The 57,390-nt window shown below is 72.5% G+C and carries 49 protein-coding genes and 1 pseudogene (2 of these 50 cut by a window edge); 25 read left to right on the top strand and 25 right to left on the bottom strand.

The genetic code is table 11. The annotated features are described in order from the left end of the window. On the bottom strand, positions 1-146 hold the 5' end (the start) of the coding sequence (locus EIO00_RS00505) for an FHA domain-containing protein (protein ID WP_140174601.1). 601 nt of this gene lie to the left of the window's left edge; only the first 146 of its 747 coding nucleotides appear in the window; its start codon is at positions 144-146; its stop codon lies off the left edge, out of view. Positions 147-343: 197 nt separating this feature from the next. Here EIO00_RS00505 and EIO00_RS00500 point away from each other — a divergent pair, with 197 nt between their 5' ends. The 5 genes from EIO00_RS00500 (at position 344) to EIO00_RS00480 (ending at position 8,116) form a co-directional block, all read left to right on the top strand. Further along, positions 344-703: a DUF3017 domain-containing protein gene (locus EIO00_RS00500; protein WP_175596076.1), complete on the top strand. Its 360-nt coding sequence runs from the start codon at positions 344-346 to the stop codon at positions 701-703. A gap of 307 nt (positions 704-1,010) precedes the next feature. Continuing rightward, on the top strand, positions 1,011-2,231 hold the full coding sequence (locus tag EIO00_RS00495; protein WP_140175048.1) for an NADP-dependent isocitrate dehydrogenase: 1,221 nt from the start codon (positions 1,011-1,013) through the stop codon (positions 2,229-2,231). A 232-nt stretch (positions 2,232-2,463) separates the two neighbouring features. Continuing rightward, positions 2,464-3,453, top strand: a complete 990-nt coding sequence (locus EIO00_RS00490) for a malate dehydrogenase (protein ID WP_140174597.1) — start codon at positions 2,464-2,466, stop codon at positions 3,451-3,453. 251 nt (positions 3,454-3,704) lie between these two features. Continuing rightward, positions 3,705-5,486, top strand: a complete 1,782-nt coding sequence (locus EIO00_RS00485) for an HSP90 family protein (RefSeq protein WP_140174595.1) — start codon at positions 3,705-3,707, stop codon at positions 5,484-5,486. Beyond that, a complete protein-coding gene (locus EIO00_RS00480; protein WP_140174593.1) occupies positions 5,483-8,116 on the top strand; it encodes a tetratricopeptide repeat protein in 2,634 nt (877 codons plus the stop codon). Before EIO00_RS00485 ends, EIO00_RS00480 begins: the two co-directional genes overlap by 4 nt. A 205-nt stretch (positions 8,117-8,321) precedes the next feature. Here EIO00_RS00480 and galK read toward each other — a convergent pair whose 3' ends face one another. Both galK and galE read right to left on the bottom strand, forming a co-directional pair. Continuing rightward, the gene (gene galK / locus EIO00_RS00475; protein WP_140174591.1) at positions 8,322-9,500 is read right to left on the bottom strand and encodes a galactokinase; all 1,179 of its coding nucleotides are present in this window, start codon (positions 9,498-9,500) and stop codon (positions 8,322-8,324) included. Continuing rightward, positions 9,497-10,453, bottom strand: coding sequence for a UDP-glucose 4-epimerase GalE (gene galE, locus EIO00_RS00470; RefSeq protein WP_140174589.1), 957 nt, complete (start codon positions 10,451-10,453; stop codon positions 9,497-9,499). Before galE ends, galK begins: the two co-directional genes overlap by 4 nt. 177 nt (positions 10,454-10,630) lie before the next feature. Between galE and trpS the strand changes: the two genes are divergently transcribed. The 3 genes from trpS to EIO00_RS00455 are packed head-to-tail and all read left to right on the top strand — an operon-like array spanning position 10,631 to position 13,295. Beyond that, positions 10,631-11,665, top strand: coding sequence for a tryptophan--tRNA ligase (gene trpS, locus EIO00_RS00465; RefSeq protein WP_140174587.1), 1,035 nt, complete (start codon positions 10,631-10,633; stop codon positions 11,663-11,665). Then, on the top strand, positions 11,655-12,248 hold the full coding sequence (locus EIO00_RS00460; RefSeq protein ID WP_241661034.1) for a 2'-5' RNA ligase family protein: 594 nt from the start codon (positions 11,655-11,657) through the stop codon (positions 12,246-12,248). The genes trpS and EIO00_RS00460 overlap by 11 nt, the downstream gene beginning before the upstream one ends. 9 nt (positions 12,249-12,257) lie before the next feature. After that, positions 12,258-13,295, top strand: coding sequence for a YihY/virulence factor BrkB family protein (locus EIO00_RS00455; RefSeq protein ID WP_241661033.1), 1,038 nt, complete (start codon positions 12,258-12,260; stop codon positions 13,293-13,295). Here EIO00_RS00455 and EIO00_RS00450 read toward each other — a convergent pair. Further along, entirely contained in the window at positions 13,292-14,617 is a 1,326-nt protein-coding gene (locus tag EIO00_RS00450; RefSeq protein ID WP_140174585.1) for a D-alanyl-D-alanine carboxypeptidase family protein, read from the bottom strand. The genes EIO00_RS00455 and EIO00_RS00450 overlap by 4 nt on opposite strands. Positions 14,618-15,032: 415 nt before the next feature. On the opposite strand from EIO00_RS00450, the gene EIO00_RS00445 reads away from it, so the two are divergent. Next, positions 15,033-16,199: a glutamate--cysteine ligase gene (locus EIO00_RS00445; RefSeq protein ID WP_241661032.1), complete on the top strand. Its 1,167-nt coding sequence runs from the start codon at positions 15,033-15,035 to the stop codon at positions 16,197-16,199. A 301-nt stretch (positions 16,200-16,500) separates the two neighbouring features. Beyond that, positions 16,501-17,715 (top strand): amidohydrolase, encoded by a 1,215-nt coding sequence (locus tag EIO00_RS00440; protein WP_140175042.1) that lies wholly within the window; start codon positions 16,501-16,503, stop codon positions 17,713-17,715. A 670-nt stretch (positions 17,716-18,385) separates the two neighbouring features. Here the strand turns inward: EIO00_RS00440 and EIO00_RS00435 are convergent. Then, entirely contained in the window at positions 18,386-19,144 is a 759-nt protein-coding gene (locus EIO00_RS00435) for a TetR/AcrR family transcriptional regulator (protein ID WP_140174581.1), read from the bottom strand. 211 nt (positions 19,145-19,355) lie between these two features. Between EIO00_RS00435 and EIO00_RS00430 the strand changes: the two genes are divergently transcribed. After that, a complete protein-coding gene (locus tag EIO00_RS00430) occupies positions 19,356-20,108 on the top strand; it encodes a siderophore-interacting protein (protein ID WP_140174579.1) in 753 nt (250 codons plus the stop codon). A 216-nt stretch (positions 20,109-20,324) separates the two neighbouring features. Here EIO00_RS00430 and EIO00_RS24695 read toward each other — a convergent pair whose 3' ends face one another. Then, the gene (locus tag EIO00_RS24695; protein ID WP_206664000.1) at positions 20,325-20,813 is read right to left on the bottom strand and encodes a hypothetical protein; all 489 of its coding nucleotides are present in this window, start codon (positions 20,811-20,813) and stop codon (positions 20,325-20,327) included. Positions 20,814-21,003: 190 nt separating this feature from the next. Beyond that, the gene (locus EIO00_RS24690; protein WP_206663999.1) at positions 21,004-21,717 is read right to left on the bottom strand and encodes a serine/threonine-protein kinase; all 714 of its coding nucleotides are present in this window, start codon (positions 21,715-21,717) and stop codon (positions 21,004-21,006) included. Between the two features lie 640 nt (positions 21,718-22,357). Between EIO00_RS24690 and EIO00_RS00420 the strand changes: the two genes are divergently transcribed. From EIO00_RS00420 to EIO00_RS00410, 3 genes are all read left to right on the top strand, one after another. Next, positions 22,358-22,555 (top strand): DUF397 domain-containing protein, encoded by a 198-nt coding sequence (locus EIO00_RS00420; RefSeq protein WP_140174577.1) that lies wholly within the window; start codon positions 22,358-22,360, stop codon positions 22,553-22,555. A 590-nt stretch (positions 22,556-23,145) separates the two neighbouring features. Then, positions 23,146-23,427, top strand: a complete 282-nt coding sequence (locus EIO00_RS00415) for a DUF397 domain-containing protein (protein WP_140174575.1) — start codon at positions 23,146-23,148, stop codon at positions 23,425-23,427. A 212-nt stretch (positions 23,428-23,639) separates the two neighbouring features. Then, on the top strand, positions 23,640-24,176 hold the full coding sequence (locus tag EIO00_RS00410; RefSeq protein ID WP_206663998.1) for a hypothetical protein: 537 nt from the start codon (positions 23,640-23,642) through the stop codon (positions 24,174-24,176). A gap of 202 nt (positions 24,177-24,378) precedes the next feature. On the opposite strand, the gene EIO00_RS00405 is transcribed toward EIO00_RS00410, so the two are convergent. The 4 genes from EIO00_RS00405 to EIO00_RS00390 form a co-directional block, all read right to left on the bottom strand. After that, positions 24,379-24,852: a hypothetical protein gene (locus tag EIO00_RS00405; RefSeq protein WP_140174573.1), complete on the bottom strand. Its 474-nt coding sequence runs from the start codon at positions 24,850-24,852 to the stop codon at positions 24,379-24,381. A gap of 197 nt (positions 24,853-25,049) precedes the next feature. After that, positions 25,050-26,396 carry an FtsX-like permease family protein gene (locus EIO00_RS00400; RefSeq protein WP_140174571.1) on the bottom strand — a complete coding sequence of 449 codons (1,347 nt, stop codon included), beginning with the start codon at positions 26,394-26,396 and terminating at the stop codon, positions 25,050-25,052. Further along, positions 26,393-27,133 carry an ABC transporter ATP-binding protein gene (locus EIO00_RS00395; RefSeq protein ID WP_140174569.1) on the bottom strand — a complete coding sequence of 247 codons (741 nt, stop codon included), beginning with the start codon at positions 27,131-27,133 and terminating at the stop codon, positions 26,393-26,395. The genes EIO00_RS00400 and EIO00_RS00395 overlap by 4 nt, the downstream gene beginning before the upstream one ends. After that, positions 27,133-27,660: a PadR family transcriptional regulator gene (locus EIO00_RS00390; protein WP_140174567.1), complete on the bottom strand. Its 528-nt coding sequence runs from the start codon at positions 27,658-27,660 to the stop codon at positions 27,133-27,135. The genes EIO00_RS00395 and EIO00_RS00390 overlap by 1 nt, the downstream gene beginning before the upstream one ends. 262 nt (positions 27,661-27,922) lie before the next feature. Between EIO00_RS00390 and EIO00_RS24920 the strand changes: the two genes are divergently transcribed. Then, positions 27,923-29,776, top strand: a complete 1,854-nt coding sequence (locus EIO00_RS24920; protein WP_241661031.1) for a serine/threonine-protein kinase — start codon at positions 27,923-27,925, stop codon at positions 29,774-29,776. Positions 29,777-30,320: 544 nt separating this feature from the next. Here EIO00_RS24920 and EIO00_RS00380 read toward each other — a convergent pair. Continuing rightward, positions 30,321-31,298, bottom strand: coding sequence for a TetR/AcrR family transcriptional regulator (locus EIO00_RS00380; protein WP_140174565.1), 978 nt, complete (start codon positions 31,296-31,298; stop codon positions 30,321-30,323). 65 nt (positions 31,299-31,363) lie between these two features. Here EIO00_RS00380 and EIO00_RS25475 point away from each other — a divergent pair, with 65 nt between their 5' ends. After that, positions 31,364-31,675 carry a hypothetical protein gene (locus tag EIO00_RS25475; protein ID WP_277752841.1) on the top strand — a complete coding sequence of 104 codons (312 nt, stop codon included), beginning with the start codon at positions 31,364-31,366 and terminating at the stop codon, positions 31,673-31,675. A 2-nt stretch (positions 31,676-31,677) separates the two neighbouring features. On the opposite strand, the gene EIO00_RS00370 is transcribed toward EIO00_RS25475, so the two are convergent. Next, positions 31,678-31,893: a hypothetical protein gene (locus EIO00_RS00370; RefSeq protein WP_140174563.1), complete on the bottom strand. Its 216-nt coding sequence runs from the start codon at positions 31,891-31,893 to the stop codon at positions 31,678-31,680. A gap of 538 nt (positions 31,894-32,431) precedes the next feature. Here EIO00_RS00370 and EIO00_RS00365 point away from each other — a divergent pair. Further along, entirely contained in the window at positions 32,432-32,698 is a 267-nt protein-coding gene (locus tag EIO00_RS00365; RefSeq protein ID WP_140174561.1) for a winged helix-turn-helix domain-containing protein, read from the top strand. An 89-nt stretch (positions 32,699-32,787) separates the two neighbouring features. Here EIO00_RS00365 and EIO00_RS00360 read toward each other — a convergent pair whose 3' ends face one another. The 4 genes from EIO00_RS00360 to EIO00_RS00345 form a co-directional block, all read right to left on the bottom strand. After that, positions 32,788-33,033 (bottom strand): hypothetical protein, encoded by a 246-nt coding sequence (locus tag EIO00_RS00360; protein ID WP_140174559.1) that lies wholly within the window; start codon positions 33,031-33,033, stop codon positions 32,788-32,790. An 891-nt stretch (positions 33,034-33,924) separates the two neighbouring features. Further along, a complete protein-coding gene (locus EIO00_RS00355; protein WP_140174557.1) occupies positions 33,925-35,163 on the bottom strand; it encodes a phage major capsid protein in 1,239 nt (412 codons plus the stop codon). 249 nt (positions 35,164-35,412) lie between these two features. Then, a complete protein-coding gene (locus EIO00_RS00350; protein WP_140174555.1) occupies positions 35,413-35,643 on the bottom strand; it encodes a hypothetical protein in 231 nt (76 codons plus the stop codon). A gap of 2,660 nt (positions 35,644-38,303) precedes the next feature. Beyond that, complete coding sequence (locus tag EIO00_RS00345; RefSeq protein ID WP_140174553.1) at positions 38,304-39,983, bottom strand: recombinase family protein; 1,680 nt, start codon at positions 39,981-39,983, stop codon at positions 38,304-38,306. Between the two features lie 70 nt (positions 39,984-40,053). Here EIO00_RS00345 and EIO00_RS00340 point away from each other — a divergent pair. Further along, a pseudogene (locus EIO00_RS00340) lies at positions 40,054-40,926 on the top strand (ATP-binding cassette domain-containing protein); the annotation flags it as partial. Further along, positions 40,926-41,723: an ABC transporter permease gene (locus EIO00_RS00335; RefSeq protein WP_140174549.1), complete on the top strand. Its 798-nt coding sequence runs from the start codon at positions 40,926-40,928 to the stop codon at positions 41,721-41,723. The pseudogene EIO00_RS00340 and the gene EIO00_RS00335, both read left to right, overlap by 1 nt. Positions 41,724-41,767: 44 nt before the next feature. Here EIO00_RS00335 and EIO00_RS00330 read toward each other — a convergent pair whose 3' ends face one another. Then, positions 41,768-42,625 (bottom strand): helix-turn-helix domain-containing protein, encoded by an 858-nt coding sequence (locus EIO00_RS00330; RefSeq protein ID WP_140174547.1) that lies wholly within the window; start codon positions 42,623-42,625, stop codon positions 41,768-41,770. 128 nt (positions 42,626-42,753) lie between these two features. Between EIO00_RS00330 and EIO00_RS00325 the strand changes: the two genes are divergently transcribed. Continuing rightward, on the top strand, positions 42,754-43,518 hold the full coding sequence (locus EIO00_RS00325; protein ID WP_140174545.1) for an SDR family NAD(P)-dependent oxidoreductase: 765 nt from the start codon (positions 42,754-42,756) through the stop codon (positions 43,516-43,518). A 127-nt stretch (positions 43,519-43,645) separates the two neighbouring features. Here the strand turns inward: EIO00_RS00325 and EIO00_RS00320 are convergent, their stop codons facing one another. The 4 genes from EIO00_RS00320 to EIO00_RS00305 all read right to left on the bottom strand — a co-directional run bounded on the left by EIO00_RS00320 (position 43,646) and on the right by EIO00_RS00305 (position 49,081). After that, positions 43,646-44,938, bottom strand: coding sequence for an ABC transporter permease (locus tag EIO00_RS00320; protein ID WP_140174543.1), 1,293 nt, complete (start codon positions 44,936-44,938; stop codon positions 43,646-43,648). 1 nt (position 44,939) lies between these two features. Further along, entirely contained in the window at positions 44,940-46,199 is a 1,260-nt protein-coding gene (locus EIO00_RS00315; protein ID WP_140174541.1) for an ABC transporter permease, read from the bottom strand. Then, entirely contained in the window at positions 46,192-47,886 is a 1,695-nt protein-coding gene (locus EIO00_RS00310) for an ABC transporter ATP-binding protein (RefSeq protein WP_241661030.1), read from the bottom strand. Before EIO00_RS00310 ends, EIO00_RS00315 begins: the two co-directional genes overlap by 8 nt. A 118-nt stretch (positions 47,887-48,004) precedes the next feature. Beyond that, positions 48,005-49,081, bottom strand: coding sequence for a BMP family lipoprotein (locus EIO00_RS00305; protein ID WP_241661029.1), 1,077 nt, complete (start codon positions 49,079-49,081; stop codon positions 48,005-48,007). A gap of 300 nt (positions 49,082-49,381) precedes the next feature. Here EIO00_RS00305 and EIO00_RS00300 point away from each other — a divergent pair, with 300 nt between their 5' ends. The 4 genes from EIO00_RS00300 (at position 49,382) to EIO00_RS00285 (ending at position 52,905) form a co-directional block, all read left to right on the top strand. Beyond that, positions 49,382-49,798 carry a cytidine deaminase gene (locus tag EIO00_RS00300; protein WP_140174539.1) on the top strand — a complete coding sequence of 139 codons (417 nt, stop codon included), beginning with the start codon at positions 49,382-49,384 and terminating at the stop codon, positions 49,796-49,798. Between the two features lie 20 nt (positions 49,799-49,818). Continuing rightward, on the top strand, positions 49,819-51,093 hold the full coding sequence (locus tag EIO00_RS00295) for a thymidine phosphorylase (RefSeq protein WP_140174537.1): 1,275 nt from the start codon (positions 49,819-49,821) through the stop codon (positions 51,091-51,093). A 112-nt stretch (positions 51,094-51,205) separates the two neighbouring features. After that, complete coding sequence (locus EIO00_RS00290; RefSeq protein ID WP_140174535.1) at positions 51,206-52,300, top strand: adenosine deaminase; 1,095 nt, start codon at positions 51,206-51,208, stop codon at positions 52,298-52,300. Continuing rightward, positions 52,297-52,905: a PH domain-containing protein gene (locus EIO00_RS00285; RefSeq protein WP_140174533.1), complete on the top strand. Its 609-nt coding sequence runs from the start codon at positions 52,297-52,299 to the stop codon at positions 52,903-52,905. Before EIO00_RS00290 ends, EIO00_RS00285 begins: the two co-directional genes overlap by 4 nt. Positions 52,906-52,931: 26 nt before the next feature. On the opposite strand, the gene EIO00_RS00280 is transcribed toward EIO00_RS00285, so the two are convergent. From EIO00_RS00280 to EIO00_RS00270, 3 genes are all read right to left on the bottom strand, one after another. Next, positions 52,932-54,596, bottom strand: a complete 1,665-nt coding sequence (locus EIO00_RS00280; RefSeq protein WP_140174531.1) for a phospho-sugar mutase — start codon at positions 54,594-54,596, stop codon at positions 52,932-52,934. Between the two features lie 29 nt (positions 54,597-54,625). Beyond that, positions 54,626-55,423 carry a purine-nucleoside phosphorylase gene (locus EIO00_RS00275; protein WP_140174529.1) on the bottom strand — a complete coding sequence of 266 codons (798 nt, stop codon included), beginning with the start codon at positions 55,421-55,423 and terminating at the stop codon, positions 54,626-54,628. 100 nt (positions 55,424-55,523) lie between these two features. Beyond that, entirely contained in the window at positions 55,524-55,985 is a 462-nt protein-coding gene (locus tag EIO00_RS00270; protein ID WP_194151107.1) for a gamma-glutamylcyclotransferase family protein, read from the bottom strand. A gap of 97 nt (positions 55,986-56,082) precedes the next feature. On the opposite strand from EIO00_RS00270, the gene EIO00_RS00265 reads away from it, so the two are divergent. Beyond that, positions 56,083-57,390: the 5' portion of an NAD(P)H-quinone dehydrogenase gene (locus EIO00_RS00265; RefSeq protein ID WP_140174525.1), read on the top strand. Its footprint extends 81 nt past the window's final position; only the first 1,308 of its 1,389 coding nucleotides appear in the window; its start codon is at positions 56,083-56,085; its stop codon lies off the right edge, out of view.

Below are 57,390 nucleotides of genomic sequence, written 5' to 3'. Positions count from 1 at the left end.
CGCCGGACGATCTCGGCGTGCAGCCGGGACACACTAGGGTCTTCCAGTCGAACGTCGACTCCCTTTCCTCGTCCGACCGTCGTCACGTCGGGGCACAGCGGCACCACCATCCCACTGTCCTCGATCCGTATGAACGGCCCCTCCACGGCAGTCCTCCCAGCTAGTTAGCGACCCCTGTCCAGCGGGTTACCCGGCCATGGTGCAGCCACACCCCCCTACTGGCGGGTAGCTCCCATGGGACGGGGGTTTGCGGGCGCTCGCCCGGTGATCGCCGCCCTCGCCGGGCGTAAACTCGGCGACGGCGACCGGAAGGGTTCCGGAACGTCTGTAAAGGGAGCGTGTGGTGGCCGACCAGCGGACCGACGGTCCGGACACGGGCGAGCAGCAGGCCGTGCTGGGGCGTCGCCGGCGCACCGCGCCGCGCGGCCGGGCCGCCTCGTCGGCGCACTGGCTGGGGCAGCTGCCCTACCTGCTGGCGCTGTGCGGGGCCGGCGGGGCGCTGATCCTGTTCGCCACCAACCACTTTCGCAAGGGGTCGGCGCTGTTGGCGGCCGGAGTGATGTTCGGTGCGCTGGCCCGGCTGGTGCTGCCGGAGAGCCAGGTCGGGATGCTGGCGATCCGCAAGAAGTGGCTGGACGTGCTCACCATGGCGTCCCTGGCGATCGCCCTGGCGGTGGTCGCCTGGGTCGTTCCGGGCGACTGAGGGGCCGGGCCGAGGGCGGGGTCCGGTGCCCCATGGTCGGCTCTTGGTCGGCCCGCTACGGCGACTTTGCCGCTCCGCGGGGTCGGCGGGACACGCGGCGGGGTAGGGGGCCGCACTCGGCCGCCGAGGATGATGTGAACCGATCTATCCCGATCACCCCAGATCGTGCGACATGGGATGATGGGCCGTGATCTGCCGTGATGTCGGGAAGTGCCGGGCCAGGTCTAGACCTCTGATCGGGCTCGGATAGCCTCGCCAGTGAGCCTTACGAAGGACTGCTGGCCGGTTGGAAAGGGACAGCAACAGCATGCCCAAGATCAAAGTAGCGGGCCCGGTCGTCGAACTCGACGGCGACGAGATGACGCGGATCATCTGGAAGTTCATCAAGGACAAGCTGATCCTGCCCTATCTCGACGTCGACCTGAAGTACTACGACCTGGGCATTCAGAACCGGGACGCCACCGACGACCAGGTCACGGTGGACGCGGCCCACGCCATCAAGAAGTACGGCGTCGGCATCAAGTGCGCCACGATCACCCCCGACGAGGCCCGGGTGGAGGAGTTCGGGCTCAAGCAGATGTGGCGCTCGCCCAACGGGACGATCCGCAACATCCTGGGCGGCGTGGTCTTCCGCGAGCCGATCATCGTCTCCAACATCCCCCGGCTGGTGCCCGGCTGGACCAAGCCGATCGTGATCGGCCGTCACGCCCACGGCGACCAGTACAAGGCCACCGACTTCAAGGTGCCCGGCCCCGGCACGCTGACGGTGACCTACACCCCCGACGACGGGTCGGAGCCGATCCAGTTCGAGGTCGCCCGCTACCCCGAGGGCGGCGGCGTGGCGCTGGGCATGTACAACTTCCGCAAGTCCATCGAGGACTTCGCCCGCGCCTCGTTCCGTTACGGCCTGGACCGCGGCTACCCGGTCTACCTCTCCACCAAGAACACGATCCTCAAGGCCTACGACGGCATGTTCAAGGACGTGTTCGCCGAGATCTACGAGAACGAGTTCAAGGCCGACTTCGAGGCCAAGGGCCTGACCTACGAGCACCGCCTGATCGACGACATGGTCGCCTGCGCCCTCAAGTGGGAGGGCGGCTACGTGTGGGCCTGCAAGAACTACGACGGCGACGTGCAGTCCGACACCGTGGCCCAGGGCTTCGGCTCGCTGGGGCTGATGACCTCGGTGCTGATGACCCCGGACGGCAAGACCGTGGAGGCCGAGGCCGCGCACGGCACGGTCACCCGCCACTACCGGCTGCACCAGCAGGGCAAGCCGACCTCCACCAACCCGATCGCGTCGATCTTCGCCTGGACCCGTGGCCTGGCCCACCGCGGCAAGCTCGACAACACCCCCGAGGTGACCGGGTTCGCCCAGACCCTGGAGCAGGTCTGCATCGAGACCGTCGAGTCCGGCCAGATGACCAAGGACCTGGCGCTGCTGGTCGGCAACGACACCCCGTGGCTGACCACGGAGGAGTTCCTGGAGGCCCTCGACGTCAACCTCCAGAAGAAGCTCAACGGCTGAGAACGCGTCGCCGAACGCTCCCCGCGCACGGCGCGGATGAGCGACTGGGCGAAGGCCGCCCCGCCTCGGGGCGGCCTTCCGCGTTCCCGCGCCCGGCGGGCGAGGCGGGCGCCGGGGCGTCGCGGGGGCGGGCGCCGGCCGAGAGCGCGACGCGCGATACGCTGAGCTCGAAATATCTCGACAACGAGAGAATCGGGCCACGACGCCCGTCAGTCGCCAGGAGATGAAGGCCATGACCCGCACCCCAGTCACCGTCACCGTCACCGGCGCCGCCGGGCAGATCGGTTACGCGCTGCTGTTCCGCATCGCCGCGGGACAGCTGCTCGGCCCGGACGTACCCGTCCGGCTGCGGCTGCTGGAGATCCCGCAGGCGATCAAGGCGGCCGAGGGCACCGCGATGGAGCTGGACGACTGCGCCTTCCCGCTGCTGGCCGGCATCGACATCACCGACGACCTGAAGACCGCGTTCGACGGCGCCAACGTCGCGCTGCTGGTCGGCGCCCGTCCGCGCACCAAGGGCATGGAGCGCCGCGACCTGCTGGAGGCCAACGGCGGCATCTTCAAGCCGCAGGGCGAGGCCATCAACGCGCACGCCGCCGACGACATCAAGGTGCTGGTGGTCGGCAACCCGGCCAACACCAACGCGCTGATCGCCCGCTCGAACGCCCCGGACGTCCCCGCCGACCGGTTCACCGCCATGACCAGGCTGGACCACAACCGCGCGCTGGCCCAGCTGGCCAAGAAGGCCGGGGTGTCGGTGGCCGACATCACGAAGATGACCATCTGGGGCAACCACTCGGCCACCCAGTACCCGGACATCTTCCACGCCGAGATCAACGGCCGGAACGCCGCCGAGGTCGTGAACGACCAGGCGTGGGTGGAAAGCGACTTCATCCCCACCGTCGCCAAGCGCGGCGCCGCCATCATCGAGGCCCGCGGCGCCTCCTCGGCCGCCTCCGCCGCCTCCGCCGCCATCGACCACGTCCACACCTGGGTGAACGGCACCGCCGAGGGCGACTGGACCTCGATGGCCGTGGTGTCCGACGGCTCCTACGGCGTGCCCGAGGGCCTGGTCTCCTCCTTCCCGGTGACCTGCTCCGGCGGCGAGTGGCAGATCGTGCAGGGCCTGGAGATCGACGAGTTCTCGCGCGGCAAGATCGACGCCTCGGTGGCCGAGCTGATCGAGGAGCGCGACGCCGTCCGCTCTCTCGGTCTCATCTGACCTCCGCGACACCGGATCGGAGAGCGCCCGGGGAGGCGGCACGGCCGCCCGCCCCGGGCGCTCGCCGTCTCGCCTGCCCTCGTTCCCCTCCTCCCCCCTCGTCCTCCTCGTTTCGTCGCCCGCCGGCCGCGCCGCACCCGGCGGGCGACGGTGAGCGGCGACGGGGCGGCGCCGCAGAAAAGTGACGGAGAACGTCGGCGGGGGTCGATAGGCTACCCCCGCGTTTCGTACAGATCAGGAGGATTGCGCAGGTGGCCGACCAGTCGTTCCAAGTGGATCTCCGCGGCGTGGTCGATCTGCTCAGCCGCCACCTGTACTCCAGCCCGCGCGTCTACCTGCGGGAGCTGCTGCAGAACGCGGTGGACGCGATCACCGCGCGGGGCGGCGGCTCCGGACGGGTGCGGATCGAGACCGGGCCCGGCGAGCTGCGCGTGCACGACGACGGGGTGGGGCTGACCGAGGACGAGGTGCATCGGCTGCTGGCCACCATCGGGCGGTCCTCCAAGCGGGACGAGCTGGGGTTCGCCCGGCACGACTTCCTCGGGCAGTTCGGGATCGGACTGCTCTCGGCGTTCCTGGTGGCCGACGAGATCGAGGTGGTGAGCCGGTCGGCGCGCGGCGGCGACCCGGTCCGCTGGGTCGGCTCCTCCGACGGCCGCTACCGGGTGGAGCCCGCCGACCGCGCCGAGCCGGGCACGACCGTCACGCTGCGGGCGCGGCCGGGCGCGGACGAGCTGACGGCCCCGGCCACCGTCGTCGACCTGGCCCGCACCTACGGGTCGCTGCTGCCGTACCCGGTCACGGTGGACGGCCGGGAGATCACCGGCGAGGGGCCGCCGTGGCTGGTCGCCCATCCGACTCCGGCGCGGCGGCGGCGGGCCCTCGCCGACTACTGCCGGGAGCTGTACGGGTTCGAGCCGTACGACGTGATCGACCTCCGGGTGCCCGAGGCCGGGCTGACCGGGGTGGCGTTCGTCGTCCCCCAGCAGGTCGCCCCGGGGACGCGCGGCGCGCACCGGGTCTACCTCAAGCGGATGCTGCTGGCCGAGAACGTCGAGGGCCTGCTGCCGGACTGGGCCTTCTTCGTCCGCTGCGTGGTCGACGCCGGAGAGCTCAAGCCCACCGCCAGCCGCGAGGCGCTGTATGAGGACGAGCTGCTGGAGTCGACCCGGCAGGCGCTGGGGGAGCAGATCCGCCAGTGGCTGGTGACGCTGTCGGAGACCGACCCGGCCCGGCTGCGCGGGTTCCTGCGGCTGCACCACCTCGGGGTCAAGGCGATGGCCCTGCACGACGACGAGATGCTGCGGATCGTCGACCGGTGGCTGGAGTTCGAGACCTCGGCGGGGCCGATGACGCTGGCGGAGTTCCGCCGCCGCCATCCCGAGGGCCGCTACACCACCGACGTGGACGAGTTCCGGCGGCTGTCGGCGGTGTCCGGCGCTCAGGGCGTGGGGCTGGTCAACGGCGGATACGTCTACGACACCGAGATCATCGAACGCCTCCCGCAGATCGACCCCGACGCACGGCTGCGCCGGCTGGACCCGGCGGAGCTGGCCACCCACTTCGGGGTGCTGGACCCGGGCGCCGAGCTGGCGCTGCGGCCGTTCCTCGCCGTCGCGCAGCGCGCCGTGGAATCGCTGGGCTGCGAGGTCGTGGTGCGCGACTTCGACCCGGCCTCGCTGCCGGCGCTGTACCTGACCAGCCGGGCCGCCCGCCACCGGGAGGAGCTGGAGGAGGCCCGGCGCCAGGCCGACGGCGTGTGGGCCGACGTGCTGGACGCGCTCGGTGAGATCGGCGGGACCGGCGGGGGCGTCGACCGGCCGCAGCTGGTCCTCAACCACCGCAACCCCCTCACCCGGCGGATCACCGCGCTGACCGAGGAAGGGCTGATCGAGGTGGCGGTGCAGGGCCTGTACGGGCAGGCGCTGCTGCTGGGCCGCCATCCGCTGCGGGCGGCCGACACCGCCGTCCTGAACCGTTCGTTCCTGGGCCTGCTGGACTGGGCCGTGCACAAGCCGGGGGTCGCCGAGTGAGCGTCGATGAGGTCTACGAGCTGATGAACCGGGCCGGTGACCTGCCCTTCGGGGAGGCCCGGACGGTGCTGATCGAGGACGCGCTGCGGCGCGCCGAGGCGACCGGGGACGAGCGGCTGACCTTCGCGGTGCGCATGGAGCTGACCAGCGCCTACCAGCACGGCGGGGAGCCGGCCAAGGCGTTCGCCACCTTCAGCAGGTGCCTGGCGGAGTACGACGCCGACCCGGGCCGGTTCGGGGACGGGCGGCGGCTGCTGTGGCACTTCAAGTGGATGGTGCACTCCCTCACCCTGTTCCCGGAGGTCCCGCTGGACCGCACCTACGCGGTGCTGGACGACATGGAGCGCCGCTACCGGCTCGGCGGGCACAGCCTGCAGGCGGTCTACCACTACCGGCATCTGGTGGCGCGGCACGTGGGCGAGGAGGAGGCGGCCGACGAGTGGTACGCCAAATGGCACGCCGCCCCGCGCGACGAGCTGTCGGACTGCCAGGGCTGCGACCCCACCGGCAAGGTCCGCCACCTGGTCCGGCGGGGCCGCCACGCCGAGGCGCTGGAGCTGGCCGCCCCGGTGCTCGGCCAGGAGCTGAGCTGCACCGAGCAGCCGCAGAGCATCCTCACCGCGCTGCTGCCCGCCTATCTGCACACCGGCCGGCTGGAGGAGGCGGGCACCGCCCACCGCCGCGCCTATCGGCTCGTCCGCCCCAACCTGCGGGACCTGCCCGACATCGCCCAGCACATCGAGTTCTGCGCGATCACCGGGAACGAGCCGCGCGGACTGGAGATCCTCCAGCGGCACCTGGACTGGCTGGAGCGGTCGCCGAGCCCGTACGCCACCATGCGCTTCGCGGCCGCGGCGGGGCTGCTGCTGCGCAGGCTGGCCGAGATCGGCGTCTCGGACCAGGTGCGGCTGCGCCGCGGGGACGCCGAGGTCGCCGCCGACGACCTGCGGGAGGAGCTGACCCGGCAGGCGCTGGAGCTGGCCGCCCGGTTCGACGCCCGCAACGGCACCGCCCGGCAGGGTGACGAGGTGCGCGCGGTGCTGGAGGCCGAGCCGATGATCGAGCACCTGCCGCTGACCCCCTACGCCCGCCGGCCCGAGCCGGCCCCCGCCGCCCCGCGGCCCGAACCGACGGCGACCGACGACCCGGACGCGTTGCTGGACGCCGCCGAGGAGGCCTGGTACCGCCGCGAGAAGGCGACGGCGATGGACGCCTGGGAGCGGTTCGACCGGCTGGTGGAACGGCCGTCCCCGGCGCAGGCCGGCCGCCGCGCCGACGGCCGGGGCTGGCGGCTGTTCGCGCAGGACGAGCCGCAGGCCGCGCTGGCCGAGTGGGAACGGGCCGCCGACCTGCACGCCCGGGCCGGGGACGAGGTGCGCGCCGAGACCTCCCGCAGCCGGACCGGCGCGCTGCTGTGCAGGCTGGACCGCTTCGAGGAGGGCATGGAGCGGATGCGGTCGGCCCTGGCCCGGCTGGAGGAGCTGGCGCCCCGGTCCCGCCATGTCGCCTCGGCCCGGATCCGCCTGGCCCGGGCGCTGGCGGCGCACCACCGCCTGGAGGAGGCGCTGGCGCTGCTGGAGGCGGACTGCGACGACCCGCTGGGCGCCGCCGATCTGGAGATGCTCCGCGGCCAGATCCTGGCCCACGGGGGCGAGACGGAGGGGGCCGACGCCGCGTTCCGCCGCGCCTGCGCCGGCTTCCGCGAGCTGGGCGTCACGGCGCTGCTGGCCGAGTGCGCGCTGCTGCACGTCCAGCTCCTGGTCCAAAGCCGGCGGGAGCCCGATGAGCACGCCGACGAGGTGCGGGCGCTGCTGGACGAGGTGATCGCCAACGCCCCGGCCGACATGACGGAGATGCGCGCCACGGCCTACGCCGTGCGCGGCGGCGAGCTGATCACCGCCGGGCGCGCCGCCGAGGCCGTCGAGGACATGATCGAGGCGGTGGCCGCCTACACCGCCGCCGGGAACTTCCCCAAGGCCGCCTACGCCCGCCTCGACCTGGCGTTCGCCTACCTGGACGCCGGCCGGCCCCTGGACGCCGCCGAGGCCGCCGAGGAGGCCGGCCCGATGCTGCGCGAGATGGGGGACATGCACGCCGAGCGCCGCTGCCGCTACCTCCTCGCCGAGGCCCAGCGGGACATGGGGGAGGAGGCCGCCGCCGACGCCTACGCCTCCCTGGCCGAGGACGAACGCGACGAGGACCCCCTGGTCGCCGCCTCGCTGTGGGAGAAGTCCGCCGACGTGCTCACCGCCGCGGACAAGGACGCCCTGGCCGCCGAACGCTACGCGCTCGCCGCCGAGACGTTCGCCGCCGGCGGCGACCCCTTCGCCGCGGTCCGCACCCGGCGCCGCGCCGCCCTGTGCCTGTCGTGGAGCGGCCGCCCCGAGGAGGGGCTGGAGGAGATGGCCCGGGCCCGCGCCGCCCTGGCCGACCTCCCCGACGACAACGAGGCCGCCCTCACCTGGGAGAACGCCGTGACCGGCTATGACGAGGCCCGGATCCTCTCGGGGCTGGGCCGGGTGGAGGAGGCCCTGAGCCGGCTGGAGGAGGCCATCGCGGGCTTCACCGCCCTGGGGGAGACCGACGCCGCCGCCACCGCAGCCGCCATGCGCGACGAGCTCGCCTCCTGACCGCGCCCCGCGATTCCGCCTCCCGGCCGGGCGCCCTGACCGCGTCCCGTGATCGGCTCGAGCCCGCCCCGCCGCCCGGATCTCGCCGCGGCCGGCGGCGGGCGGGCCGACTCCCGGGCGCCGGGGAACGCCGCCACCGCCGAGAACGGCGCCCGCCGTGGGAGGGCCGGTCCCCGGATCCCGGGGACGCGATGGCGCCGGGCGTTCAGCCGAGCCGGCGGGCGCCCGGCGACGGCACGGCCTCCAGGAAGGCCGGGGCCTCCCAGCCGCGTTCGGCGTACGCGGCGGCGATGGAGGCGCGGACGGCCTCCGCCCGGTCGGCGGGGGTCAGGACGATGACCGAGCCGCCGAAGCCGCCGCCCACCATCCGGCCGCCGCGCGCCCCGGCCCGCAGCGCCGCGTCCACCGCCGTGTCGGCCTGCGGCCAGGAGACCTCGAACTGATCGCGCAGCGACAGATGGGCGGCGGTCAGGAGGGCGCCGACCTCGCCGAGCGCACCCGCCCGCAGCAGCCCCACGGCCGCCTCCACCCGGTGGTTCTCGGTGACGACGTGCCGGACGCGGCGCTGCAGCGCCGCCGTGTCCGGACCGGAGGACCGCCGCAGGAGGCCGCGGGGACGGCGGGCGGCCTGGAGGGCGCGCAGCGCGCCCGGCAGGTCGGTCACGTCCCGGAGGGCGGCCACCCCCAGCAGCCTCGCCGCCTGCTCGCACTCGGCGCGCCGGTCCGCGTACCGGCCGTCGGCCAGCGCGCGCGGGGCGCGGGTGTCGACGACCAGCAGCGACCACTCCTCGCCCAGCGCCAGCGGGACCTGGGTCGACAGGCCGCTGCGGCAGTCCAGCAGCAGGGCGTGGCCGGCGGTGCACAGCAGCGACGCCGACTGGTCCATGATCCCGCACGGCACGCCGACGAACTCGTTCTCGGCCCGCTGCGCCAGGCGGGCCAGCTCGGCCCGGTCCGGCCCCGCCCCGTACAGCTCGCACAGCGCCAGCGCGGTCGCGCACTCCAGCGCGGCCGAGGAGGACAGTCCCGCGCCCTGCGGAAGGTCGGAGTCGATCAGCAGCGACGCGCCGCCGACGCCGTGCTCGCGCAGCGCCCAGGCGACTCCGGCCGGGTAGGCGGCCCACCCCGCCACCGCGCCCGGCGCCAGCTCGGCCACCCGGACGCGGTGTCCCGCGGCGGCGGCCTGCAGGGACCGCACCTCCAGCACCCCGTCGTCCCGGCGGGCCGCCGCCACCGACACGCCCTGCGGGAGCGCCAGCGGCAGCACCAGCCCGTCGTTGTAGTCGGTGTGCTCGCCGATCAGGTTGACCCGGCCCGGGGCGTGCCACACCCCCTCGGGGGGACGTCCGTAGGCGTCCTCGAAGGCCGCCGCCGCGTGGGTCACGCCCGGGACTTCAGGAACGTCCACGCGTCGCCGACCATCGCCCGCAGGTCGTGCTCGGGCTTCCAGCCCAGCTCCGTCCGGATCCTCTCCGAGGAGGCCACCAGCACCGCCGGGTCGCCCGGCCGGCGCGGTCCCACGGTCGTCGGGATCGGGTGACCGGTCACCTCGCGGCACACCTCGATGACCTCGCGCACCGAGAAGCCGTCGCCGTTGCCCAGGTTGTAGATCCGGTGGCGGCCCGGCGTGCAGGCCTCCAGCGCCAGCAGGTGCGCCCGGCCCAGGTCCACCACGTGGATGTAGTCGCGGATGCAGGTGCCGTCGGGGGTGGGGTAGTCCTCCCCGAACACGCTCACCGACTCGCGGGCGCCCGCCGCCACCGCCAGCACGTTGGGGATCAGGTGGGTCTCCACCGCGTGCCGCTCGCCGAACCGGCCGTAGGCGCCCGCCACGTTGAAGTACCGCAGCGACACTCCGCCGATCCCGTGCAGCCGGGCGAACTCGGTCAGCGCGGCGTCGATCGCGAGCTTGGTCGCGCCGTAGGGGTTGGTCGGGCGGGTCGGGTCGGTCTCCAGGATCGGGGTGCGCTCCGGCTCCCCGTAGGTCGCCGCGGTGGAGGAGAACACGATCCGGTCCACCCCCGCCTCCCGCATCGCGTCCAGCAGCGCCAGCGACTCGCCGAGGTTGCGGTCCCAGTACAGGCCGGGCTTTTCCACCGACTCGCCGACCAGGGACTTGGCCGCGAAGTGCAGCACCGCGTCGAACCCGGCCCCCTGCAGCACCTGCGCGGCCTTCTCCCGCAACGTGCCGCGCACCAGCTCGGCGCCCTCCGGCACGGCGTCGGCGTGGCCGGTCGACAGGTCGTCCAGCACGACCACCTGATGCCCCGCCTCCAGCAGCTGGGCCGTGACCACGCTGCCGATGTAGCCGGCGCCTCCGGTGACGAGCAGTTTCACGAGATCTCCTCCATGGAAGAACGGCCAGGGGCGAGCGGGGAGACCTCACAGGGTAGCCCGGTCCGCCTCGCCCCGGAGGGGATGATCGCCGGCCCGCTCCGCCCGGCGTGGAGAACAATGCCGACGAATATGATGTGGGGAGCACACCCAGGTCACCGACAGAATCGAATCGTGCACATGTCCACTGCAGCGCCGCGCGTCCTGTCCGGAATCCAGCCCACCGCCGATTCCTTCCATCTGGGCAACTACCTGGGCGCACTGCGGCAGTGGGTGGCCCTGCAGGACACCCACGACGCGTTCTACTGCGTCGTGGACATGCACGCGATCACGGTGAAGCACTCGCCGGAGGCGCTGCGCCGCCGCAGCAAGGTCGCCGCCGCCCAGCTGCTGGCGATGGGCGTGGACCCGGAGCGCTCGACGCTGTTCCTGCAGAGCCAGGTGCCCGAGCACGCCGAGCTGGCCTGGGTGCTGGGCTGCCTCACCGGCTACGGCGAGGCCAGCCGGATGACGCAGTTCAAGGACAAGTCCGCCAAGCACGGGGCGTCGGCCACCAGCGTGGGGCTGTTCACCTACCCGATCCTGATGGCCGCCGACATCCTGCTCTACACCCCCGAGCCGGGGGAGGGACGGGAGCTGCAGGTTCCGGTGGGCGAGGACCAGCGGCAGCACCTGGAGCTGACCCGGAACCTGGCGCAGCGGTTCAACCACCGGTTCGGTGAGACGTTCGTGGTGCCGGAGGCCTACATCCCCGAGACCGCGGCCAAGATCACCGACCTGCAGGAGCCGACGATCAAGATGAGCAAGTCGGCCTCCAGCCCGCAGGGCATCGTCGAGGTGCTGGAGGAGCCGGGGACGATGCGCAAGAAGATCATGCGCGCCGTCACCGACACCGGCACCGAGATCGTCTTCGACCCGGAGAACAAGCCCGGGATCTCCAACCTGCTGCGGATCTACGCCGCGCTGGAGGACGTGCCGATCGCCGAGCTGGAGCGGCGGTACGCCGGGTACGGCTACGGGCAGCTCAAGAAGGACCTGGCCCAGCTTCTGATCGACACGTTCACCCCCATCCGGGAGCGCACCGAGCGGCTGCTGGCCGACGAGGAGCAGCTCGATCGCATCCTCGCCGACGGGGCCGTCCGCGCCGGCGCGGTGGCCGCACGGACCATGGAGGTCGTGCGCGAACGCGTGGGATTCGTGGGACGTGGCCGGTGAGGACACGCTGACCGGAGGCCTGCTGGTCCAGCCCCGGCCGGCCGGGGTCCGCATGATCGGGGTGGCGATCCCGATCCCGAATCCGCACGGTCCGACGCTGCAGCGCTGGCGGGAGTCGTTCGGCGACCGGATGGCACGTTCCATCCCGACGCACATCACGCTCCTCCCGCCGACCGAGGTGCACGAGGACCGGCTCCCGGAGATCGAGGAGCATCTGCGGTTGATCGCCGAGGGCGAGCAGAGCTTCCGCATCGTGCTGGACGGCACCGCCACGTTCCGGCCGGTGTCGCCGGTGGTGTTCATCGCCCTCAAGGACGGCATCGGCAACTGCGAACGGCTGGAGGCCAAGATCCGCAGCGGCCCGCTGACCCGCCCGCTGCTCTATCCCTACCACCCGCACGTCACGGTCGCCCACGACCTCCCCGAGGAGGTGCTGGACCGCGCGTTCAAGGAGCTGGCCGACTACCGCGCCCAGTTCACCGTCTGGGGCTTCTCGCTGTACGAGCACGGCCCCGACGGGGTGTGGCGCCCGCTGCGGGACTATGTGTTCGGCTCCGGCGCCGCCGGTCCGGTCAGGGCCTAGGGCGGGTCCGTGCGCGCCGGACTCCTGACCGCCGCCGCGCGGGCGATCGGCCGGGTGCGCGACCGGGCGCGGGCGGGCTGGAACGGTCTGCGGGAGACGCTGGAGGAGCGCCGCCGCCGGCGGCCGTGGCTGGACCATCTGATCCGGGCGCTTCACCGCTACCGGGAGCAGCGCGGGGACCGGCTGGCCGCCGCGATCACCTTCTATGCGTTCCTGTCGTTCTTCCCGCTGGTGACGCTGGCGTACTCGATGCTGGGCTATGCGGTCGGGGTCAGCGACGAGGCCCGCGCCTACCTGGTCCGGGCGATCGGCGATCTGCTGCCCGGCATCTCCGCCGAACTCCAGGTCGAACGGGTGGCACAGGCCCGCGTCAGGGCCGGGGCGATCGGCCTGGCCGGTCTGCTGGTGACCGGGCTGGGCGTGATGAACGCGCTGCGGGAGGCGCTGCGCGACATCTGGCTGGGCGACCCGGCCGGCGGCGGGAACTTCCTCCTCAAGAGGCTGCAGGACGCGGGCACGCTGGTGTTCCTGGGCGGCACGCTGATCGTGTCGGTGGCGGTGTCCACGGTCACCACGCGGATCACCCACCTGGTGCTGGCCTGGGCGGGGCTGGATCAGGTCCCCGGGGCGGGCGCGGCGCTGCGGCTGCTGTCGGTCGGGGTGGCGATCGGCTTCAACACGCTGATCTTCCTGGTGCTGTTCTCCAGCCTGTCGGGCACCCGGGCGACGTGGCGGAGCATCGCCCGCGGCGCGTTGTTCGGCGCGGTCGGGTTCGAGGCGCTCAAGCTGATCGGCACGGCGCTGGTCGCGCACACCGCCGGCAACCCGGTGTACGCCTCGTTCGCGGTGGTGGCCGGGCTGCTGGTGTGGATCCACGTGGTGTCGCGGTTCGTGCTGTTCGCCGCCGCGTGGACGGCGACCCGGCGGGCGGTGCTGCGCGCGGACGCCGAGGAGGAGCGTGCGGAGGACGAGGGGGAGCCCGCCCGGACCGGCCCGTCCCGCGACGCGGAGGCCGGACGGGAGCCGACCCCCGCCGACGCCCGCTAACCCTTGGCCCCGTCGACCTTGTCGACCTCGTCGGCCGTGGCGGCCCGCTCGGCCTCGTCGGCCCCGCCCGTCTCGGCGGCCTCGTCGCGGGGCTCCGGGGAGCGCGCCGCGGCCTCGGCGCCGAACGCGGGCGGCGGCGCGCCCTGGGCGGGCACGCGCGCCTCCCCGGCCCGGACGCGACGGCGGCGCAGCAGGGCAGCCGCCCCGCCGGCCACCACGACCGCCCCGCCGAACGCGCCCGCCACGGGGAGCCAGCCGCCTCCGAAGGCGCCCTCCGCCGGCGACTCGGCGCCGGACGACCCGCCGTCCTCTTTCTTCTTCTCGCCCTCGGGCGGCACCGGGTCCACCAGCCGGCCCACCGGGTTGACCTTCCCGGCCGCCGCGAATCCCCAGTTCAGCAGCTTGGTGACATCGGGCCAGAGGTTCTCGCCGCGCAGCAGCGCCACGATGAGCGTCCGTCCGCCGCGCTCGGCCGCCCCCACGAAGGTCTGCCCGGCGGCGAGGGTGAAGCCGTTCTTGCCGCCGATGAACCCCTCATAGGCGTAGCGCTGGCCGGGCAGCAGCCGGATGTGCGAGTAGATCGGATAGCCGCCGATCTTCTTGCCCTTCTTGCGCTCGGCCTTGGTGGGCGGGGCGATCCAGTGGTGGTGGTTCTTGCTCACGTACTCGCGCAGCTGCGGCATCGTCAGCCCCTGCCGCATGATCAGCGCCAGGTCGTACGCCGAGGTGTGCTGGGTCCGCACGGTCAGCCCCAGGTCCTTGTCCAGCCCGTTCGGCGACCCGGCCAGGGTGTCGTAGGCCTGCAGCCGCCGGGCCTCGGCGTTCATCAGGTCCAGGGTGGGCCGCACCCCGCCCGCCGCCTGGGCCAGGGCCAGCGCCGCGTCGTTCCCCGACACCATCAGCAGGGCGTGGAACAGGTCGGAGACCTTGTAGGTCAACTTGGGCGTCATCCCGACCTTGCTGCCCTCGACGTCACAGGTCTCCTGGGTCGGCCGGACGGTGGCGTTCGGGTCCAGCCGCGGGATCAGCGCCACGGCGGTCAGCATCTTCAGCGCGCTGGCCGGCAGGTAGTGCCCGTGCGGGTCCTTGGCCGCCAGCACGTCCCCCGTGCCGGCGTCGGCGACGATGAACGCGCCCGCCGCCACCCTGGGCGGGCCCTTCACCCCCGGCGGGAGGTCGACGACCAGCCCTCGTTCCCCCATGCGGGGGCCGCCGACGGGCCCGTCGCCCGGCGCGGCGTGGGCGGTCCTGTGCGGGGCGACGACGGGGGCCGCCAGCAGCGGCACGGTGAGCGTGAACGCAGCGCGTCTGGTGATCTTCATGACTCCGCCGAAGACTAGGTGACCATCCGGGGTTGCCGATACCCCCCGACGTCTCGACAGACGCCCGCCGGGCCGCCAGAGTTGGGTGAGGAACGGCCCAGGAGCGTCCCGCGGCGGGCCATGGGGGGCGCGGACGTCCGTTCCGGTCGAGGCGGGACCGGGCTGACTAGTGCGTCCGGGGGGTGCGCCGAGGGCGCCGGATGGCCGGAAAGGGCGGCCCCCGCTGCGACGGGGCGGTCCGGTGGGGCCAACTGTGGCGCGGGACGGCGGGGACGATCCGCACCGGGCGGCGGGACGTCGCATGATGGTGGGGTCCGGGGGCCGGGCTCGCGTTTGTCCGGGCTTAGGGATGCGCTGGCCCAATTGCGCCACGTGCCAGGCATCGACCTGCAAGGATTGTGCGTGGAGGTTGGCCGTGGCCATTGAGTTCGCCGCTTCGTGGGGCACGACGCTGGGCGTGGAATGGGAGCTCCAGCTCGTCGACGCGCAGACCAAGCACCTCCGCCAGGAGGCGCGCCAGGTGCTCGCCGCGCTGCCCGCGCTCAGCGAGCAGGGGCGGTTCCCCCGGCTGCGGCACGAGATCATGGAGTCGACCGTCGAGGTCGTGACCGACGTCTGCCACACGGTCGGGGAGGCCGTCGCCGACCTGGCCGCCAGCATCGACGCGCTGCGGGAGGTCACCCGGCCGCGGGGCATCGAGCTGGCCTGCACCGGCACCCATCCGATCAGCGACTGGCGCGACGCGGTGCTGTCCCCGGTCCAGCGCTACATCGACCTGGTCGAGCAGGTGCAGTGGCCCGCCCGCCGGATCCAGACGTTCGGCGTGCACGTCCATGTGGGCGTCACCGACCGGGACAAGGTCATCCCCATCGTCAACGCCCTGGCCGCCTATCTGCCGCACTTCCTGGCGCTCACCGCCTCCAGCCCGTACTGGAAGGGGCACGACACCGGGCTGGCCTCGGCCCGGGCGATGGTGTTCGGGCAGCTGCCCACCGCCGGGCCCCCGCATCTGCTGGCGGACTGGGACGAGTTCAGCGAGTACATGGCCACGCTGCTGCGGGCGGGCGCCATCCGCAGCATCAAGGAGGTGTGGTGGGACGTCCGCCCGCATCCGGATTTCGGCACCGTGGAGATCCGGATGTTCGACGGCGTCCCCACGCTGCGCGAGGTCGGCATGGCCGCTGCGCTGTGCCAATGCCTGGTCACCCTCTTCGACCAGCAATTGGATCGCGGATACACTCTTCCGAGACCGGCCGCATGGGTCGTGCGGGACAACAAGTGGCGGGCCACGCGCTACGGCCTGGACGCCATCGTGATCACCGATGACCGCGGGAATACCACCCCGCTCCGCGACGATCTGTACGAGCTCATCAGGGAACTCGAGCCCGTGGCGGACCGGCTCGGTTGCGCCGAGCACCTCAAGGTCGCCGGGGAGGTCCTCGACCAGGGCGCCCCGTACGAGCGCCAGCGCGCCATCCGTGCCGAAGGCGGAACCTTGGAGGATCTGGTCGGTGCGGCCGTCATCGAGCTCGCCGAGGACCGGTTCGTGGGACCGCGGGAGGTGGGGCATGACGGAGGCTGACGGCGAGGCCCGCGAGCCGCACGCCGCCCGACCGCCCGCCGCGGGAATGCACCGGACGCCTGAGGCGAATGAGAGACAAGAGCACGGTTCGGCCCGCCGGAGCGATCTAGCGGGCTCCCACCCGTCCTCGCCCCGGCAGGACGCCTCTGGACGGACGCGATCGAACGGCGAGGACGACGACGCACAGGGGGCACACATGACGCAGCCGGGACCCGGGGTGATGCCCGGGCTTGAGCCTGCGGCCGCGGACGAGCCGCCGCGGTCCGGTGGTGCGGCGCCGTGGAACGGGGCCGCGCTGCAGATGCAGCTCGACGCCTTTCTGGGGCAGCAGGACCAGCGGCTGATCGCCTTCCGTCGCGACCTGCACATGCATCCCGAGCTCGGGTACGCCGAGCGGCGCACCACCGGGCGGATCGTCGCCGCGCTGACCGAGGCCGGGCTGCGGCCCCGGGTGCTGCCCAAGGGCACCGGGGTGATCTGTGACATCGGGACCGCCGACGGGCCCACGGTGGCGCTGCGCGCCGACATCGACGCGCTGCCGCTGATGGACGAGAAGGACGTGCCCTACCGGTCGACCGTGCCGGGGGTGGCGCACGCCTGCGGGCACGACGTGCACACCACGATCGTGCTGGGCACCGGGCTGTTCCTGGCCCAGCAGGCCGCCGCCGGGCTGCTGCCGGGCCGGGTGCGGCTGCTGTTCCAGCCCGCCGAGGAGAACCCCGGCGGCGCCCTGGACGTCATGGCCGCCGGCGGGCTGGCCGGGGTGGACCGGGTGTTCGCGCTGCACTGCGACCCGCGGATCGAGGTCGGCCAGCTGGGGCTGCGGGCCGGGCCGATCACCGCCGCCTGCGACAAGGTGTACGTCAAGGTCACCGGGCCCGGGGGGCACACCGCCCGGCCGCATCTGACCGCCGACCTGGTGTACGCGCTGGCCAAGATCGTCACCGAGCTGCCCGCCGCGCTGTCCCGCCGGGTCGACCCGCGCTCCAGCCTGTCGCTGGTGTGGGGGCGGGTGGCCGCCGGGTCGGTGGCCAACGCCATCCCCGACGACGGCATCGCCGAGGGCACCGTGCGCTGCCTGGACGACGAGGCCTGGCACAAGGCGCCGGAGATGATGAAGGCGCTGCTGGATTCGGTGGCCGCCGCCTATGACGTGGAGGCCTCCCTGGAGTACGTGCGGGGCGTCCCGCCGACCGTGAACGAGCCCGGCAGCGTGCAGATGTTCCGGGACGCCGCCACGCTGATGCTCGGCGAGGACGCGCCGGTGCCGACCCCGCAGAGCCTGGGCGGGGAGGACTTCGGCTGGTATCTGGAGTCCATCCCGGGGGCGCTGGCCCGCCTCGGCGTCCGCACCCCGGGCTCCTCTGAGGAGTACGACCTGCACCGCGGCGACTTCGACGTGGACGAGAGCTGCATCGGGGTGGGGGTGCGGGTCATGTCGGCCACCGCTCTGACCGCCCTGTGGGAGGGCCGCAACCCGGCCGCCGACGCCGTGCAGGACGCCGTCTCGGCCTGAGGGGCCGCCTGAGAGGGCGCCGCCCCGTCCGCGGGTGCGCGCCGTGCGCCCGGTCGGCTCGGGTGGGCGCACGGAACGCCGTGCCGCCCGGGCGTCCGCCTTCGGCGGTCCTCGATGCGGGCGATGCGCATCGCTCTCACCGGCGCCCGGTGTGCGACGTGCCCGGTGCCGCGCGGCCAGTGACGGTCCGGGCGCGCAGATCAGCGGCGGGTCGCCGGGTCGTGCGGGCCCAGGGGGCCGTCGGTGGGCGGATGACGCCTGTGGTGGCGGGTCCGGACGTGCGTCCGGGGGCGGTGGTGTGCGCATCCGGCGCAGACGCAGGGGACGTTGCGGCGTCTGCGGCGTGCCGGATGCCGGGACGGGACGGTGGAGGGAGCGGGCTCGGGCGGGGCCGTGCGGTCTTCGGACGCGGTGGCGGGAGGGAGCAGGGTCGCTTCCAGCCGTTGCATGAGCAGTAAGCCGATCAGCGCCGCCAGCGGGACGACCAATGCCGCGATGATCGTCTTCACCCCCTCTGCCCGGGACGTGCGCGGGGCGGTGCCGCATGCGGCACGTCCCGTCCTCGGTGCGCGTGGGCCCGTGGCGCGAACTGCGGGGTTCTGCGCTCGCAGACGTTCACCAAGAACCGTCATGGATCTGTGGTGTCACGGCGTACCTCAGAAAAAGAGCGTCAAACGTCCTGGTCGGACGCGGGCGCCGGAGGCCTCCGCCGCACGGGCTCGGGCGGGGAGTAATCGACGCCGAGCCGTGCGCTGATCTCTCGCAGGCACTCTTCGAACACCGGCTCCATGTCGCTGTAGGCGAAGTCGAGCTGGTGGAGGACCTCCATGCACAGCAGCCCGTACAGGCGGGTCCAGCAGGTCAGCATGACGTGCGCGGCCTCGGGCGGGAGGACCTCGTCGATCGCGGTGCAGTAGCGGCGCAGTTGCTCCAGCAGGGAGGGGGCGAGGTCGGCGGGGTCGGGGACGGGGAACCGCCGGGCCTTCCACAGCTCGACCGTCAGGTCCAGGAAGACCCGTTCGAATCGCCGTCCGGCGGCCACGCGCCGTGAAGGGGGCTCCTTGCCGGGCTCGGCGAGCGGACTGGCGAAGATCCATTGGAACTCGGCGGGGTGGGCGATCGCCCACCGTCGCATCGCCCGGGCGGCGGCCAGCAGTCGGCGGCCGGGCGGATCGTCGGCGCAGGCGTCGCGGGCGGCCTCCATCGCCGCGGTGAGCTCGGCGAAGAAGTCGGCGGTGACGGCTCCGACCAGTTCGTCGCGTCCGGCGAAGTAGTGGTACAGCGCGGGCCCGCTCATGCCCAGCTCCCGCGCCACCGCGTTGATCGTGACGGCCGTGGAGCCCTGGGCGACCAGCAGCCTGCGCACGGCCTCCCGGATCTCGGCCAGGGTCGCCCGGCGTGCTCGGTCCCGTCTGCTGGTGCCCGCCACCGTTCTCGTCGCCTCCTCTCGGCCCGGCCGTTGACATCTTAGACCCTCTATGTTTCCTTAATGTCTCTAAGGAAGCTTAATGACTCTAAGGAGAGCTGATGAGCCGACGCTCATGGCCGTGGCTCCTCCTGCTGACGGGGGCGGTCTGGTGGGGGTTGTCGTGGGCCGCCCGGCGCGGCGGCGGGGAGGAGACCGTCGAGGAGGCGGCGGGATGAGCCGTACCAGGCGCAACCCCCTGACGGCGGGCATCACCAAATACGCCCTGGAGGGGACGGTGACCGAGACCGGCCTGGTCACCCCGACGATGCGGCGGATCCGCCTGGTGGCCGACGAGCCGATCCCGTTCCCCTACCGGCCGGGACAGCATGTGCGGGTCCAGATCAACGACCCGCTGTCGGTCTACGGGATCCTCCGCCCGAGCCGGACGCTGCGGACGTACACCATCTGGGAGTATCTCCCCGAGGAACGGGAGCTGGAGCTGCGCGTCCACCTGTACGGCGGCGACGGCATCGGCCTGCGCTGGGCGCAGGAGGTCGCCGCCGGGGACCGCGTGACGTTCTGGTGGCCGCGGGGCGACTTCTTCACCCGGGAGGCCCCCTACCACGTCTTCATCGGAGAGGAGACCGCCTCCGCGGCCTTCGGGCCGATGCTCCGCGAGCTGGGACCGTCGGCACGGGTGTACGGGGTGGTGGAGAGCGCGGGTCCCGAGCACGACCCGCCGCTGCCCGGCCCCCATCGACTGCGCCGCGTGCATCGCAACGGCGCCTCGGCCGCCTCCTCCCGGCTGCTGGTCTCGGCGGTCGCCGATCTGCCGCTCCCGGACGAGCCGGGCGCCGCCTACGTGGCCGGCGAGGCCCGGACCTGCCAGATGGTGCGCGACCACCTGGTGCGCGAACGCGGCTGGGACCGCAGGGACGTCAAGGTCAAGCCGTTCTGGACCCCGGGCAAGTACGGCCTGCACTGAAGGCCCGGGGAGGACCCGGGGGCCCGTCCTCCGAAGGGCGACGCCCCTCCACGGCACCGGGCCCGCCCCGCCGGGCCCGGTCCTCCGGCGGAGACGAACGCTCCTCGTCCGGCGGGACGATGCCCGTGCACCGGACCGCCGGCCGGACGGCATGGCGCGATCGCCGGCCCCGTGCGCCCGGTGTGCCCGGCGGGTCGCTCGGAACGGCGAGAGGGCTCAGGACGGCGAGGGACCGGCGACGGCGGAGAGCAGGTCGGGCCGCAGGAACCCGCCGAGGCGCTGGTAGGGGATGGAGATCGTGGGCTGGCCGCAGGCGGTCTCCAGGCCGAGCGCCGGTCCGTCCGGCAGCACCTCCAGATGACGTCCGGTGAGCGCGAACTGGATCGCGGCGTTCTCCAGGGCGCCGGCATCGAGCTGCAGCGGCCGGCCGTCGGCGAAACAGGTGCCGGCGCCGAACTCCCGGAGCAGCTCTCCGAGCGTCGACAGACCCGCCGGACCGTGCGCCGACGGCGCCGGATGGTCGACCGGCCGCAGCACGGCGCCGGTCCGCAGATCCACGGTGACCGTGCGGTCGGAGTTCCAGGTGGGATGCCACAGCGCCCGCGAGTGGGACACGAGGTCGTAGCGGACCGAGAGATAACGCGGACCGTTCAGCCGTATCGAGGGCGTGACCTGCAGGGTGGTGTCCCGGGGGGACGCCCGCACCGCCTCCGGAGCCGGCCGCCAGCGCGCCCGAGGAGGCCAGCCCGAGCGCGGTGAGCGGGAACAACGCCGCCAGGGCGGTCGCCGCGCCCGCCAGCAGCCGCACTCCCCGGTGCTCCCATTCCGCACCGAAGGCGGCCGCCGCGACGCCCTCCAGTTCCTCGACGAACGCCGCCGCGCCCGGCGGGCGTTCTCACGGGTCCTTGGCCATCCCCCTGGCGATCAGCGGGCGCAACGGCTCCGGCACGTCCGCCACCGGCGCCGGAGCGCTCAGATGCGACCGCCGCAGCTCGGCGATCCCGCCGTCGAACGGCCGCCGCCCGGTCACGCACTCGAAGAACACGCAGGTCGCCGCGTACACGTCGGTCACCGGGGTGACGGGCTCGGACCGCCACTGCTCGAGCGCCATATAGGCGGGGGTGCCTCCGCCGCCCGCCTCGCCCGTGTACCGCGCGACGCCGAAGTCGATGAGCTTGCTGAGCCCGTCGGCCCGCACGATCACGTTGGCGGGCTTGTAGTCGCGATGGACCACGCCCAGGTGATGCGCGGCGGACAGCCCCAGCAGCGACCCTTTCAGCACGGTCAGGGCCGCCTCCGGCGCCAGCGCCCCGTGCTCGGCCAGGATCCGCTTGAGCGAGACCCCGTCCACGGCCTCCATCACGATCGCCGTGCCGTGCTCGCTGTGCACCAGCCGGTACAGCCGCGCCACGTGCGGGCTGTCGAGCTGCCCCAGCATCCGCGCCTCGTGCTCGAACTCGTCCTGATCCGCCTTCCGCGCCCCGGCGGTCAGGTACTTGATGGCCACCGGAGTCCCCGACTCCTCGTGGACGGCCAGGACGACCCGGCCCTGCCCGCCCCGCCCCAGCTCCTGAACCTCGCGGAACCCCGCCGCTCGCCACTCGGTCACTCGCACAGTGTGCTGAGCGACGGCGGCCGATGCCGGCTTTCTCCCTGTGAGATCCTCCGGGAGGAGAGCATGCCCGGCCCGAGCGTCGCCCGGTCGCCGGCGGGAGAGCGCCGGTCACGGGCTCGGACGCGGGCCATGCGGCCGGACGACGGCGGGAACCCTGCCGCCGGGCGGCTGAAGACCGGCGGACGTGGGTCCGCCGTCCCGCTCACCGGGATCGGGGCTTGTCCTCACGCCCCTTGGCGTGGCATGCGGATCGGCCGGTCCCATCCGGGCCGCATCCCGGATCAGACCCGCGGGCCGGGAGCGGGATCCGCTGTTCAGGCGGGGAGATCCGTTCTGCATGAACGCCTTCGACGACGTCGCCCGACGGGAAGGCGGTCATGACGGCGGCGTCCACGGCGGCCGTGCCGAATCGGCCGCCATGCCCGGTTGGGCGTTCGGGACGGCGAAGATCCCGCCTCCGGGCGCCCCGGATCGACCGGCGGCGCCTCGCCGTCCTGTTCGCTGAGATCAAGTCTGGTCACCACGACCTCCGCCATGGTGCGGTCGGCTTGAATCCGGCCCCTCCGGGGAGGGCGGCCCTGGCCGCTGAGCGTTCGAAACGGGGGTGAGATCTGCCATGCGGGCAGAGGGGACGATGGGGGCTGTCGACGGCGCCGCCTGGCGCAAGAGCAGCCGCAGCGGTTCCCACGGCAACTGCGTCGAGCTGGCCGGTGCACCGGGCGTCGTCGCCGTCAGGGACGGCAAGAACCCCGACGCCGGGCATCTGCGGATCAGCCGGCGGGGGTTCGCGGTTCTGCTGAACGAGGTCAAGGCCGGTCGTCACGACCTGTGACGCGGCGCGGGGCCGGCGTGCCCTGTGCGGTGCTCTCCGGACGGGGCGGCTCCGCTCCGGGCGGGGGCCGGTCCCGGCCGCGGCGGTCTCCGGGTGGGGCGGGCCCGCCGTGCAGGCGGGGGAGGCCGTGATGGGCCTCTTCGGCGGCACGGCCCGGGGCGGGAGCGGTCACGGCGGCGGGTACGGCGAGTGCGTGGAGCCGGCCGCCGTGCCCGGCGAAGCCGGTGTCCGGGACGGCGGGAATCCCGAGACGGGCATTTCCGGACCGGCGGGCGGGCCCTCACGTCCTGCCCGGGGAGATCGAGGCCGTTCGCCGTTCGCGGCGAGGGAGCGGCGGGTTCCGCCTGAACCGACCGGGGATCGGATCTCTTTTCCTGACGGGATTTCGGGCGGCGGATGATGACGGCGGCGGGGCCGAAACGATGAGCCCCGACCGTATTGCCCTACTGCGCAATGAACGCATTGTCCCGCCGGGGACAACATTGCAGCCTTGATGCTCCTACCTCGCAGAACACGCCACCCACCACCATGTGGACCGGATCTGCGCGGCCCTCGCGCATCAGCTTTCCCGCCCACATGAATGGAGTGTCATGAGCGACATGCTGCCCTTGCGCTGGCGCAGAAGCACCTACTGCGGCCCCGACCAGATCAATTGCGTCGAGTTGGCCGTCGCTTTGAATTCGGGGCGCGCCGAGCGGCGTGACGGCGTCCATAACGGCGTCGGATGCGGCGGCCGCAGGGAATCGGCCGTCACCGGCGGCGTTCTCGCCGTTCGGGACGGCAAGGACCCCCGCGGTCCCGTCCTGCTGCTGGACCGTCGCGCGGCGGCGGAGCTCCTGGCCTCGATCAAGACCGGCGAGCACGACGTGTAGCCGGCCGCCCGGCCGCACCCCCTGCCCCTTCCCCGCCGGGAAGGGGGTGCGAGCCCGTCCGGACCGCCGTCCGGGCACGCCTTCCCGAGACTGCCCGCGCCGCCCCACCGGCCGCGCGCATCGCTCCGCCGCCGCGGCCGGCACGCCGCAGGGCCCCTGACCTGCGATGTCCGTGGCGCCTGTAGTCCAATGAGGGTGGGAGGTGGCTCATCGTGGGGGGTTCCGCCGATCGCAGGCCCGGTGGAGGGTCGTTATGGGTCGCGCCGCTGACGGAGGCCCAGGCGGAGCGGCTGAAGGAGCGGATATACGCGACGATCACCATCGTCGCCGTTCTCATGGGGCTCTTCCGGTCCCCGGACGTGTCCCACGCCGATGCCGCGTTGGTGGTCGTGATCACCGCGGGCGGGCTGTGGGGGGCGATGTTCACCGCCGACTGGCAGGTCTACCGGATCGTTCACGGCGTCCATCCGCACGGCCCGGACCGGCGCCGCATGGCCTACGTCACCGCTCCGCTGCTGTCGTCCGCCGTCCTGCCGCTGGTCTTGATCTGCCTGTCCGCCCTCGGCGTGATGAGGCTCGGGGCCGCGTTGCTGACGGCCGCCGTGGCCAACACCGCGGGGCTGTTCCTGTGGGGCCTGGTCGGCGGGATGCGGATGGGCGCGCGGCCGGCCGGGGCGGCCGTGACGGGCCTGTTCAACCTCGGCATCGGCGCGCTCATCATCTTCGTCAAGTTCCTGGTCGACGACTGAAGACCGGTGCCGGGCCGGGCGGCGGACCGCCCGCCGGGGGCCCGGACCGGGCGGGACGTCCGCCGGAGGGGAGTCGCCGGGGCCGGCTCGATGACCGCTCCGGCCTGCGCGTTCCTCCCCGGCCTGAGAGCCGGGGCCTCTCTGTGGAGGGTGAGGGAACGGCCCCGGCCGGGTCGGCCGGGGCCGCGGTGCGGGTGTGCGGTCAGCGGTGATGCTTGATGTAGACCACCCCGCTGGTGTGGCCGCGGTGACCGCGGTGGGCGCTGCGCACCGCCAGGTGGACGGTGATGCGGCGGTTGCTGCGGTTGGAGAACACGCGTCCGCGCCCGCCCTCGCGCAGGACGATCTGGTGACGGTGGACGCGGAACGCCACCGGCCGGTGACCGGAGCGCCGGTTGTAGACGTACACCGAGGAACGCGCCGGCACGGTGAACCGCAGGCAGCGGTTGTTCCAGCCGCGGGCCGGGACGTGGCAGCGGAAGCTCAGCGTCTTGGCGTGGCTGCGCGGGTGGCCGTGGCCCGGGCCGTACGGGTGGTAGTGGCTGTACGACTGCGGCTTCCGGTGGTCGGCTGCGGTCGTGGCGGCGGCCTGGGCGGTGGCCGGACCGGCGGCGACCGTCATCGCCGTGGCGGCGGCCAGCAGCGCGCCTGCCAGACGCTTACGGACAGCTGACATGATCCCCCCTTGCTCTAGGTGATGAGGGCACTGCGAAAAGTAACAAGGGGGTGTTCGGCGCCACGCTGGCATTGCGTGGAGATGACCAAGGCGCCGCCGGTCTGTTATCTGCGACCGCCGTGAGGTCGGGAAAGTCCGGGATGTGACCCCCTTCGGGGGGCCCGCCTCCCCAGGGCGGTCCCCCCGAAGGGTCCGCGTCATTCGGTGCGCAGGTTGTCAGGGGAGGCGGCGCCGGTCAGCAGTCGGCGGGAGGCGGCGGTGACGGCGGCCGCGGCGCCGATCCCCAGCAGCGCCATCAGCACGGCCCGGCCCAGCGGCCAGGCGATGACGAACGCCGTCGGTTCGGACGCCGCCACGGCGAACGTCCCCGTGCCGAGCAGCCCGGCGAACGCGGCCACCGCGCAGACCGGCGCGCCGGCGATCAGCGCCTGCCGCTGGGCGGTCTGCCGCAGGGCGGCCGTCGGCGTTCCGGACGCCGCCAGCGCCGCCAGCGACCGGCGGCTCTCCAGCAGCCATTCGGCGCGGTGCACCACCAGCGCGGTGGCGGCCACCGCCAGCGCCAGCAGCAGCGCCGAGTCCACCAGGGCGAAGCTGACCAGCCAGAACGGGTCGTTGGAGGAGCCCTCCTCCAGCATGTCGCCCAGCACCTCGGCCTGGATGGTGCCGGCCCCCGTGCCGAACAGCACCACCAGACCGACCACCGACAGGGCCCGGCCCCATGGCCGCGGGTCGTCCTGCAGGATCCGCGCGGCCAGCAGCGTCTGCGGGGCGCGGGCGCGTCGGGCCGCGAGACGGGCCGACTCCCACACCAGGCGGCCGCCGGCGGTCATCAGCCCGACGACGGTGAGGACGGCGCCGGCGATCTGCGGCGACAGCGCGAACCCCTCGGGAAGGAACGACACCGCGGCCAGCATGATCAGGCCCGCGCCCAGCGGCAGCAGGGCGACGGCGCGCGGGGGCGGCCGGTGCGCCCGCCGGCCGACGCCCAGCGGCGAGGTCACCACATGCCGGGCGGCCAGCAGGCCGGTGACCGTTCCGGCCACCGCCACCGCCGCCGCCACCAGGGGGACGAGCCACACCGGCACCGCGTAGCGGGCGGTGTCGCGGACCGACAGCGCGGCCATCGCCCCCTGCTGGCAGGCCACGTATCCGACGACGCCGAGCACCGCGCCGGTCACGCTGACGCGCAGCGCCTCGGCCGCGGCGATCAGGCGCGCCTCCTGCGGGGTGGCGCCGGCCAGTCGCAGCGCCGCCAGCCGGCGTTCCCGGATCGCCTGGGCGATCCGCCCGGCCTGGTGCAGCAGCGCCAGCGGAGGGATCACCAGCAGCGCCAGGGCCAGCGCGGTGCCGCCGCGCAGCCCCTCCTCGGTGACCAGCCCGGCCCAGGAGCCGGTGGTGGTGCCGCGGATGGCCAGCAGGTTCCCGGCGCCCAGCAGGAAGAACGCGGCCAGCGCGACGGCGGCGATCATCAGGCGGCGGACGCGCCGGTCGGCGCGGGAGGCGCCGCGGGACAGCATTCCGGCGACGGTCAGGGCGGGGCTCATCGGGTCACCTCCGGCAGCGTCGCGTCCATCCCCCACGGCGGGCCGCCCGTTCCGGCCGGTCCGGCGGGCTCGACCGGGTCGACCAGGCGACCGTCGCGCACGATGACCTCCCGGTCGGCGTAGGCGGCGACCTGGTTGTCGTGGGTGACCAGCACCAGGGTGGCCCGCCGGGAGCGGACCGCGCCCAGCAGCTGGGCCAGGACCTGCTCGCCGGCGATGGTGTCCAGCGCGCCGGTCGGCTCGTCGGCGAAGATCACCGATGGCTCGCCGGCCAGCGCCCGGGCGACCGCGACCCGCTGGATCTGCCCGCCGGACAGGTCGCCGGGCCGCAGACGGGCGCATTCGCCCGCCCCGACGCGGTCGAGCCACTCGGCGGCGGCGGTGTGGGCGGCCTCGCGCTCGGCGCCGGCGAGCATCAGCGGCAGCGCGATGTTCTCGGCGGCGGTCAGTTCGGGCACCAGATGCCCGAACTGCAGCACCACGCCGAAGTTGTCGCGGCGCAGCCGGGTGCGGGCCTCCTCGTCCAGCCGGTCCAGCCGGGTGCCGCCGAACCGGACCTCTCCGGCGTCGGGCCGGATGATCCCGGCCAGGCAGTGCAGCAGCGTCGACTTGCCCGATCCGCTGGGGCCGGTGATCGCGACGACCTCGCCGGCGTCGATCGTCAGCGACAGGCCGCGCAGGGCGGGGGTGGGGCCGAAGGATTTGGCTATGTCACGGGCTTCCAGTACGGGTGGCATCAGGTGATCTCCTTGGTGAGGTCCGCCAGACGGCGGGCGGCCAGCTCCATCCATCTCAGGTCGGCGTCCAGGTGCAGCAGGGCGTGGTCGGCGGCCAGCAGCCGGGCCGTGGTGCGGGCGGGATCGGTCTTGACCGCCGTCAGCTCCCGCATCCGCGCCAGGTGGGCGGCGCGTTGGCGGTCCAGGTAGCGCTGCGGGTCCTCGCCGGCGATCAGGGCCAGCACCAGGCGGGTGAACAGCGCCCCGGTGACGTAGGGGGCGGGCGGCTCGACCTCGCTCAGCCAGGAGCGGATGCGCTCGCGGCCCTTGTCGGTGAGCCGGTAGACGGTGCGCTCGGGGCCGCCGTCGCTGAGGGTCTCGGCGACCGCGACCAGTCCGTCCCGCTCCAGCCGCTGGAGCGTGGAGTACACCTGCCCGTAGGCGACGGGTTTGGCGCCGGGCAGTCGCTCGTCGTGCTCGCGTTTGAGCTCGTATCCGTGCTTGGGCCGTTCCGTCAGCAGCCCCAGCAGGATGTGCGGAATCGACATGGGGGGACTATACACTCGGTGTATGTACTGAGTGAATAGTCGCTCGGAGGAGGACACACGGAAGCATCCCCCGAGCGACCTCCGCCTTTCCCCGCCTTCCCCGCCCTTCCCCGTCCTCCTCCGCCGAGGGGGCGTCGAGAGCGCTCCGGGCCGGGATCGAGGGCCGGCCGTCGACGTCCCCCCGCAGCCCGAACCATGATCGGTTTCCGCCGGTCTAACACGGCGGACCGGACGTGTTCGACGGAACAGGAAAGGGCACACGGTGGGGGACTGGCGGATCGACGGCTTCCAGGAGATCCGTGAGCTGGGCAGGGGCGCCCAGGGCAGGGTCGTGCTCGCCCGGCACATCGAGTCGGGAACCCCGGTGGCGATCAAGTACGTGCGGGCCGAGAACACCGAGGAGCTGCGACAGGAGGCGATGCTGCTCGGCCGGGTCACCGATCCGCACGTGGCGCGGCTGTACCGGCTGGTGCACAGCGAGCACGGCGCGGCGATCGTGATGGAGGCGGTCAACGGAGTCTCGCTCAAGCGGGTGCTGGCCGAGCACGGGGCGCTGGGACCGGAGGCGGCGCTGGTGGTGCTCAAGGGCTCGCTGCTGGGACTGGCCGCAGCCCACGCCGTGGGGGTCGTCCACCGCGACTACAAGCCCGCCAACGTGATCGTGCAGGCCGACGGGCTCAGCAAGCTCATCGACTTCGGGATCGCGGTGCCGGCGGGAGCGGGCGACCGCTCGGGCACCCCCGCCTACATGGCGCCCGAGCAGTGGGCCGGGGGGAGCGCCGCCCCCGCCACCGACGTGTACGCCGCGACCTGCGTGTTCTTCGAGTGCGTGACGGGCCGCCGCCCGTACGAGGGAAGCATCGAGGAGCTGCGGGCGCTGCACGTCGGCGCCCCGATCCCCGCGGAGGAGATGCCCCGGCCGCTGCGGGGCCTGGTGGAGCGCGGCATGGCCAAGGACCCCGTGCAGCGCCCGCCGGGCGCGGCGGCGTTCGTGGCCGAGCTGGACGCGATCGCGGCGGCCGAGTACGGCCCCGACTGGGAGGAACGCGGCGTCCGCACCCTCGCGGGGGCGGCGGTGGCGCTGGCGTCGCTGTTCCCGCTGGCGGCGCTCGGCGGCGCCCACGTCTCGGCCGCGGGCTCGGCCGCCGCGGGCTCGGCNGCCGCGGGCTCGGCCGCCGCGGGGGCCGCCGCCGGGGGAGCGGCGGTGGGCGGCGCGACGGGCGGCGCGGCCGGCGGGGCCGCGCTGGGCGGCGTCTCGAGCGTGGCCGCCGCGGCGGGGGGAGGCGGCCTGCTCGCCGGCGCCGGGGCCAAGGTGGCGCTGGCCGTGGCCGGAGCGGGGGTGGTCGCCGGGGCCGGCGGCTTCGTGGTCGCGAACGCCCCCGCCAAGCCCGCCGCCCCGCCGGAGCGGCCGGTCGCGGTGGCCGCCGCCGTTCAGAACCAGACCTACACCGACGTCCCTCTGCAGATCCGCAACGCCCGGTACGCGCAGGTCAGCGGGCTCGGCGACGCTCAGCGGCAGCAGCGGATCAACCAGGCGCTCCGGCAGCCGCTGGATTGGTGGATCTCCTGGATGCGCGATGCCACCCGGAGCAATCGCGACTTGTGCACCGGCACCAGCTACATCAACTCCGATGTACGGGTCGGGCTGCGCGGCCCCACCCTGGTCTCCGTCCGCTATGAGATCAGCGGTGATCTGTGCTACCCCGCCGACGGGACCCTGCCGTCGTGGGCGGTCACCGTGAACGTCAAGACCGGCCGGGCGCTGACCGCGGCCGACGTCTTCCGCCCCGAGACGCTCACCGGCCGCGGCATCTCCACCCTGCTGAGCCGCATGACCGCCACCGAGGGCATCTTCGAGTCGGGCGGCTGCGCCTCCGATTACTCGGTCGGCCGGGCCGACTTCTTCCCGTCCGAGCCCCAGGGCCTGGACATGGAGTACCCGCCGCACATGACCGTGTTCTTCACCCCCGACCGCTTCGAGCTCATCTGGTCGACAGAGGGCAGCGCCTGCATCTTCGACCTGTTCCACGCCCCCTACGACAGGGTCCGTGATCTGCTCAAGCCCGAGATCGTCGCTCTCCTCCCCGGCGCCTCGCCCACGCCGCAGCGTTCCTGAGACGGCGACGACGACGATGGAGCAAGCTGTGATCATGAGCGATGCCCACGGAACCGACGAGGAGCTCGAGCGGCGGGCCCGCGCCAACGCGGAGGCGCTGCGCGAGGAGCTGACCGAGACGCTGCGCGTCAGGCTGGCCGCCGCCGGCTGGCAGGGGCCGATCATGCTGGAGGAGACCCCGGAGTGGGCCCAGGACGACTCCACCGCCGGCTACCACTGGTTCACGCTGAACACGCCCGCCTGGAACGAGGACGAGGGCGCCCACGTCCAGGTGCCGGGGGTGCCGCTGGAGACGGTGCGCGCCGAGCCGGCGGACGGACGGTGGCCGCTGCGGTACGAGGGCGAGGGATGGGCCTGGGAGGAGCTGGTGGCCCATCTCGCCGACGAGGCCGCCCCGTGGGAGACGTTCCGCCTCAACATCCGCGCCTTCCTCGCCGACGTGGTCGCCCAGGGCGGGCCGCCGGAGGTCCTGGAGGCCGACCTCGAGGTCAACGTGGACGCGGCGAGCGGGAACCGGGAGCCCTACTGGGTGCCCGTCGCCGGGTCACGGATCCTCGTCGCGGTCTCCGACGACGTCGACGCCCGCGGGTCCGGCCGGAAGGTCTTCGTCAACCACATCCCGCTGCCCTGGCCGGACGCCGTGCGAGACTTCATCCGCCGGGCCGAGTGGATGGCCGCCCATCCCGACGTCGTCGCCGGTCCGGGATGGAACGAGGAGTTCTGGCGGCTGGAGGACCAGGGGGTCTGAATCCTCCGTCGCGCCGGCCGATCGGGGCAGGGCGGCGGCGATGGCGTCCAGGACGCGTTCCAGGCCGTAGGCGAAACGCTCGTCGTCGTCCATGTGCGGCTGGCGGGCGTACAGGACGATCTTGCTGAAGACCGGGTAGTCCCCGCTGTCGAGGATGTGGCGGATGTACGGTCCGGAGCGGGCCATCCACTGCTCGCGGGTGGTGCCGGTGCGGCGCTCCTCCTCGATCCAAGCCGCCTCCTCGCGGACGAACCCGGTCACATAGCCCTGGAAGATCCCGAACAGGGCCATCATCTCGTCGACCGGCACCCCGAGCCGGTCGAGGGCGCCCATGCCGAACTCCAGGAAGCGCAGCGTGTTCGGGCCGAAGATGTGGCGCACCCCCCGAACGTCGGTGAACCACGGGTGGCGCCGGGAGACCGCGCGCAGGGCGTGCGCCAGGCGGGTGAGGTCGGCGCGCCAGTCGTCGGAGGGCTCATCGGGCAGGTCCAGCTCGCCGTAGACGGCGTCGACCATCAGGTTGATCAGGTCTTCCCGGCTCGGCACGTAGCGGTACAGCGACATGGCGCCCGCGCCGATCTCGGCCGCCACCCGGCGCATCGAGGCGGCCTCCAGCCCTTCGGCGTCGGCGATCCGGATCGCGGCCGCGGTGATCTGCGCCCTGCTGTAGGCCGGGCGCGGTCCCCGGGCCGGGCGCTCCGGTCGCAGCCAGATGATGTCGGGCGCGTCGTCGCCCACGTCGTTCTCCTCCTCCGGCGAACGGGTTGCGTACATCGTACTCAGTTCTTACCCTGACCGTGCACAATAACCGCGTACGGTGTACTCAGAACGGAGTCGCGATGACTGGACCGATCGTCGTCGCCGAAGGGCTGTACAAGCGCTTCGGCGACGTCCGCGCGCTGCGCGGCCTGGACCTGACGGTGCCGCCCGGCGCCGTCTGCGCGCTGCTGGGGCCCAACGGTTCCGGTCAGACTATTGAGACCAGAGACCCCAAGGTAACACGCGGCCCCGCCGCACGCCCCGTCACGCGGCCCGCCCAGCCGCGACGGCCCCCGCGCGCACTGGCAGGCGACTCGCGGCACGCGGCCAGACATGCGGCAACCCCCGTCCGCTCCCCTCTGGCGGACGGGGGTTGGTCTGACCCGTGCTGAGGCTAGGAACTGCCCAGCCTCAGCGCGGCGCGTGCGGCGGCGGTGTACTCGATCGTGTGACCGTCCCGCGTCAGGTCATCGTGAATCCACCACCAGTGAATTTCGCACCACGCGCTTTCATCGGCGGTGACCACGATCGCGGGCACCGGCCGATCACCGTGGATCGCCGCGTCACAGGTGACGCCATTCGGGGCGGCGTGTACGCGGTAGCCGCTCATGCCAGGCTCCAAGCGCCCGACACCGCGCGGCGCATAGGGGCCGCGACCCTGCGGGGCACTCTGGCAGCGCTGCGCATCTTCGGCGGGCTGGACGGCTGGGCGGGGCGGCCGTGTCCGGTCCGGGCGTGCCGGGCGGGTTCGGTGCCATGACCGATACCGCCAGATCCGAACCATGCGTCTACCTCGCCGATGCGTGCCAGTAGTTCAACCGCGCTGGCCGCTTCAATGTGACCGTCCCAGTACCGGCCGCGAGGGATGGCCCACAGATGGCCGGTGAAGTGGCCGAACCACACCACCCAACGGCCGCCCGTCTGCCGCTGGACATTGCGGGCGATCTCGTCACCCAGGGCACGCGGGATACGCTCTCCCATAACCACGCTCCGTTCGTGGCCAGGCCCCGGAACCCCCCGGCGCGTCACCGCCGGGCCGGGGCCGCTTGCATGTCTGGAGGGCAGCCTACGCGGAGTTACGCAGAGATCGGAAGAGAATAGAAGCGCACGGAACGGAAGCATTGCGTCCAGTTCCGTAGCGTTGTGGCATGGCCCAGCTTGACGGCATCGCACCGCTACGCGATCAACTCGCGGCGGTGATCACGGCGCGTATCGAGTCCGGGGAGTACCCGCCAGGGTCCAAGCTGCCCACCGCGCAGCAGCTTGCCGACGAATTCGAGATCAGCGCCCGGACCGTCACGGACGCTTTGGCGATCCTCCGCGAACGCGGGCTACTCATAGGCGTCAGGGGTCGCGGCGTGTTCGTGTCGCCCGACATCCGGCCAGCCGACACGCCCCAGCCGGACAACGGCTAGAGCATCGCCGCACAACCCCCGAAACGACGAAACGCCCCGAGCAACCTCCCGCTACTCGCGGGGACGCTCGGGGCGTTTCGCCGTGCCGGCTACTCGCGGGAGCGGGACGCGGCGAGCGTGATCCGCTCCGCCTCGCTCACGACCATCCCGCCGGGCGTTGCAAGCTCCGGCCGGTCAAGGGTGATCGCAGCGGCCTGCGCTTCCCACGTCCGCGCCTCCGCGGCGGACATCCGGCCGGAATGCGTCAGCTCCGCGATTAGATCACCGATCAGTTCCCAAAGCGCATCCACCTTTGCGGCTTCCGGCATGCGGAATTCGATAGGCTTGCAAGCCATGGGGGTTACCTCCCTAGCAGGTCGATCCCCTAGGCCCCGGGCGGTGTTGCCGCACCGTTCCGGGGCCGTCTCGTGTGCGCTATGAGAGCACCACAAGATCCCCGCGTCAAGTGGGTTCGCGGCGACCACAGCAGCCATATGTGAGCCGCTAACGCACCCCCGGCGATGCGCGGCGGGAACGCCCCGTGTCTCCGATGCGGCGACAGTTCTCTACAGCGGTAAGCGCGTCGCCTGCCGCGTAAACCGGAAACACCCCGTGTCACCGCTCGCGTGAACGCAGGCGACACCCCCGTAAACACGAAATGCGCCCCGGGGCTACACACCCCAGGGCGCATTTACACGCGTGAATTCCCACGCGACACAACGTCAACGGCACCGGCGACATTCCGCCGGCCCGGCTGTGCACACGCGGCACGGCATTTACGCGGTACCGCGATTGCGGTTACACGCGGCACGGCCCCGCGCGTTCGCGGCGACACCCGCGCACCCGCCCGCACCCCTCCGCGCTCACGCGCTGTGACCCCCGGTCCGCGACTCTGCGTCACGGAGAGAGAGACGGGAGGACGGCGGCGGGGGCGCCCGGCCTTGTCCGTCCAAAAAACCGCAGGTACGAGGCGTTACCGCAGGTCAGACGGGGGCGGCGGTCGCAAGCGGAGGCGGTGACGCTGCGTAACGCCCGCTGCGGACCGCCTCGCGGCAGTGTGCGCGGAGCGTGAACGTTGACGTTGACACGCGGAGGCGACACGCGGCACACGGAGGCGACACCCATAGGCGGCACGACACGCGACGGCGATAGTGTCACGTGACATATGGCGTTACCATGCCGCACAAACGCCAATACGCGGCGGACCGCATTGCAGCCCGCCGCGTATTGGCGTTCACGTCAGCCGATCATGCACCGCCACCGATGAACGACTTGATCGCACCCGTCGTGTCGACCAGCGCACCGTCAACGCGCCACAGGGCGCGGAACGTCACCATGTCGCGGTCAAACGCGAAATCGTCCGAGCGCTCAAAGCGCATCTCCCGGACCGACCGCACAACATACCGAGACCAGTCACCGAACAGAATCGACTTCGCCCCAGGGGCAACTGTGGGCATGTTCGGGTCAACGAACACTGGCCGGCCCAGCAGCGTGCCCGCGGCCCCGGTACCGGGCGGAATATCCACGTCGAAAAGATACCGACCCTGGTTGTCCTTAAGCTTGCGCACGGCCGCAAGCGTCGCATTGGACATCAACCACCCCGCTGCCTGCGAACGGGCGTACGGCTCCGCCACACTGTGATACAGGTCGATAAGCTCGTCGGCGGTCGGGGCCGGACCCGCGCCGGTCACACCAACGGTCGCGGCGGTGAGCACCCCGGAGGGCTGACCGGAACCCGTGCCCGCGATAAAGTGCGCCCCGGCACCGTTCGCAAGGGCTTGTGCCGCCTCGCGGGCAAGAAAATCGAGCAGATCGAACGCGGTGTCGTTGGCCAGCTCGCCCGAGACCTGTACCAGGAAGCCGTACTTGTAGCTTCGCAGCGTCACCGGAGCCACGCCAGGATCCGACATGGGGATCTGGGCACCCTCGGGAACAATGCTGGCGGTACTCAAGGCAGTGGATGCGGGGATGACGAGGTCTTCCCCGGTCTCCGTGGTAACGACCGTCGCACCGGCCGCGAGAATGGCGGACATCTCCGTAAGGTGCATGACCAGCCGGTTAAAGAACGTCGTACCGGTCAGGCCACCGCCGGTCCCGGTGGTGATGCTGCGACGCTCGATGCCCGGCTGAAAACCGGACCTGGCATCCCGCCATTCCACGGTGATCGGCTCACGGCTGTTACGCGCGATGCGATCACGAAATTCCGCAGCAAGCATGGTGTCGGTCGCCGTCATATTCCTCGCTCCCGGCTCCTGGCCAAGGATCTTGGCAAAGGTCTCCTGCGTTTCCTTGGCTCGCCGCTCTTTTTCGATCAGCTCTTGCATCCTCGCATCTAGAGCTTCCACAAGCTCCTTGTGGGCGTCGAATTCTGCTTCCTCCGCCGTGGTGAGGTCGCGGCGTTCGCCGTCTGCTCGATCCAGGATCGCTTTAGCAGATCGCCACGCTTGCATGCGCCGCTCGTGGAGCCGCCTCACAAGCTCGCTCATACCGCTTATCCTTTACGGTCGTGCTGTTTCCACTAGCGGCGTTGGGGTCACCCTGCGCCAAACTTCGCGGCATCGCAAAAACCGGCATGCCGCAGGCCGGATAGGCGTTCGGTCAGTGGGTTGCGCCCTGCTGGCCGGAAGCCCTTTTCAAACGGGACGCGGCGTTTTTTTCGATCCGGCCGCCGCGGGACCCGGGTAGCGGGTGTGGGTCGCACTGCCCGCAATGAAGTCCGAAACCGTGCCGCCCGATCAGCCGGGCAGATCACAGGAAATAGCGCCGCTAACATCACGTTCCATCTCAGCGATAATGCGGCGCTGCCGGTCGTCCACCTCCGCGACCGTCGCGGCCAAGACGGCAAAGAACTGTGCGAGCCGCGAAGAATAACCGACCCACCGATCCCGGCTTTCCGCCATGACGATTATCAGGGACCGCCGTTCAACGGTTGTCAGGTCAGCGATCGCGGCGTGAAGATCATGCATTGCTTTCTCAACCCCCCGTAGGGCCGCGCCCCCGCCGGAAGTGAACCGGCCGCACCGGAACAGAACCGGCACGGCCGGCACCGGCTGAATGGGTGCATGCCTCCCGCCATGCGGCGGAAGCCTCATCCGGACCGCGCGCCGCAATTCGCGAGCGGTCCGGTAAGTCTCGTTACTGCGTTGCCCACGCCTCCGTGCGGGCCGCACCGGAGAACCCAGCCGATGCGGCCCGCGCGCCGCGAACCGAGGGGTTCCGCGCTTCGGGAGATACCGCAACATGGAACAGGGCGGGTCACCCCGCCCCGTCTTCCGCCGCGAAGCGGAAGCCTTTCGCGGACCACGCACCGCGATTCGCGGGCGGTCCGTCAAGTCTTAGAAGTCGGTTCCCATGCCCTCATCCGCCGCGCCTCCGCGAGGACGTTCGGCGGATCGTCAGCGCGAATGCCGCCGAGGACATCGCCATAGATGCGAGCGTGTACCGTCGCGGCAGGTTCGAAGTCCGGAAGCTCGATAACGCACCTCCGCATTGCTCGTATCCGCTGCGGAGCTGGTAGCCCACGACCCCGCAGGGCGACCGAAAAAGGGCCGTGGGCTACCGGCAGATTTCCGGCAGTGCCCGGATGGTACGGGCATGTGCAGATTACCCGCTGCACCCCGGGGGCTTTGTGCCGCTTTTTTGCGGTCTTAACAAAAAAAGCCCCGCCCGGACCGCCGGCGCGCGCCTGGCCTCGCGCGCCAGCCCCCGGACGGGGCGAAACATACTTGCCCGAACGGCTGGCCAGCGCCGACATGAATTCCCAGGCAAGGAGGTCTATTAAGTTATCCCTCCCAACCGGGGTAAATGTTCGATATCCCTTGTACCATTCTCATAGGAAAGCAAGCGTGGAACGGCAGCGCGAAAACGGCTGAGCGGTCCCCACAGACGCGAAAACCCCCGGACCTGTGGAAGTCCGGGGGTGCCACCAGTCGGCCGTCTGCGGCCGTTTCAGCGCCCTCTAGTGCCCACTGGTCACGGTGCCCCGCGCTTCGCGGGCCGCCTCGCGCTTGCGCTGACGGTAGGCGCGCACCCGGCACGCGGCGGAACACCACAGTGTTTGGCGGCCGTCCAGCCACGCGCCGCAGTGCGCGCAATCCTCGCGGCGAAAGTCCGGGTCGCTTGCCACCGTCGCATCACCTCCCAAAGCGGGTGTTACGAATCTCGGATGGTATGTTCGCGTTCCCGGTACTACGCTATAGATTATGTGTTAGTTGAGAAAGCGCGAACATACCGCCGGACTTTTGTAACACACGAAAAATGCGGCCCGGCTCCGCCTCCGCATGGCGGAGTTGCCGGGCCGCGAACGCACTACACCCCAGCCGCGTACCGCGCTCGGACCTGCGCGCGATACCGCGCACGCCTACGCGTGCGACTGCGCCCCTCACGACATGTGACGCTGCACAAGATCGCCCGCGTGCCGCGAGGATCGAACGCACGACCGCAATGCACACAAGCCTTCACGCCGCCCCCTTCACACCGCGAACCGCACCGGCCGCATACCCGGAATGATCCGGCCGCACCGTGCGATCATGTGGCGCGACCGCTCCCACGCGTCTTCCTACGGAGTGCCGCGGTTCGCACGGCAATCCAGGCGTCGGCATTCGTGGGAGCAGTACACCGGGAAGCGGTCACCGTAGTAGGCGAGCCTGGCGGGGTTGGCGCATCCCGCGCGATGGCACGCGGGCGCATCCTCGCGGACCTTGACGACCACAGGGCATCCCTCCGCGAAATCGTGACGTGCGGGCAGTGGTGTTCTCACTCCCCAGCCGCGCAAATGTTCACCCGATTTGTTTCATATCCCCCGCGACGGCCGGCCCGGAACCGATATGCTCGCCGTGCGGCGCTGTACGGGCCGCAGACGCGCGACCGACCCCCGCCCGGTTTCCGGGGTATGGGACTGGTCATCCTCGCGGTTCTCGGCGGTTTTCCGGGCCGTCTGGGCGGCCGTTCCGGCGATGCCTCGCGGCCGTGCCTCCGCGAGGCTGGGCGGTCGGCGCGGCGAGCGTGCCCGCCCCGGCATCCCCGCGCGGCGAGGCTTCGCGTCCCGCCGCCCCGCGGAGGGGGGCGGCCCGCTGACCTGCGGCCATGACGGAATGACGAAATGACTTTGAGTTGGGTTTGTCCTTATAGCGCTATAGGTAGTACCCGACCTCTTGTCATTTCGTCATTTCGCCATCGCTCTTGACGGAGCGTCTAGCGGCATCCTACTCTCTGTGACCATGCGTGAGTGGGGCAGCCCGCCCCACGGAGGGGTAAGGCACTGACCTGCGGAAATGACAAAGTGACGAAATGAAAGCGAGTTGGGTTTAACTCTATAGCGCTATAGGTAGTACCCGACCGCTCGTCATTTCGTCACTTCGTCATCCTCCCTCGACAGAACGTCTAGCGGCGCTCCACCCTCCGTGACGGTGCGCGGGCAGACGGCCCCGGCACCCCTCCGCGAGCCGGGGCCGCGTGGCGCGGCCGTGCGTGATGCTCGCGGCCGTGCCCGCGACGGTCGGCGCGGCCGTGCCTCGCGGACCGCTGCCAGGCTCCGCCGACACGACGAACCCCCGGCGGCACCCTCTGCGGGTCACCGGGGGTCGTCTGCGGCCGTCTGCGGGCCGCTCAGTGCGCTATGGGCAGGCTATGCGGCGGTGTCCACCTGGAGCCGCACGCCCCGCACGCTCGCCGCGTTCCGGGCCGCGTCCGCCGCCGGGGTGTTGAGCGTCGTCTCCTCGGTCGCGATGGCGTCCAACGTGTCCGCCACCGCCAGCGCGTCAGGGTTGGTGATCTCCACCGTTACGCGGTCCGCGACCGTGAGCCCCGGGGCCGCCTTGCGGACCGTCACGCGGACACCCGCCATGCGCAGCAGCGCCCGCCGCGCGGAATCGTCCGGGGCCGCGTGCCAGTCCTCCGCGAACGTGGTCGGGGCCGGAACCCACGTCGCTTCACCCGCGCGCGCCTGCTGTTCCTCCAGCTTTGCGAGCCGCTTGTTAGTCGCGGTGAGCTGGGCCATCACCGCGTCCCACGCGGGAGAACCGGCGGGCAGCGTGACGAGCGCTTCGGAAAGCGACTCGACGGCCGCCCGGTCGCGTGCGATTTCCGCGGACACGTCCGCGACTTCGGCCGCCTTGATCAGGGGCCGGAACGCGCCGATAGCGGCGAGCACTTCGGAAGCCACGTAGGGCTCAATCAGCTTGTCCGCGATGAACGCATGGGCCGTGCAATCCTTGTTGGCGCATCGGTACGTGCTGTAGCCCTTGTTGCGGTGAAAGTTGGTGTACATCGCGTGACCGCACCCCGCGCATTCCGCGATGTGCAAAAGCATGGTGTCTGTGGCGCGCGCACCCATGGGGACGCTACGGGATTTGAGCGCTTCGCGCACGCGGAGGTGTTCCGCCTCAGAGATCAGTTCCGGGCCGACCTTGACCACGCGGCCCTCCGCGTCCAGCACGGGTCGCAGATCCTTAGCGCGAGCCTTGACGCGCTTGCCGTTCGCGTCCGTTTTCTCATGCTGCGGACGCGGGTCATGCATGAGCGTTCCGGTAAGGGTCGGGCTCATGAGCAGATCCTTAAGGGCGGTCGCGGTCCACTTCGGAAGCTTGCCGGTACGCGAGTTCTCCGGAGGCCGGCCCCGTTGCACGCGCCCATACGCGGACGGGGCCAAAACACCCGCCGCGTTCAGCTCGTCCACAAGCGTTTCAATTCGCGTCCCCGCGATCACGCGGCGGACCATTTCGCGGACACGCGGGCCGGTCTCCGGATCAATGTCGAGGTATTTACCGCCGTCCCGCTTGACGATCCGGAACCCGTACGGTGCCTTACCACCCGGCCAGCGGCCTTGCTTGCGGAGCCGGTCTTTCGCGGTGACCGTGCGGGCAATGATCATGTCGCGCTCAATTTCCGCGATGGCCGCCATGATCTTTCCGACCGTCGCGGAACCGCCCGGCGAGAGAACGCCATCGGTGGTGATGCCCTCCGCACCTGCGAGAGAAAGCGCGGCCATGAACCGGCCGAATTCGATCATCGAACGGGCGAAACGGTCCAGCTTCCACGCCAGCACGTAGCGGACGCGGCGCGCGGCGAGCAGGTCCAGCACGCGGGACATGCCGGGCCGGTCCTCCAGTCGCGTTGCCCCAGACACGTCAACGTCTTCGTACACCGCGATCACTCGCCACCCCATGCGGGCCGCGTACTCCTCACACAACTCCCGCTGCGACTCGACAGACGTGGAGTCGTCCGCGTCCCGCGACAGACGGATGTAGATCACGACCGCCGGGCGGTCATAGGTAATGGCGGATTCCGCGAGCGTCGGCACGGTCATGTGTGCGTCTCCCCAGCTAGGCGGGCTACCGGGGGCGTTGTCACTCCCAGCGGCCCGGGTGTTCGGCTGAGGTCCCAACAGGTCTGTCCGGGGGGCCGGCAAGACCACGACGGTGCGGATCCTGGCCACCCTCGCCCGCCCCGACGCCGGGCGCGCCCGGATCGCCGGGCACGACGTGGTGCGCGAGGCCGACCGGGTGCGCGCCCTCATCGGGCTGGCCGGGCAGTACGCCGCCGTGGACGAGCGGCTGACCGGCCGGGAGAACCTGCAGATGTTCGGCCGCCTGCACCACCTGTCCCGGGCGCGGGCCCGGCGGCGCGCCGACGAGCTGCTGGAACGCTTCGGCCTGACGGAGGCGGCCGACCGGGTGGCGGGCACCTACTCCGGCGGGATGCGCCGCCGCCTGGACCTGATCGCCAGCCTGCTCGTCACCCCGCGGGTGCTGTTCCTGGACGAGCCCACCACCGGGCTGGACCCCCGCAGCCGCGGCGAGATCTGGGACGCCGTCCGCGCGCTGGCGGCCGACGGCACCACCGTGCTGCTCACCACCCAGTACCTGGAGGAGGCCGACCGGCTCGCCGACGACGTCGTGGTGATCGACCACGGCCGGGTGATCGGCCAGGGCACGCCCGAGGAGCTCAAGGCCGACCTCGGCGGCCGGATCGAGGTGGAGCTGGCCGACGCCGACGCGCTGCCCGCGGCGTCGGCCGTGCTGGCCCGCATCACCGGAACCGACCCCGCGGCGTCCGACCAGCGCCGGCTGACCGCCCCGGCCCCGGCCGACCTGCGGCTCGCCGACGCCGTCCGCGAGCTCGACCGCGCCGGGATCGCCCTCGCCGACATCGCCCTGCGCCGTCCGTCCCTGGACGAGGTCTTCCTGCACCTGACCGGCCGGACCGCCCGGGAGACGGACGCCGCCGCGACCGAGGGGGAGGCCGCCTGATGGGCACGTCGCTGCGCTGGACGATCACGGACGGTCTCACTCTGGTCGAGCGGGAGCTGCGCCAGATGCGGCACGAGCCCGGCGAACTGGTCGCGTCGCTGATCTTCCCCGCCCTGATGGTGCTGATGTTCGGCTACATCATGGGCAGCGCGATCAAGGTGCCCGGAGGGGGCGGCTACCGCGAGTACCTGATGCCGGGGCTGTTCGCGATGATCACCTTCAGCTCGATGATGGCGATGACCCTCAAGGTGGCCACCGACGCCTCGCGCGGGGTGATGGACCGGCTCCGCTCACTGCCGATGTCGCGGCTGGCGGTGCCGTTCGGCCAGACCGGCGCGGACGTGCCGTCCGGGCTGCTCAATTTGAGCATCATGGCGGGGATGGGCCTGCTGGTCGGCTGGCGGCCCCACGAGGGGCCGCTGCGCGCCCTGGCGGCGTTCGCGCTGCTGGTGCTGCTGCGGTACGCGCTGAGCTGGGTGGGCTGCTACCTGGGGTTCCGGGTCAAGAACGAGCAGGTCGCCGACCAGATGGTGCCGCTGCTGTTCCCGATCACCATGCTGTCCAACGCGTTCGTGCCCACCGAGGGGATGCCGGCCGTGCTGCGCGTGATCGCCGACTGGAACCCGGTCAGCGCCGCCACCGCCGCCTGCCGTGACCTGTTCGGCAATCCCGGCGCCCCCACGGCCGACGCCGCCTGGCCCGTGGCCCACCCGATCCTCGCCACGATCGGCTGGTCCGTGCTGCTGATGGCGATCTTCATGCCGCTGTCCCTGCGCGCCTACCAGCGGCGGTCCTGACCGCCCGGCCGCCCCGGCGGCCGCCGGGAGGTCTCCGGCGGCCGTCAGGTGGCCACGGCGCGGAGGGTGCCGGGACGGCGGCCGGTGAGCCGGTCCAGGGCCGTGGAGGCGGACTCGTCGGCCGGGAGGTAGGCGAGCAGGCGCTGGCCGTCGTCGGCGGACACGGCGAGGGTCTCGTACGCCAGGCGCAGCTCGCCGGCCTCCGGATGGACGAGGCGGAGGACGCCGGTGCGCGGGGGCGGGCTCGGGACGCCCTGCAGACGGGAGGTGAACGGGGCGCCCACCACCAGGGACAGCTCGTCGATGAACGCCGCCGCGTGCGGGTCGTTCCCGGTGGTCTCGGTGCGCAGGCAGGCGACCTGCTCGTCGGCGACCCGGTCCCACTCGGGATAGGCGGCGCGGGCCCGCGGATCGGTGAACACATGGCGGGTCACGTTGGGCGGGTCGCCGTCCAGCAGCCCGAGCGGCCCGGTGAGGCGTTCGAAGGCCACGGTGTGGGCGAGGACGTCGTTCAGCCGGTTGAGGACGACGGCGGGAGTGGGCTCGAGGCGCTCCAGCAGGGCCCGCAGGGTCGGGCGGACGGTGCGGGACGGCGGCTGCGCCCGGAACATGCACATGCCGGGGCCGTGCATCGCCTTGGCCGTGCGGTGCAGGATCTCCCGGTCGGCGGTGGACAGCCGCAGCGCGTCGGCCAGCGCCCCGAGGACCTGGAACGACGGATTCCGGTCGCGTCCCTGCTCGAGGCGGGTCAGGTACTCCACGCTGATCCCGGCGAGGGTGGCCAGCTCCGACCGGCGCAGCCCGGGGGTGCGCCGGCGGGGACCGGTCGGCAGCCCCACCTGGTCGGGGGTGATCGCCTCGCGACGGGACCTGATGAACTCGCCCAGCTCGTTGCCGCTCATGCCCTCACGCTAACCCGCCGACGGGCCGCCGATCCTGGCCCTGTCGGGGCCAGGATCGGCGCGGTCTGGTTGCCCCGTTCCGGCGGACGCACGGTGGATCCATCGACGAACGACAGGGAGTCGCTGAGATGGATCTTGGACTGAACGGCCGGACCGTGATCGTCACCGGAGCGTCGGGCGGCATCGGCCGTGAGATCGCCCGCGCCTTCGGCGCCGAGGGCGCGGACGTGGTGCTCGCCTACCACAGGGCGCAGGACCGGGCCGAACGGCTGGCCAAGGAGATCGAGCAGGCCGGCGGCCGGGCGCTGGCGGTCCGCCACGACATGGCCGATCCGGCGTCGGCCGCCGCCCTGGCCCGCGCCGCGACGGACTGGACCGGGCGGATCGACGTGCTGGTCAACAACGCCGTGCACTGGGGCGCGGACGCCCCCGACTCCGAGGACCGGTACGAGACGGTGCCCGAGGAGGCCTGGCAGGCCGTGGTCCGCCACAACGTCGAGGGCGCGATCCGGCTGAGCCGCGAGGTCACCCCGGTGATGCGGTGGCGGGGATGGGGCCGCATGGTGCACATCTCCTCCAGCCTGGCCACGGACGGCGCGGCGGGCAGCGAGTACTACGCGGCGGCCAAGGCGGCGCTGCACGGATTCAGCCGCTCGCTGGCGTTCTCGCTCGGCAAGGACGGCGACATCCTGTCCAACGTCGTCATGCCGGGTCTGACCCGCACCGACACCAACGGCTTCATCACCGACCGGTGGGCCGACCACTACAGCGCCCTGGCGCCCATCGGCCGCCTGCTGACCGCCGCCGAGGTCGCCGCCCCGGTGGTCTTCCTGGCCTCGGCCGCCAACACCGGGATCACCGGCCAGGTCGTCACCGTCACCGGCGGCGCCTGACCGCCCGGCCCGGCGGGCGGTGACCGGGCCGGGGCCGGCCGGACCGCCCGGGCGCGGGGGCGGATCCCGTGCCGGAAAGCCGTCGCCGCCGGGACGCGGGGGCGCGTCCCGGCGGCGACGGGTCGGGTCACCTCTTGGTGTAGGGGATGCCGTCCGCGGCGGGAGCGCGGACGGCGCCCACCAGGCCGGCCACGGCGAAGATGGTGGCCAGATACGGCGTCATGCTCAAGAACGCGGTCGGCACCGGGGTCTCCAGCGGCTGCAGGGACACCGAGACGCCGCCGGCGAAGCCGAACAGCAGGGCGGCCGACACCGCGCCCAGCGGAGACCAGCGGCCGAAGATCAGCGCGGCCAGCGCGATGAAGCCCTGGCCGGCGGCCATGTTCTTGTTGAAGGTGATGTTCAGCCCGATGGTCAGCCACACGCCGCCCAGGCCCGCGATCAGGCCGCCGAGGATGACGTTGCAGTAGCGCATGCCCACCACCCGGATCCCGACGGTGTCGGCGGCGGTGGGGTGCTCGCCGACCGCCCGGGTGCGCAGGCCCCACCGGGTGTGGAACAGCCCGATCTGCACCACGGCGATCAGCACGATCATCAGGTAGAAGACGATGTTCTGCCCGAACAGCACCGGGCCGATCACCGGCAGGTCCGACAGCAGCGGGATGTCGATCGCCCCGAACGTCATCGTCTTGTTGTACTCGGGGTTGGTCTGCATCAGCCGCTCGTACAGAAAGCCCGTCAGGCCCGCCGCGAACAGGTTGATGACCACGCCCAGGACCACCTGCTGCACCAGGTAGCGGTTGGCGAACACCGCCAGCATCGCCCCCAGCAGACCGCCCCCCAGGCACCCGGCGACCAGCCCGACCCACAGGCTGTCGGTGATCGACGCGAAGAACGCGGCGGCGAACGCCCCGACCAGGAACTGCCCTTCGATCGCGACGTTGATCACGCCCGAGCGCTCGCACAGCACACCGCACAGCGCCCCCAGGATCAGCGGGGTCGCCGCCAGCACCGTCGCGTTCAGCACCGAGGTGAAGTTCAGGCTGTGCCCGGCGGTCGCCCACACCAGGAACGCCGCCACGAACGCCACCAGATGGACGGTGGTGGCGGCGACGCGGCGGCGGCCGGTCAGCCGCAGCGCGATCCGCAGCAGCCCCACCGCCACGCACACCAGCGACAGCACGATCGCGGTGGGCGCGGCGGGCACGGTCAGATCGGGGACCTGGAGGCCCTGGCCGCCCACCAGGTTCCAGCTGAAGGTGGCCTGCGCGCCGTCGTCGGTGCGGCTGCCGAGCCCGAACGCCCACAGTCCGTACAGGCCCGCCAGGGTCATGGCCCCGCCGACGTACCAGTGGCCCCGGTCGGTGGCGGCGGCGGTGGCCGCGGCCGGCCCCGCCGAGGGGGTCAGCGTGTCGCTCATCTCAGCCGTTCCATCCCTTCGCCAGCAGACCGGTGGACCCCTCGCCCTCGCCGCGCAGCCGGAAGATGCCGCGCACCAGCGCCGGGGCGGCCACGAACAGCACGATCAGGGCCTGGATGACGGTGACGATCTCGATCGAGACGCCGGCCGCCGCCTGCATCTCGCGGCCTCCCGCCTGCAGCGCCCCGAACAGCAGCGCCGCCGCCACGGTGCCGACCGGGGAGGCCCGGCCCAGCAGCGCCACGGTGATCGCGGTGAACCCGAGCCCGGCGTCGATCTGCTGGGTGAGGGCGTTGTTGGCGTTGGCGGTGCCGAGCACCTGCGACACCCCGACCAGGCCCATCAGCCCGCCGGAGATCAGCATCGCCATGGTCTGCCCGTAGCCGACGCTCATCCCCGCGGTGCGGGCGGCGTTGGGGTTGGCGCCCACCGTGCGGAGCTGGAAGCCCAGCGTGGACCGGTTGAGCAGCCACCAGGCGAAGACCACCGCGGCCAGCGCCAGCAGCAGCCCGGCGTTCACCCGCAGCGAATCGCCGAACAGGTGCGGCAGCCGCGCCGCCTCGTTCACCGGCTTGGAGACCGGCTGCGGGTTGTCCGGGTCGCGGAACGCCTCGCTGCCGATCAGATAGCCCAGCAGCAGGAACGCCACGTAGTTGAGCATGATCGTGACGATCACCTCGTGCGCCCCGGTGCGCGCCTTGAGCCAGCCGACCAGCCCGCCGTACAGGGCGCCGCCGCCCAGCCCGGCCAGGATCGCCGCGGGCAGCGCGATGACCGCCGGGGCGTCGAGGGTGAAGCCGACCCAGGTGGTGGCGATCGCGCCCATGATCAGCTGGCCCTGGCCGCCGATGTTGAACAGCCCGGCGCGGAACGCCAGCCCGACCGCCAGCCCGCCGAAGATCAGCGGGGTGGCCTCGGTGAGCGTCTCGCTGATCGGCCGCAGCGCGTCGGTGACCGTGGAGGCGGAGTCCGGGTTGAAGATCGCGCCGCGCAGCAGCGCCTGGTAGGCGGTGGACACCGCGTCCCAGGAGGCGCTGATCGAGTCGCCGGGCCGGGCGAAGAAGTACCCGAACGCCGCGGTGGCCTCCTGGTCGGACGCGATGATCAGCACCGCGCCGACCAGCATGGCCAGCAGGATCGACAGGACCGTGACCACCCACGGCGGCCCGGCCGCGATCTGCGCGGCCAACCGGCGGAACCGTCCGGGCCGCGGGGGTTCGCCGGTCGCGGTGTCCTTGACGGGCGCCGCCTGCTCACTCATCGTCGCCGCCCTTCGCGTTCTCGGTGTCCTGTGCGCCGGTCGCGCCGGTCCCGGCGATCCCGGCGGCCTCGGCGGTCTCGTCCGGTCCGCCCGGTCCCGTCGGCTTGAGCGACTCGGCCGACGTGGCCGGCCCGGATCCTCCCTCCGGCCTCTCCGGCCCCTTCGCGCCGCCCGGCTCCTCCGGGTGGGCGCCCGCCATCAGCAGGCCGATGTGCTCGCGGGAGGTGTCCGGCGGGACGATCGCCATGATCTTCCCCCGGTACATCACCGCGATCCGGTCGGCCAGCCCGAAGATCTCGTCCAGCTCGGTGGAGATGATCAGCACCGGCCGGCCCAGGTCGCGCTCGGCCACGATCCGCTTGTGGATGAACTCCATCGCGCCGACGTCCACGCCCCGGGTGGGCTGGGCGGCCACCAGCAGCCGCAGCGGCCGGGACATCTCCCGGGCGACGACCACCTTCTGCTGGTTGCCGCCGGACAGGGCGCCCACCGGGGTGTCGATGGAGGCGGTGCGGATGTCAAACTCCTCGACCCGCTGCCGGGCGTTGGCGCGGATCGCGCGCACGTCCATCGACCCGCGCCGCCCGAACGGCGGCCGGTCGTACAGGTCCAGCACCAGGTTCTCGGCGACGCTGGAGTCGGCGACCAGCGCGTCGTGGTTGCGGTCCTCGGGGACGTAGCCAATGCCGGCGCGCAGCCGCTGCCGGGGCGAGTCGCCGGTCAGGTCCCGGCCGTCCAGCACGATCCGGCCCTCGGCGACCGGGCGCAGCCCCAGGATCGCCTCGGCCAGTTCGGTCTGGCCGTTGCCCTGCACGCCGGCGATGCCGAGGATCTCCCCGGGCCGGATGTCGAAGCTGACGCCGTCCACGGCGGCCTGGCCCGACTCGTCCAGCACGGTCAGGTTCTCCACCGAGAACGCCGGCGGAGTGTCGGGGGAGACGGCGGCGGGCTCCTTGTCGACGGTGAGCCGCACCCGGCGGCCCACCATCAGACCGGCCAGCTCCACCTCCGAGGCGTCGGGGGTGGCGGTCCCGACGACCGCTCCGCGCCGGATCACGGTGATCCGGTCGGCGATCGCCTTGACCTCCTTGAGCTTGTGGGTGATGAAGACGATGGAGCGGCCCGCCTCGCGCAGCGAGCGCATCACGGCGAACAGCTCCTGCGTCTCCTGCGGGGTGAGCACCGCGGTCGGCTCGTCCAGGATCAGCACCCGGGCGTCGCGGATCAGCGCCTTGATGATCTCCACCCGCTGCTGCACGCCCACCGGCAGATCGGCGACCAGTGCGTCCGGGTCCACCTGCAGCCCGTACCGGGCCGAGATCGCGGCGACGTCGCGGCGGGCGCGGCGCCGGTCCAGCCAGCCCAGCCGGCGCGTGCGCTCGTCGCCGAGCATGACGTTCTCCGCCACCGTAAACACCGGGACCAGCATGAAGTGCTGGTGCACCATGCCGATGCCGGCCGCGATGGCGTCCCGGGGCCCGTTGATGGTCAGTTCCCTGCCGTCCAGCAGGATCTGCCCCTCGTCGGGCTGATAGAGCCCGTAGAGGATGTTCATCAGGGTGGATTTGCCCGCGCCGTTCTCGCCGAGCAGGCAGTGGATCTCCCCGGGGCGGACCTCCAGGTCGATCCCGTCATTGGCCACCAGCGATCCGAAGCGCTTGGTGATCCCGCGGAGTTGAAGGCTCAACCGCCGACCTCCTCGTGCGGCGTGCGCCCGCCGGCCGTGAGCGGCGGGCGGTCATCGGGCGCGCCATGGGGCGGGACCTGTCGAGGGTCCCGCCCCATGGCCGCGGACGTGCTGCCGATCAGCTGCTCTTGGGCTGGTTCGGCGAGGTGATCTTGATCTTGCCGGCGATGATGTCCTGCTTGATCTGCTCCAGCTCGGCCTTCAGCTCGGCCGGGACCTTGGAGTCGAACTGGTGGAAGGGGGCCAGGCCCGTGCCGTTGTTCTGCAGGGTGCCCAGGTAGGAGCCGGTGAGCTGCTGACCCTTGGCCGCCGCCTCGACCGTGGTCTGCACCGCCCCGGCGATGCCCTTGGTCACGCTGGTGAGGAACACGTCACAGTACTGGCTGGCCGACTCGCACCCGTCGGTGTCCACCCAGATGACGCTGACCTTGCCGCCGCTCTCCTTGGCCGCGGCGGCGGCGCCCAGCCCGGTGCCGCCGGCGACCGGGAAGATGATGTCGGCGCCCTGCTGGATGAAGTTGCTGGCGATCCGCTTGCCCGCGCCCTGGTCGGTGAAGGAGTTGGCCATCGAGCCCGACTTGGGGTTGGCCTCGTTCCAGCCGAGGACCTCGACCTTCTTGTTCTTCTGCTTGTTGTAGTACTGGACGCCCTCGTAGAAGCCGTCCATGAAGATCGTGACCGGCTGGATCGGGAGCCCGCCGAAGGTGGCGACCTTGCCGGTCTTGCTCATCGCGGCCGCCAGGTAACCGGCCTGGAACGAGCTCTGCGCGGTGTTGAACTCCATCCCGTACACGTTCGGCGGGACCGACTGCGAGTCCACGATGGCGAACTTCTGGTTCGGGTTGGCCTTGGCGGCGTCCGTGGTCGCCTTGGCCATCAGCCCGCCGACCGCGACGATCAGGTCGCACTTTTGCGAGATCAGCCGGTTGATGTTGGGCACGTAGTCGTTCTCGCTGGTGGAGGCGACGTACTGCACCTTGGCGCCGGTGTTCTTGGCCGCCGCCTGCATCCCGGCCCACGACGCGGCGTTGAACGAGCGGTCGTCGATGCCGCCGACGTCGGTCACCATGCAGGCCGAGAAATCCGAGGCGCCGCCGGCCTTCTCGCCGCCCTCCTCGGGAGCCGAGCCGCAGCCGGCGATCGCGAGGGCGAGCCCGGCCGCCCCGGCGACCAGCCGCATCAACTTAGCCACCATGCCTCCTCAGTGCATGACACAGGGCGCAGAACCGTTCTGGTCGCCCGATCTAGTCGATAAGGATCAGCGCCCGGACATAACGCCTGCCATGCGACTGCCAACTTGTGGGAAGACCGTTATCCAACCGCAGGCATCCGGAGACAATCCCCTTCGTCCTACCTGCGTGGACACTGCCCGGGCAGTCCGTTCGTCACGCCGGTCGCGGCGCAGCGATCGTACCCGGTCCCGCCGGTGGTCCGTCCCATATGTCGGTATCGCCCGATGAGCGAGGCAGGGGCGGGGCTGGCGTACGGTGTCCCCATGACGGAGATCGACTGGCCTCGGCTGCGGCAGGCCGCCCGTGCGGCGATGGAACGCGCCTACGCGCCGTACTCGAACTTCCCGGTGGGCGCCGCGGCGTTGACCGACGACGGACGGCTGATCACCGGCTGCAACGTGGAGAACGCCTCCTACGGGCTCACCCTGTGCGCCGAGTGCTCGTTGGTCTCCGCGCTGCACGGGCCCGACAAGCCCGCCGACTCCTCCCGCCCCCTGCTGGTCGCCGTGTCCGTGGTGGACGGCAACGGCGACCCGGTGATGCCCTGCGGCCGCTGCCGTCAGCTGCTGTGGGAGCACGGCGGTCCGCGCATGCTGCTGGAGACCGCCCGGGGCGCGGTGCCCCTGTCGGAGGTGCTGCCGGACGCGTTCGGCGCCGAAGACCTGACCCGACTCGCCTGAAGCCGCCCGGAGGAACACCCGTGGATGCCATCGACGTCATCCTCACCAAGCGCGACGGCGGCCGGCTCACCCCGGCGCAGATCGACTGGGTGGTGGACGCCTACACCCGCGGCGAGGTCGCCGACGAGCAGATGGCCGCGCTAGCCATGGCGATCCTGCTGAACGGCATGGACCGCGCCGAGGTCGCCCGCTGGACCGAGGCGATGATCCGCTCCGGAGAGCGGATGGACTGGTCCGGCCTGGACCGCCCCACCACCGACAAGCACTCCACCGGCGGCGTCGGCGACAAGATCACCCTGCCGCTGGCCCCTCTGGTCGCCGCCTGCGGCGCGGCCGTCCCGCAGCTGTCCGGACGCGGGCTGGGGCACACCGGCGGCACGCTGGACAAGCTGGAGTCCATCCCCGGCTGGCGGGCCTCGCTGTCTCCTGAGGAGATGCTGGGCGTGCTGCGGGAGACCGGCGCGGTGATCTGCGCCGCCGGCAGCGGGCTGGCCCCCGCCGACCGCAAGCTGTACGCGCTGCGCGACGTCACCGGCACCGTCGAGTCGATCCCGCTGATCGCCTCCTCGATCATGTCCAAGAAGATCGCCGAGGGGACCGGGGCGCTGGTGCTGGACGTCAAGGTCGGCTCCGGGGCGTTCATGAAGACCGTCGACAGGGCCCGCGAGCTGGCCGAGACCATGGTCGCCATCGGCGCCGACCACGGGGTGCGGACGGTGGCGCTGCTCACCGCCATGGACCGGCCGCTGGGCCGCGCGGTCGGCAACGCCCTGGAGGTCGCCGAGGCCGTGCAGGTGCTCGCCGGGGGAGGCCCCCCGGACGTGGTGGAGCTCACCCTCACCCTGGCCCGCGAGATGCTGGCCGCCGCCGGCGTGGACGGCAAGGACCCCGCCGACGCCCTCGCCGACGGCTCCGCCATGGACGTGTGGCGGCGGATGATCTCCGCCCAGGGCGGCGACCCCGACGCCGAGCTGCCCGCCGCCCGCGAGTCCCATGTCGTCACCGCGCCCGCGACCGGCGTGCTGGCCGGGCTGGACGCCTACGCGGTGGGGGTCGCGGCCTGGCGGCTGGGAGCGGGGCGGGCCCGCAAGGAGGACCCGGTCTCGGCCGGGGCCGGGGTGCTCCTGCACCGCGTCCCCGGTGAGCGGGTGACCGCCGGACAGCCGCTGCTGACCCTCTACACCGACGAAGAGGCCCGCTTCCCCCGCGCCCTGGAGGCCCTGGAGGAGGCGATCTCGATCGTCCCCGACGGCGCCCCGGACCTGCTGCCGCTGGTGATCGACCGGATCGCCTGAGCGGCCGCCCGACGAGGCCGGGGCCCGGCCGGCCCCGGCCCGTGCGGGCGTCGCGGCCCGTCCCCGCCCTGACCTCCGATGAGGCGGGGCGGGCTGGGGTACTGTGCGGGAGATGACCGACCAACCCACGCTCGAAGCGATACGGCGTGCCCCGAAGGTGCTGTTGCACGACCACCTGGACGGGGGACTGCGGCCGGAGACGATCGTCGACCTGGCCCGCGACGCCGGCTACACCGGGCTCCCCACCATGGATCCCGGCAATCTGCGCACCTGGTTCACCGAGGCGTCGGACTCGGGATCGCTGGAACGCTACCTGGAGACGTTCCGGCACACGGTCGCGGTGATGCAGTCGCAGGAGGCGCTGCGGCGGGTGGCGTACGAATGCGCCGAGGACCTGGCGCGGGACGGCGTGGTGTACGCCGAGGTCAGGTACGCGCCCGAACTGCACACCCAGGCCGGGCTGTCGCTCGACCAGGTGGTCGAGGCGGTGCTGGAGGGGTTCCGCGACGGCGGCCGCGACCACGGGATCCGGGTCGGCGCGCTGGTCACCGCGATGCGGCACCAGGCCCGCAGCATGGAGATCGCCGAACTGGCCGTGCGGTACCGGGACGCGGGCGTGGTGGGCTTCGACATCGCCGGGGCCGAGGCCGGCCACCCGCCCACCCGCCACCTGGACGCGTTCGAGTACCTGCAGCGGGAGAACGCCCACTTCACCATCCACGCCGGGGAGGCGTTCGGGCTGCCGTCGATCTGGCAGGCCATCCAGTGGTGCGGGGCCGACCGGCTCGGCCACGGGGTCCGCATCGTCGACGACATCACCGACCGCGACACCCCGCATCCCAAGCTGGGCCGGCTGGCCGCCTACGTGCGCGACAAGCGCATCCCGCTGGAGATGTGCCCCACCTCCAACGTGCAGACCGGCGCGGCCCCCTCCATCGCCGAGCACCCGATCGGGCTGCTGCGCAAACTGCACTTCCGGGTCACCGTCAACACCGACAACCGGCTGATGAGCGGGGTCAGCCTCTCGGAGGAGTTCGCCAAGCTGGTGGAGGCCTTCGGGTACGGCTGGGACGACCTGCAGTGGTTCACCGTCAACGCCATGAAGTCGGCGTTCATCGGGTTCGACGAGCGGCTGGAGCTGATCAACGGGGTGATCAAGCCCGGGTTCGCCCAGCTGAAGTGGACCGGGAGGCGCCCCCTGGCATGAGCGACGGCAAGCCGCTGGTCCTGCGCTCCGCGGCGAGCCGGATCGCCGCCTGGGCGTGGCTGGCGTTCTCGGCGCTCATGCTGGTCGACACCGCGCTGCGCGGGGACGACATGGCCGCCGTGGTCGCCGCCGCGGTGCTGGTGTTCGGCTGCGGGCTGGCGTACGTGCTGGGCCTGCGCCCCCGCGTCACCGCCGACGAGGAGGCCGTGGAGATCCGCAACCCGCTCCGCGACATCCGCGTGCCCTGGTCCGCCGTCCGCGCGATCGAGGCCACCCACGCCCTCCAGGTCCGCTTCACCGACCCGGAGGGCGTGGAACGCCTCGCCCGCGCCTGGATCCTGCAGACCTCCCCGCGCGCCCGCGCCCGCGAGGAGCGCCGCCTGCGGCAGCGCGCCCGCGAACTGCCCCCGGGCGTGGCCGCCGGGCTCGCCGGCCGCACCGCCCTCGGCCACGCCGTCGAGCGGCTCCAGGAGCTGGCCGGAAGGCACCGCCGCCGATCCGGCGAGGCCCCCGGGGTCGTCGCCTGGTCCCGCCCCGCCCTGGCGGCCCTGGTGATCCCCGGGGTCGCGATGGCGGCGGCCATCGTCCTCGCCGTGCTGCGCTGAGGGGCCGCGTCGCCGAGGCGCCCGGCTCAGGCCCCGGGCCGGGGGAGACCGAGGGCCGCGGCCAGATCGGCGCGGACGGCCTCCAGCGTGCGGGCGGCGGCGGCCCGGTCGGTCTCGCCGGGCGGGCGGACCACCTCCAGATAGCACTTGAGCTTGGGCTCGGTGCCGGAGGGGCGCACCACGACGCGGGCGCCGGACATGCGCAGCCGCAGGCCCTCGGTCGGCGGGAGACCGTCGGGGCCGGTCGACAGATCGTCGACGCGGGCGACCTCCAGGCCGCCGAGGACGGTCGGCGGGGACTGGCGCAGCCGCGCTATCGCGTCGGCGATCAGCGACCGGTCCTCCACCCGGATCGACAGCGGCGCGGTCAGATGCAGCCCGTACCGGCGGGCCTGATCGTCCAGCAGATCCAGCAGGGTGCGGCCGTCCCGCTTGGCCTCGGCGGCCAGGGCGGCGATCGCCAGGGCGGCGCCGATGCCGTCCTTGTCGCGGACCGGGACGCCGCCGTCGCCGCCCACGCTGTAGCCCAGGGCCTCCTCATAGCCGAAGACCTGCCGGTCGTCGGGGGCGGTGCGCGCCTTCATGATCCACTTGAAGCCGGTGAGCGACTCGGCGAAGCGGACGCCGTGCCGCTCGGCGATCCGGCCCAGCAGCGAGGAGGACACGATCGTGGTCGTCACCAGCCGGTCGTCGCCGCGGGTATGCCGCAGCACGTACTCGGCCAGCAGCCCGCCCACCTCGTCGCCGGTCAGCGTCCGCCACCCGTCCGGGCCGGGAACGGCCACCGCGCACCGGTCGGCGTCGGGGTCGTTGGCGATGGCCAGATCGGCGCCCGTCCGTTCGGCGAGCGCCGTCACCAGGTCCATCGCGCCCGGCTCCTCGGGGTTGGGGAACGCCACGGTCGGGAAGTCCGGATCCGGCTCCGCCTGCTCGGCGACGACCACGGGCTCGGGGAACCCCGCCCGCGCGAACGCCCGCCGCAGCACCTCCAGCCCCACCCCGTGCAAGGGGGTGTAGGCGACCGAGACGTCCCGGGGGGAGTCGGCCAGCGGCAGCCCGTCCAGCGCCGCCAGATACGCCTCGACGATCTCCTCGCCCAGCACGGTCCAGTCCCCGGGCCCGCCCAGCGGCAGCTCGTCCACCCGGCCCACCGCGTCGATCGCCGCGGCGATCTCGGCGTCCAGCGGGGGCAGGATCTGCGCCCCGTCCCCCCAGTACACCTTGTAGCCGTTGTCCCGGGGCGGGTTGTGGCTGGCGGTCACCATCACCCCGGCGGCGGCCCCCAGATGCCGGACGGCGAAGGCCAGCACCGGAGTGGGCAGCGGCCGGGGCAGCAGCCAGGCCCGCAGCCCCGCCCCCGTCACCACGGCCGCGGTGTCCAGCGCGAACCGCTCCGACCCGTGCCGGGCGTCGTACCCGATCACCACCCCGGGCCGCTCCGCCGCGCCGGCCTCCCGCAGCCGGGCGGCCAGGCCGGCGGCGGCCCGCATGACGGTGACGCGGTTCATCCGGTTGGGGCCGGCGCCGAGCTCCCCGCGCAGCCCGGCGGTGCCGAACCGCAGAGCGGAGGCGAACCGGTCGGCCAGCGCGGCCTCGTCCCCGGCGTCCAACAGGGCCTGCAGCTCGGCGCGGGTGTCGGGGTCGGGGTCCTGGGACAGCCACCGGGCGGCGGCGTCGCGCAGCTCGCTCATCGAACGTGACGTCGATCCGGACATGGCGGTCAGAGCCTGGGCAGCAGGGTGGCCAGCAGGGCGCCCATGCGGGCGGCGGAGGCGCGGCCGGCCTCCAGGACCTCCTCATGGTCCAGGGGGCGGTCGGTCAGGCCGGCGGCGATGTTGGTGACCAGGGAGATCCCCAGCACCTCGGCGCCGCCCTCCCGCGCGGCGATCGCCTCCGGCACGGTCGACATGCCCACCAGGTCCGCGCCCAGCGTCCGCAGCATCCGCACCTCGGCCGGGGTCTCGTACGTCGGGCCGCGCAGCGCCGCGTACACGCCCTCGGTCAGGGAGGGGTCGATCTCGCGGGCGAGGGCGCGCAGCCGTCGGCTGTAGGCGTCGCTCAGGTCGAGGAAGCGCGCCCCGGCGACCGGGTTGGCGCCGGTCAGGTTGAGGTGGTCGCTGATGAGCACCGGATCGCCGACCCGCTGGCCCTCCGGCCGCAGGCCTCCGGCGGCGTTGGTGAGCACCACCGTGCGGACCCCGGCGGCCAGGGCGGTGCGCACCCCGTGCACCACCGGCTCCACCCCGCGGCCCTCGTACAGATGAGTGCGGCCCAGGAACACCAGCGCCCGCCGTCCGCCCACCTCCACGGCGCGGACGCGGCCGGCATGGCCCTCCACGGCGGGCGGGGCGAACCCGGGCAGCTCGGTCACCGGCAGCTCGGCGGCCGGGTCGCCGAGCGCATCGGCCGCGGGCACCCAGCCCGAGCCCATCACCAGGGCGACGTCGAACGCGTCGAAAGTACGGGACCGCAGCTCGTCGGCGGCGGCCTTGGCCAGGTCGAAAGCGTCGTTGCTCACCCGCCAGACATTACCGCCGCCTCCGCCGCCCCTCGCCCCGGCCGCCCGGCGAGGGGCGCGGGACCGTGCCCGGGCGGTCCGGATCAGCGGAGGCTGCGGGTCAGATCGGCGGCTCGCCGATGGACTTGCAGGGGCGGTTGCGCAGCTCCTTGACGTAGTCGTCGGGCGCCCCCGCGGCCTCCGCGGCGTCGGCGAGGATGCCCAGGTAGCGGGCCGACGGCAGGCCGCCCTCATAGTCGTCCAGCACGTACGTCCAGGCCAGCACGTCCCCGTCGAGGGTGTGCACCCGGACCCGGATCTTGCGGTAGACGCCGAGGGCCGCGCCCTCCCAGGCGTCGAGCTCCTTCTCGTCCCACTCCGGCACGTCGTACAGCACGACGAAGACCTGCTCGCCGGCTTCCTCGACGATGGTGGCCAGCGCCCCGTCCCAGCCGACGTCCTGCCCGCCGAACGTGAGCCGCCACCCCTGCAGCCAGCCGGTGCCGTGCATGGGGGAGTGGGGTGCGCGCCGAGCCATCTGCTCGGGATCCATGTTGGAGGCGTACGCCGCGTACAGAGCCACGGACGCCAAGCGTAGGGCTTTCGGGGCCGTTCGCGGTGAACGCATGCCATATCACGCCCGGACCGTGCACTGGTGTTGATGCGAAACAATGGGATGCGTGACCCGCATCGTGATCATTGGAGGAGGCCCCGGCGGCTACGAGGCCGCGCTCGTCGCCGCTCAGCTCGGCGCCGATGTGACCATCGTGGAACGTGACGGCCTCGGCGGAGCGTGCGTGCTGACCGACTGCGTGCCGTCCAAGACCCTCATCGCCACCTCGACCCGGATGGCGGTGATGAACGAGTCGGCGTCGCTGGGATTGAAGTTCGACGGCGGCCCGGACGGCATCGTCGGCGGCCTGCAGGTGGACCTCGGGCTGGTCAACAAGCGGGTCAAGGAGCTGGCCCGGGCGCAGTCGTTCGACGTGGCCGAGCGGCTGGCCTATGAGGACGTGCGGATCGTGCGCGGGGAGGGACGGCTGACCGACCCGCACACCGTCACGGTGGACGGCACCACCGACCTGCCCGCCGACGTGGTGCTGATCGCCACCGGCGCGACCCCGCGGGTGCTGCCGGGCTCGGAGCCCGACGGGGAGCGGATCCTGTCCTGGCGGCATCTGTACGACCTGCCCGAGCTGCCGGAGGAGCTGATCGTGGTCGGCTCCGGCGTCACCGGCGCGGAGCTGGCCGGGGCGTACACGTCGCTGGGCTCGAAGGTCACCCTGGTGTCCTCGCGGGACCGGATCCTGCCCACCGAGGACGCCGACGCCGCCAGCGTGCTGCAGGAGGTGTTCCTGCGCCGCGGCATGCGGGTGCTGCCGCGCTCCCGGGCGGCGGCCGTGCAGCGCCACGGGGACTCGGTGGTGGTCACCCTGGAGGACGGTCGCAAGATCGAGGGCTCGCACTGCCTGCTGACGGTCGGGATGGAGCCCAACACCCGCGGCATCGGCCTGGAGAAGGCCGGGGTCAAGCTCAACCGGCGCGGCTTCGTCGAGGTCGACAAGGTCTCGCGCACCTCGGTGGGCCACATCTACGCCGCCGGCGACTGCACCGGCGTGATGATGCTGGCCTCGGTGGCCGCCATGCAGGGCCGGATCGCCATGTGGCACGCCCTGGGCGAGGCCGTCCAGCCGCTCAAGCTGGGCTGGGTGGCCGCCAACATCTTCACCGACCCCGAGGTCGCCACCGTCGGCGTCACCCAGAAGATGATCGACTCCGGCGAGGTCAACGCCCGCAGCGTGATGCTGCCGCTGTTCAGCAACCCGCGGGCCAAGATGCAGGGCTTTGAGGACGGCTTCGTCAAGCTGTTCTGCCGTCCCTCCACCGGCATCGTCCTCGGCGGCGTGATCGTCGCCCCCCGGGCCAGCGAGCTGATCCTCGCCCTGTCCGTCGCCGTGCAGCAGCATCTGACGGTGGACCAGGTCGCG

The organism is Thermomonospora catenispora (assembly GCF_006363815.1).
In the GTDB taxonomy this organism is placed as follows: Bacteria; Actinomycetota; Actinomycetes; order Streptosporangiales; family Streptosporangiaceae; genus Thermomonospora; species Thermomonospora catenispora.
The sequence above is the reverse complement of the archived record's forward strand: the minus strand, read 5'-3'. Positions and strand labels throughout refer to the sequence as shown.

What these genes read in the sequence shown, in the direction of transcription:
- EIO00_RS00325 (WP_140174545.1), top strand. Translation starts at nt 42,754, where the DNA reads ATGGATCTTGGACTGAACGGCCGGACCGTGATCGTCACCGGAGCGTCG.
- EIO00_RS00380 (WP_140174565.1), bottom strand. Translation starts at nt 31,298, where the DNA reads ATGTACGCAACCCGTTCGCCGGAGGAGGAGAACGACGTGGGCGACGAC.
- EIO00_RS00495 (WP_140175048.1), top strand. Translation starts at nt 1,011, where the DNA reads ATGCCCAAGATCAAAGTAGCGGGCCCGGTCGTCGAACTCGACGGCGAC.
- EIO00_RS00420 (WP_140174577.1), top strand. Translation starts at nt 22,358, where the DNA reads ATGGGGGCTGTCGACGGCGCCGCCTGGCGCAAGAGCAGCCGCAGCGGT.
- EIO00_RS00390 (WP_140174567.1), bottom strand. Translation starts at nt 27,660, where the DNA reads ATGTCGATTCCGCACATCCTGCTGGGGCTGCTGACGGAACGGCCCAAG.
- EIO00_RS00285 (WP_140174533.1), top strand. Translation starts at nt 52,297, where the DNA reads ATGAGCGACGGCAAGCCGCTGGTCCTGCGCTCCGCGGCGAGCCGGATC.
- EIO00_RS00490 (WP_140174597.1), top strand. Translation starts at nt 2,464, where the DNA reads ATGACCCGCACCCCAGTCACCGTCACCGTCACCGGCGCCGCCGGGCAG.
- EIO00_RS00440 (WP_140175042.1), top strand. Translation starts at nt 16,501, where the DNA reads ATGCAGCTCGACGCCTTTCTGGGGCAGCAGGACCAGCGGCTGATCGCC.
- EIO00_RS00305 (WP_241661029.1), bottom strand. Translation starts at nt 49,081, where the DNA reads ATGGTGGCTAAGTTGATGCGGCTGGTCGCCGGGGCGGCCGGGCTCGCC.
- EIO00_RS00320 (WP_140174543.1), bottom strand. Translation starts at nt 44,938, where the DNA reads ATGAGCGACACGCTGACCCCCTCGGCGGGGCCGGCCGCGGCCACCGCC.
- EIO00_RS00415 (WP_140174575.1), top strand. Translation starts at nt 23,146, where the DNA reads ATGAGCGACATGCTGCCCTTGCGCTGGCGCAGAAGCACCTACTGCGGC.
- EIO00_RS00335 (WP_140174549.1), top strand. Translation starts at nt 40,926, where the DNA reads ATGGGCACGTCGCTGCGCTGGACGATCACGGACGGTCTCACTCTGGTC.
- EIO00_RS00315 (WP_140174541.1), bottom strand. Translation starts at nt 46,199, where the DNA reads ATGAGTGAGCAGGCGGCGCCCGTCAAGGACACCGCGACCGGCGAACCC.
- EIO00_RS00350 (WP_140174555.1), bottom strand. Translation starts at nt 35,643, where the DNA reads ATGCATGATCTTCACGCCGCGATCGCTGACCTGACAACCGTTGAACGG.
- EIO00_RS00405 (WP_140174573.1), bottom strand. Translation starts at nt 24,852, where the DNA reads ATGTCAGCTGTCCGTAAGCGTCTGGCAGGCGCGCTGCTGGCCGCCGCC.
- EIO00_RS00365 (WP_140174561.1), top strand. Translation starts at nt 32,432, where the DNA reads ATGGCCCAGCTTGACGGCATCGCACCGCTACGCGATCAACTCGCGGCG.
- EIO00_RS00370 (WP_140174563.1), bottom strand. Translation starts at nt 31,893, where the DNA reads ATGAGCGGCTACCGCGTACACGCCGCCCCGAATGGCGTCACCTGTGAC.
- EIO00_RS00395 (WP_140174569.1), bottom strand. Translation starts at nt 27,133, where the DNA reads ATGCCACCCGTACTGGAAGCCCGTGACATAGCCAAATCCTTCGGCCCC.
- EIO00_RS00330 (WP_140174547.1), bottom strand. Translation starts at nt 42,625, where the DNA reads ATGAGCGGCAACGAGCTGGGCGAGTTCATCAGGTCCCGTCGCGAGGCG.
- EIO00_RS00450 (WP_140174585.1), bottom strand. Translation starts at nt 14,617, where the DNA reads ATGAAGATCACCAGACGCGCTGCGTTCACGCTCACCGTGCCGCTGCTG.
- EIO00_RS00400 (WP_140174571.1), bottom strand. Translation starts at nt 26,396, where the DNA reads ATGAGCCCCGCCCTGACCGTCGCCGGAATGCTGTCCCGCGGCGCCTCC.
- trpS (WP_140174587.1), top strand. Translation starts at nt 10,631, where the DNA reads ATGTCCACTGCAGCGCCGCGCGTCCTGTCCGGAATCCAGCCCACCGCC.
- EIO00_RS00430 (WP_140174579.1), top strand. Translation starts at nt 19,356, where the DNA reads ATGAGCCGTACCAGGCGCAACCCCCTGACGGCGGGCATCACCAAATAC.
- EIO00_RS25475 (WP_277752841.1), top strand. Translation starts at nt 31,364, where the DNA reads ATGACTGGACCGATCGTCGTCGCCGAAGGGCTGTACAAGCGCTTCGGC.
- EIO00_RS00355 (WP_140174557.1), bottom strand. Translation starts at nt 35,163, where the DNA reads ATGAGCGAGCTTGTGAGGCGGCTCCACGAGCGGCGCATGCAAGCGTGG.
- EIO00_RS00345 (WP_140174553.1), bottom strand. Translation starts at nt 39,983, where the DNA reads ATGACCGTGCCGACGCTCGCGGAATCCGCCATTACCTATGACCGCCCG.
- EIO00_RS00280 (WP_140174531.1), bottom strand. Translation starts at nt 54,596, where the DNA reads ATGAGCGAGCTGCGCGACGCCGCCGCCCGGTGGCTGTCCCAGGACCCC.
- EIO00_RS00360 (WP_140174559.1), bottom strand. Translation starts at nt 33,033, where the DNA reads ATGGCTTGCAAGCCTATCGAATTCCGCATGCCGGAAGCCGCAAAGGTG.
- EIO00_RS00290 (WP_140174535.1), top strand. Translation starts at nt 51,206, where the DNA reads ATGACCGACCAACCCACGCTCGAAGCGATACGGCGTGCCCCGAAGGTG.
- EIO00_RS00300 (WP_140174539.1), top strand. Translation starts at nt 49,382, where the DNA reads ATGACGGAGATCGACTGGCCTCGGCTGCGGCAGGCCGCCCGTGCGGCG.